The 57671-nt window shown below is 61.0% G+C and carries 44 protein-coding genes (1 of these 44 cut by a window edge); 8 read left to right on the top strand and 36 right to left on the bottom strand.

Features of this window, described 5'->3' with window-relative positions; translation table 11 throughout:
• Positions 1-537: the 3' end of a transglutaminase-like domain-containing protein gene (locus ACUIAI_RS01130; RefSeq protein ID WP_445342342.1), read on the top strand. It extends 1878 nt beyond the left edge of the window; only the last 537 of its 2415 coding nucleotides appear in the window; its start codon lies beyond the left edge, outside the window; the stop codon is at positions 535-537.
• Between the two features lie 248 nt (positions 538-785).
• On the opposite strand, the gene ACUIAI_RS01125 is transcribed toward ACUIAI_RS01130, so the two are convergent.
• The 4 genes from ACUIAI_RS01125 to ACUIAI_RS01110 form a co-directional block, all read right to left on the bottom strand.
• Complete coding sequence (locus ACUIAI_RS01125; protein ID WP_445342341.1) at positions 786-4946, bottom strand: DNA-directed RNA polymerase subunit beta'; 4161 nt, start codon at positions 4944-4946, stop codon at positions 786-788.
• An 88-nt stretch (positions 4947-5034) separates the two neighbouring features.
• Entirely contained in the window at positions 5035-8601 is a 3567-nt protein-coding gene (gene rpoB, locus ACUIAI_RS01120; RefSeq protein ID WP_198190528.1) for a DNA-directed RNA polymerase subunit beta, read from the bottom strand.
• A gap of 194 nt (positions 8602-8795) precedes the next feature.
• On the bottom strand, positions 8796-9458 hold the full coding sequence (locus ACUIAI_RS01115) for a hypothetical protein (RefSeq protein ID WP_445342340.1): 663 nt from the start codon (positions 9456-9458) through the stop codon (positions 8796-8798).
• A gap of 30 nt (positions 9459-9488) precedes the next feature.
• Positions 9489-10523: an A/G-specific adenine glycosylase gene (locus ACUIAI_RS01110; protein WP_445342780.1), complete on the bottom strand. Its 1035-nt coding sequence runs from the start codon at positions 10521-10523 to the stop codon at positions 9489-9491.
• Positions 10524-10634: 111 nt separating this feature from the next.
• On the opposite strand from ACUIAI_RS01110, the gene ACUIAI_RS01105 reads away from it, so the two are divergent.
• Complete coding sequence (locus ACUIAI_RS01105) at positions 10635-11288, top strand: tRNA (cytidine(34)-2'-O)-methyltransferase (protein ID WP_254476890.1); 654 nt, start codon at positions 10635-10637, stop codon at positions 11286-11288.
• Positions 11289-11303: 15 nt separating this feature from the next.
• Here the strand turns inward: ACUIAI_RS01105 and ACUIAI_RS01100 are convergent, their stop codons facing one another.
• The 19 genes from ACUIAI_RS01100 to ACUIAI_RS01010 all read right to left on the bottom strand — a co-directional run bounded on the left by ACUIAI_RS01100 (position 11304) and on the right by ACUIAI_RS01010 (position 33800).
• Positions 11304-12668 carry a PFL family protein gene (locus tag ACUIAI_RS01100; RefSeq protein WP_445342339.1) on the bottom strand — a complete coding sequence of 455 codons (1365 nt, stop codon included), beginning with the start codon at positions 12666-12668 and terminating at the stop codon, positions 11304-11306.
• 10 nt (positions 12669-12678) lie between these two features.
• Entirely contained in the window at positions 12679-12951 is a 273-nt protein-coding gene (locus ACUIAI_RS01095; protein ID WP_015021435.1) for an ACT domain-containing protein, read from the bottom strand.
• A gap of 117 nt (positions 12952-13068) precedes the next feature.
• Positions 13069-14331, bottom strand: a complete 1263-nt coding sequence (galK, locus tag ACUIAI_RS01090) for a galactokinase (protein WP_445342338.1) — start codon at positions 14329-14331, stop codon at positions 13069-13071.
• Positions 14328-15611 carry a galactose-1-phosphate uridylyltransferase gene (galT, locus tag ACUIAI_RS01085; RefSeq protein WP_445342337.1) on the bottom strand — a complete coding sequence of 428 codons (1284 nt, stop codon included), beginning with the start codon at positions 15609-15611 and terminating at the stop codon, positions 14328-14330. Before galT ends, galK begins: the two co-directional genes overlap by 4 nt.
• A gap of 82 nt (positions 15612-15693) precedes the next feature.
• Positions 15694-16569 (bottom strand): DeoR/GlpR family DNA-binding transcription regulator, encoded by an 876-nt coding sequence (locus tag ACUIAI_RS01080; protein ID WP_254476886.1) that lies wholly within the window; start codon positions 16567-16569, stop codon positions 15694-15696.
• A 219-nt stretch (positions 16570-16788) separates the two neighbouring features.
• Positions 16789-17532: a polyprenol monophosphomannose synthase gene (locus ACUIAI_RS01075; protein ID WP_254476885.1), complete on the bottom strand. Its 744-nt coding sequence runs from the start codon at positions 17530-17532 to the stop codon at positions 16789-16791.
• Between the two features lie 8 nt (positions 17533-17540).
• Positions 17541-18893: an NADH:flavin oxidoreductase/NADH oxidase gene (locus ACUIAI_RS01070; protein WP_445342336.1), complete on the bottom strand. Its 1353-nt coding sequence runs from the start codon at positions 18891-18893 to the stop codon at positions 17541-17543.
• An 88-nt stretch (positions 18894-18981) separates the two neighbouring features.
• Positions 18982-21258 carry a transglycosylase domain-containing protein gene (locus ACUIAI_RS01065; protein WP_254476883.1) on the bottom strand — a complete coding sequence of 759 codons (2277 nt, stop codon included), beginning with the start codon at positions 21256-21258 and terminating at the stop codon, positions 18982-18984.
• Between the two features lie 41 nt (positions 21259-21299).
• A complete protein-coding gene (locus ACUIAI_RS01060) occupies positions 21300-22019 on the bottom strand; it encodes a Crp/Fnr family transcriptional regulator (protein WP_110412474.1) in 720 nt (239 codons plus the stop codon).
• Between the two features lie 124 nt (positions 22020-22143).
• On the bottom strand, positions 22144-23391 hold the full coding sequence (locus ACUIAI_RS01055; protein WP_445342335.1) for a lipoate--protein ligase family protein: 1248 nt from the start codon (positions 23389-23391) through the stop codon (positions 22144-22146).
• Positions 23373-24344 (bottom strand): NINE protein, encoded by a 972-nt coding sequence (locus ACUIAI_RS01050; RefSeq protein WP_445342334.1) that lies wholly within the window; start codon positions 24342-24344, stop codon positions 23373-23375. Before ACUIAI_RS01050 ends, ACUIAI_RS01055 begins: the two co-directional genes overlap by 19 nt.
• A gap of 30 nt (positions 24345-24374) precedes the next feature.
• Positions 24375-25418, bottom strand: a complete 1044-nt coding sequence (locus ACUIAI_RS01045; RefSeq protein WP_254476880.1) for a 3-isopropylmalate dehydrogenase — start codon at positions 25416-25418, stop codon at positions 24375-24377.
• 66 nt (positions 25419-25484) lie between these two features.
• Positions 25485-27908 (bottom strand): S9 family peptidase, encoded by a 2424-nt coding sequence (locus ACUIAI_RS01040; RefSeq protein WP_445342333.1) that lies wholly within the window; start codon positions 27906-27908, stop codon positions 25485-25487.
• 7 nt (positions 27909-27915) lie between these two features.
• Positions 27916-29106, bottom strand: a complete 1191-nt coding sequence (locus ACUIAI_RS01035) for an App1 family protein (RefSeq protein WP_254476878.1) — start codon at positions 29104-29106, stop codon at positions 27916-27918.
• A gap of 10 nt (positions 29107-29116) precedes the next feature.
• The gene (gene gcvH / locus ACUIAI_RS01030; RefSeq protein ID WP_110412469.1) at positions 29117-29530 is read right to left on the bottom strand and encodes a glycine cleavage system protein GcvH; all 414 of its coding nucleotides are present in this window, start codon (positions 29528-29530) and stop codon (positions 29117-29119) included.
• A gap of 39 nt (positions 29531-29569) precedes the next feature.
• The gene (locus ACUIAI_RS01025) at positions 29570-31168 is read right to left on the bottom strand and encodes a L,D-transpeptidase family protein (RefSeq protein ID WP_445342332.1); all 1599 of its coding nucleotides are present in this window, start codon (positions 31166-31168) and stop codon (positions 29570-29572) included.
• An 87-nt stretch (positions 31169-31255) separates the two neighbouring features.
• Positions 31256-32293, bottom strand: a complete 1038-nt coding sequence (nudC, locus tag ACUIAI_RS01020; protein WP_445342331.1) for an NAD(+) diphosphatase — start codon at positions 32291-32293, stop codon at positions 31256-31258.
• Positions 32290-33147: an alpha/beta fold hydrolase gene (locus ACUIAI_RS01015; protein WP_445342330.1), complete on the bottom strand. Its 858-nt coding sequence runs from the start codon at positions 33145-33147 to the stop codon at positions 32290-32292. The genes nudC and ACUIAI_RS01015 overlap by 4 nt, the downstream gene beginning before the upstream one ends.
• Before the next feature lie 23 nt (positions 33148-33170).
• Positions 33171-33800 (bottom strand): NUDIX hydrolase family protein, encoded by a 630-nt coding sequence (locus ACUIAI_RS01010; protein WP_110424936.1) that lies wholly within the window; start codon positions 33798-33800, stop codon positions 33171-33173.
• A gap of 171 nt (positions 33801-33971) precedes the next feature.
• Between ACUIAI_RS01010 and trxA the strand changes: the two genes are divergently transcribed.
• The 4 genes from trxA to ACUIAI_RS00990 all read left to right on the top strand — a co-directional run bounded on the left by trxA (position 33972) and on the right by ACUIAI_RS00990 (position 39579).
• Positions 33972-34316 carry a thioredoxin gene (gene trxA / locus ACUIAI_RS01005; protein WP_110412466.1) on the top strand — a complete coding sequence of 115 codons (345 nt, stop codon included), beginning with the start codon at positions 33972-33974 and terminating at the stop codon, positions 34314-34316.
• A gap of 149 nt (positions 34317-34465) precedes the next feature.
• Positions 34466-35473, top strand: a complete 1008-nt coding sequence (locus tag ACUIAI_RS01000) for a G5 domain-containing protein (protein ID WP_445342329.1) — start codon at positions 34466-34468, stop codon at positions 35471-35473.
• A 402-nt stretch (positions 35474-35875) separates the two neighbouring features.
• Positions 35876-38434, top strand: coding sequence for an RCC1 domain-containing protein (locus ACUIAI_RS00995; RefSeq protein WP_445342328.1), 2559 nt, complete (start codon positions 35876-35878; stop codon positions 38432-38434).
• Positions 38326-39579: an RCC1 domain-containing protein gene (locus ACUIAI_RS00990; protein WP_445342327.1), complete on the top strand. Its 1254-nt coding sequence runs from the start codon at positions 38326-38328 to the stop codon at positions 39577-39579. The genes ACUIAI_RS00995 and ACUIAI_RS00990 overlap by 109 nt, the downstream gene beginning before the upstream one ends.
• Positions 39580-39768: 189 nt before the next feature.
• On the opposite strand, the gene ACUIAI_RS00985 is transcribed toward ACUIAI_RS00990, so the two are convergent.
• A complete protein-coding gene (locus ACUIAI_RS00985; RefSeq protein WP_445342326.1) occupies positions 39769-41169 on the bottom strand; it encodes an NCS2 family permease in 1401 nt (466 codons plus the stop codon).
• Positions 41170-41373: 204 nt separating this feature from the next.
• On the opposite strand from ACUIAI_RS00985, the gene ACUIAI_RS00980 reads away from it, so the two are divergent.
• On the top strand, positions 41374-41589 hold the full coding sequence (locus ACUIAI_RS00980) for a hypothetical protein (RefSeq protein WP_445342325.1): 216 nt from the start codon (positions 41374-41376) through the stop codon (positions 41587-41589).
• A gap of 4 nt (positions 41590-41593) precedes the next feature.
• Here ACUIAI_RS00980 and ACUIAI_RS00975 read toward each other — a convergent pair whose 3' ends face one another.
• The 5 genes from ACUIAI_RS00975 to ACUIAI_RS00955 all read right to left on the bottom strand — a co-directional run bounded on the left by ACUIAI_RS00975 (position 41594) and on the right by ACUIAI_RS00955 (position 46535).
• The gene (locus ACUIAI_RS00975) at positions 41594-42580 is read right to left on the bottom strand and encodes an AEC family transporter (RefSeq protein ID WP_445342324.1); all 987 of its coding nucleotides are present in this window, start codon (positions 42578-42580) and stop codon (positions 41594-41596) included.
• A gap of 68 nt (positions 42581-42648) precedes the next feature.
• Entirely contained in the window at positions 42649-43428 is a 780-nt protein-coding gene (gene pstB / locus ACUIAI_RS00970; RefSeq protein WP_024627440.1) for a phosphate ABC transporter ATP-binding protein PstB, read from the bottom strand.
• Positions 43429-43459: 31 nt separating this feature from the next.
• A complete protein-coding gene (gene pstA, locus ACUIAI_RS00965; protein WP_110424896.1) occupies positions 43460-44440 on the bottom strand; it encodes a phosphate ABC transporter permease PstA in 981 nt (326 codons plus the stop codon).
• On the bottom strand, positions 44437-45390 hold the full coding sequence (gene pstC / locus ACUIAI_RS00960) for a phosphate ABC transporter permease subunit PstC (protein ID WP_445342323.1): 954 nt from the start codon (positions 45388-45390) through the stop codon (positions 44437-44439). Before pstC ends, pstA begins: the two co-directional genes overlap by 4 nt.
• Positions 45387-46535 (bottom strand): phosphate ABC transporter substrate-binding protein PstS, encoded by a 1149-nt coding sequence (locus ACUIAI_RS00955; RefSeq protein ID WP_445342322.1) that lies wholly within the window; start codon positions 46533-46535, stop codon positions 45387-45389. The genes pstC and ACUIAI_RS00955 overlap by 4 nt, the downstream gene beginning before the upstream one ends.
• Positions 46536-46863: 328 nt before the next feature.
• On the opposite strand from ACUIAI_RS00955, the gene ACUIAI_RS00950 reads away from it, so the two are divergent.
• Positions 46864-48435, top strand: coding sequence for an MDR family MFS transporter (locus ACUIAI_RS00950; RefSeq protein WP_445342321.1), 1572 nt, complete (start codon positions 46864-46866; stop codon positions 48433-48435).
• A 137-nt stretch (positions 48436-48572) separates the two neighbouring features.
• On the opposite strand, the gene ACUIAI_RS00945 is transcribed toward ACUIAI_RS00950, so the two are convergent.
• From ACUIAI_RS00945 to ACUIAI_RS00915, 7 genes are all read right to left on the bottom strand, one after another.
• Entirely contained in the window at positions 48573-49370 is a 798-nt protein-coding gene (locus tag ACUIAI_RS00945; protein ID WP_445342320.1) for an HNH endonuclease family protein, read from the bottom strand.
• 54 nt (positions 49371-49424) lie between these two features.
• Positions 49425-50273 carry an aldo/keto reductase gene (locus ACUIAI_RS00940; protein ID WP_445342319.1) on the bottom strand — a complete coding sequence of 283 codons (849 nt, stop codon included), beginning with the start codon at positions 50271-50273 and terminating at the stop codon, positions 49425-49427.
• A 127-nt stretch (positions 50274-50400) separates the two neighbouring features.
• The gene (locus tag ACUIAI_RS00935; protein WP_445342779.1) at positions 50401-51801 is read right to left on the bottom strand and encodes a class C sortase; all 1401 of its coding nucleotides are present in this window, start codon (positions 51799-51801) and stop codon (positions 50401-50403) included.
• A 283-nt stretch (positions 51802-52084) separates the two neighbouring features.
• Complete coding sequence (locus ACUIAI_RS00930; protein ID WP_445342318.1) at positions 52085-52936, bottom strand: hypothetical protein; 852 nt, start codon at positions 52934-52936, stop codon at positions 52085-52087.
• Positions 52937-53129: 193 nt separating this feature from the next.
• Positions 53130-55190 carry an LPXTG cell wall anchor domain-containing protein gene (locus ACUIAI_RS00925; RefSeq protein ID WP_445342317.1) on the bottom strand — a complete coding sequence of 687 codons (2061 nt, stop codon included), beginning with the start codon at positions 55188-55190 and terminating at the stop codon, positions 53130-53132.
• Positions 55191-55433: 243 nt separating this feature from the next.
• A complete protein-coding gene (gene araA, locus ACUIAI_RS00920; protein WP_445342316.1) occupies positions 55434-56948 on the bottom strand; it encodes an L-arabinose isomerase in 1515 nt (504 codons plus the stop codon).
• Between the two features lie 28 nt (positions 56949-56976).
• Complete coding sequence (locus tag ACUIAI_RS00915) at positions 56977-57669, bottom strand: L-ribulose-5-phosphate 4-epimerase (protein ID WP_045923976.1); 693 nt, start codon at positions 57667-57669, stop codon at positions 56977-56979.
• Between the last annotated feature and the right edge of the window lie 2 nt (positions 57670-57671).

The following is a 57671-nucleotide window of genomic DNA, read 5'->3' as shown; positions in this document are numbered from 1 at the left end:
GACAACCGCACAACCCAGGGCAGGACCACCGTCGGCGGCCAGGAAGCATCCCCGCAGTCTTCACCCTCCTTCTGGAAACGGCACGGACCCTTGATAGCCAAAATGACGCTCTGGACCATGCCGGTTTGGCTGCCGACTCTCCTGATTCTGCTCCTGCTGGCCGTCAAGGCCTCGCTGCGCAGACGGGCACGGTCGACGGGTGACCCAAAGACACGTATCCGCGCCGGCTGGCGACAGATCGGCAACCTGAGCAGGCAGACTGGCCTGTCCTTGGACGGCACCCGTAGCGAGCAAGCGGCTCTGATTGCCCAGACCCTTCTGACCGATCCCCCAGGGTCCTCGGCGGCCGGACTGCGCGGGGATCTGGATCGACTGCGCAGCATGGCCGATCAGGCCTCTTTCGACCGGCACCCCTCCGATGAACAGGAGGCCGAAGACTGCTGGCAGCTGGTGGACAAGCTTCGATCTGCCATCCTGGCATCCCTGCCACGAACCCGACGTTGGCGGACCCTGCTTTCCACTCGGCATTTGCGCTGACCTACCTGCCATGCTGGTCTTGCCGAAACGATTCTTCCCTGACCAGATATGGCCACCAAATAGCCGTCATCTACAGCCATCGTCGTCACTGTCTGCCTGCAATCTTGACCGCGAGAAAACAAGATGAGGGCCCGTACGATCGCTATGATCGCACGGGCCCTCATCCTTTATCGCATATCCTGCAGCCGAATCCTCGAGGCCAGATCATCTGGCCCAAGAGGATCTGCGGCTACTGGTCGTGCAGGCACTCACTGGTTGGAGTGCTGATCCTCCGAAGAGGAGAAGGTGGCCGAACCAGGCTGCTGGGACGGCTTCTGATCGGAGTCACTGCCATCGGCGGCATCCGAGGATCCCGCGCCTGTGGCAGCCGTCTGATCGCCGGTCTCAGCTGACGGATCCTGCACGTTAGGGGTGTCCAGATGACTCTGGCCGCCCTGGTCGTTGAGGAAGTCGTCCGGGTTGAAGTCGTCGCCCAACTTCAGATCTCCGAAGTCGATGTTGGAGAAGTCCACATCGTTCAGGTCGGCGTCGCTCAAATCCACGTCGCCACCGCCCAGACCGAAGTTGGGGTAGATGGTGTCGCGGATGGCCTTGTCGGGCTCCACGGTGGCGTTGCGGTACCTGGCCAGACCGGTGCCGGCCGGAATCAGCTTGCCGATGATCACGTTCTCCTTGAGGCCCTTCAGGTCGTCGACCTTCTGGTTCAGGGCGGCCTCGGTGAGCACGCGGGTCGTCTCCTGGAAGGAGGCGGCCGACAGCCAGGAGTCGGTGGCCAGGGAGGCCTTGGTGATGCCCATAAGCTCGGGACGTCCCGCGGCCGGCTTGCCTCCGGCCTTGACGGCCTTCATGTTGGCGGCCTTGAACTTGGCCTGATCGACCAGCTCGCCGGGCAGCAGGTCGGTGTCACCCGAGTCGATGACCGTCACGCGGCGGAGCATCTGGTGGACGATGACCTCGATGTGCTTGTCGTGGATGTCCACGCCCTGGGAGCGGTAGACCGTGTGCACCTCGTTGACGATGTTCACCTGGGCGGCGCGCGGGCCGAGGATGCGCAGGATCTTCTTGGGATCCACGGAGCCCTCGATCAGCTGGGTGCCGGCCTCGACATGCTGTCCGTCCTTGACCATCATGGGCGCACGGCGGGTGACCGGGTAGGTCAGCGCCTCCACAGAGGTGTCGTCCGGGGTCAGGGTCACCTGACGGCCGCGGTCGGTGTCCTCCACCTTGACGGTTCCGGGGAACTCCGCGATGGGAGCCTCACCCTTGGGGGTACGGGCCTCGAAGAGCTCGGTGACACGGGGAAGACCCTGGGTGATGTCGGAGGCCGAAGCCACACCGCCGGAGTGGAAGGAACGCAGCGTCAGCTGGGTGCCGGGCTCGCCGATGGACTGGGCGGCCACAATACCCACGGCCTCGCCGACGTCCACCAGCTTGTTGGTGGCCAGGGACCAGCCGTAGCACTTGGCACACACCCCGCGGGTGGACTCGCAGGTCAGGACCGAACGGGCCTTGACCTCCTCCACGCCGTGGGCGACCATGTCGCGCAGCACATCCATGGACAGGGCGTCACCGCGCTTGTAGAGCACAGTCTTGCCGTCCTTGGGATCGATGACGTCGGCGGCCAGGAGCCTGGAGTAGGGTCCGCCGTCGGCGGCCTTGACCAGGACCAAGTTGCCCTGCTCGTCGCGCTCGGCCACCTTCATGGTCAGACCGCGCATGGTACCGCAGTCCTCCTCGCGCACGATCACGTCCTGGGAGACATCGACCAGACGACGGGTCAGGTAACCCGACTCAGCGGTACGCAGTGCGGTGTCGGCCAGACCCTTGCGGGCGCCGTGCTGGGAGATGAAGTACTCCAGCACCGACAGACCGTCGTGGTAGTTGGACTTGACCGGTCGAGGGATGATCTCGCCCTTGGGGTTGGCCACCAGGCCTCGCATTCCAGCGATCTGACGGATCTGCATCCAGTTGCCTCGTGCCCCGGACTGGACCATGATGTTCACGTTGTTGTCCGGAGTGAAATGCTCCTGCATGGCATCAGCCACCTTGTCGGTGCACTCGGTCCACAGGTTGATCAGCTCCTGGCGGCGCTCCTCGTCGGTCAGCAGACCCATGTCGTACTGGGAGTTGACCTTGGCGGCCTGCCCCTGGTACTCGTTGACGATCTCGCTGCGCTCGGGCGGCACCACGATGTCGGAGAAGGCCATGGTCACGCCGGACCACTGGGCCCGGGTGAAGCCCAGGTCCTTCAGGGCATCCAGGGTGGCCGCCACCTGTGCGGTCGAGTACCGGGTGGCGATGTCGTCCACGATGCCGGACAGCTTGCCCTTGGGCACCTGCTCGTTGATGAAGGGGTAGTCCACAGGCAGCGTCCGGTTGAACAGGACCCGCCCATAGTTGGTGGCGAAGAGCCTGGAGCCGTCCTTGAAGACCTCCTCCTTGACCACGTCAGGGCTGCCGGGCTCAGGGTCGACGACCTTGAGGTCACCGGGCTTCCAGTCCTTGGGCATGACGAAGTCGGCGGGCACCCGCAGCAGGATCTTGGCCTGCATGTCGATCTCGCCCAGGTCCAGAGCCATCCGGGCCTCGGCCAGGCTGGAGAAGATCCGGCCCTGGCCCTTGGCGCCGTCAACCACGGTGGTCAGGTAGTACAGACCCAGAATCATATCCTGGGAGGGCATGGTGACCGTGTGGCCGTCGGCGGGCTTGAGGATGTTGTCGGAGGCCAGCATGAGGGAGCGGGCCTCAGCCTGGGCTTCTGCCGACAGGGGCAGGTGGACTGCCATCTGGTCGCCGTCAAAGTCGGCGTTGAAGGCCGCGCAAGCCAGCGGGGGCAGGTGGATGGCCTTGCCCTCGACCAGGATGGGCTCGAAGGCCTGGATGCCCAGACGGTGCAGCGTAGGCGCACGGTTGAGCAGGACGGGGTGCTCGGAGATGACCTCCTCCAGCACGCCCCAGACCTCGGGATCGCCACGGTCCACCAGACGCTTGGCGCTCTTCATGTTCTGCGCGTAGTTGAGGTCCACCAGCCGCTTGATGACGAAAGGCTTGAAGAGCTCCAGGGCCATGGGCTTGGGCAGGCCGCACTGGTGCATGCGCAGGGAGGGCCCGACCACAATCACGGAACGGCCGGAGTAGTCCACACGCTTGCCCAGCAGGTTCTGGCGGAAGCGGCCCTGCTTGCCCTTGAGCATGTCTGCCAGGGACTTCAGGGGACGGTTGGAGGCTCCGGTGACGGGACGCCCACGGCGGCCGTTGTCGAAGAGGGAGTCCACTGCCTCCTGGAGCATGCGCTTCTCATTGTTGAGCATGATCTCGGGGGCGCCCAGCTCGATCAGGCGCTTGAGCCTGTTGTTGCGGTTGATGACGCGCCGGTAGAGGTCGTTCAGGTCGGAGGTGGCGAAGCGGCCGCCGTCCAGCTGCACCATGGGGCGCAGGTCGGGCGGGATGACCGGGACGACATCCAAAACCATGGCCTCGGGCTTGTTGCCGGTGTTCAGGAAGGCGGAGACCACCTTGAGCCGCTTGAGGGCACGGGCCTTGCGCTGGCCGGAGCCAGTGTCGATCTCGTGACGGAGCTCCTTGGCGGCACCCTCCAGGTCGAAGTCCTGCAGACGCTTCTTGATGGCCTCGGCGCCCATGCAGCCCTCGAAGTAGTCACCGTAGCGGTCCTGCATCTCCCGCCACAGATCAACGTCGCCCTCCATATCGCCGGGCTTCAGGGTCTTGAAGCGGTCGAAGACGGCGGTGATCCGCTGGATCTGGTCGTCATAGCGCTTGCGGATGGCGGTCATGTCCCGCTCGGCTCCGTTGCGCAGACGTGCCTTCATGGAACCCTTGACCTCGTCGGTCTTCTCCAGCTCGGCCAGGTCCTCTTCCAGCTTCTTTGCGCGCTTGTCGATCTCCAAGTCGCGCTTCTTCTCCAGCTGGGAGATTTCATTGTCGAACTCGTCCTGCAGGTCGGGCAGGTCCTTGTGGCGCTGCTCCTCATCCACCTTGGTGACCATGTAGGCCGCGAAGTAGATGACCTTCTCCAGGTCCTTGGGCGCGATGTCCAGCAGGTATCCCAGCCGGGAGGGCACGCCCTTGAAGAACCATATGTGGGTGACGGGGGCGGCCAGCTCGATATGCCCCATACGCTCGCGGCGGACGCGGGAGCGGGTGACCTCAACGCCGCAGCGTTCGCAGACGATCCCCTTGAAACGCACGCGCTTGTACTTGCCGCAGGCGCATTCCCAGTCGCGGGTGGGTCCGAAGATCTGCTCGCCGAACAGGCCGTCCTTCTCGGGCTTCAAGGTACGGTAGTTGATGGTTTCCGGCTTCTTGACCTCGCCATAGCTCCAGCCGCGGATGTCATCGGCCGTGGCCAGTCCGATTCTCAGTTTGTCAAATGCATTGACGTCCAGCACTCTGTGTCCTGTCTCTGATCTTGTAACTGCTCTGAAGTTTGCCTCTTGGCGGGATGCCCTTCAAGCGGGCATCCCTGTGACTGGTGGTTCAGCGGTACTCCGGCTCGGGAGCGGACTGGTCGGCCTTGGCGGCGGCGTCCGGGCGGGCGCCGATGTTGAAGCCCAGGTCGTCGGAGGCGGCGCTCGGGTCGTCGTCCTCGTCCTTCATCTCGATCACGTTGCCTTCCGCGTTGAGCACCTCCACGTTCAAGGAGAGCGACTGCATCTCCTTGAGCAGCACCTTGAAGGATTCGGGGATGCCGGCCGCCGGCAGGTTCTCCCCGCGCACGATGGCTCCATAGGCCCGGACACGGCCGTCCACGTCGTCGGACTTGGTGGTCATCATCTCGTGCAGGGTGTAGGCGGCGCCGTAGGCCTCCAGGGCCCAGACCTCCATCTCGCCGAAGCGCTGGCCGCCGAACTGGGCTTTGCCGCCCAGGGGCTGCTGGGTGATCATGGAGTACGGTCCGGTGGACCTGGCGTGGATCTTGTCGTCGACCAGGTGGTGGAGCTTGAGCATGTACATGTAGCCCACGGAGATGGGCTTGGTGAAGGGCTCGCCGGTGCGGCCGTCGTAGAGCACGGCCTTGCCGTCATCGCCCACCAGGCGCTCGCCGTCACGGTTGGGCAGGGTGGTCTTGAGCAGACCGTTCAGGGCGTCCTCACGCACGCCGTCGAAGACCGGGGTGGCCACGGCGGTGCCGGGCTCGGCCTTCTCGGCACCTGCCGGGATGTGCTTCTTCCACTCGGCCTCCAGGTCGGGATCCAGACTGATGTCCCAGCCGGAGTGGGCGATCCACCCCAGGTGGAGTTCCAGGACCTGTCCCAAGTTCATACGGGAGGGCACGCCCAACGGGTTGAGCATGATGTCGATGGGGGTGCCATCGGCCATGAAGGGCATATCCTCCTCGGGAAGGATCCTCGAGATGACGCCCTTATTGCCGTGGCGGCCCGAGAGCTTGTCGCCCTGGGTGATCTTGCGGTGCTGGGCGATGTAGACCCGGATCATCCGGTTGACGCCGTTGGGCAGCTCATCGCCGTCCTCCTCGGCATCCTCGCGGGTGACCTCCTTGACCTCGATGACCGTGCCGGTCTCGCCGTGGGGCACCCGCAGGCTGGTGTCGCGCACCTCGCGGCTCTTCTCGCCGAAGATGGCTCGCAGGAGCCGCTCCTCGGGGGTCAGCTCGGTCTCGCCCTTGGGGGTGACCTTGCCGACCAGGATGTCCCCGGCCTCGACCTCGGCGCCGATGCGGATGATGCCGCGCTCGTCCAGGTTGGCCACCGCATCCTCGCCCACGTTGGGCAGGTCGCGGGTGATCTCCTCGGCGCCCAGCTTGGTCTCGCGGGCGTCGGTCTCGTACTCCTCGATGTGGATGGAGCTCAGGGTGTCGTCCTGGACCAGCCGCTGAGAGATGATGACGGCGTCCTCGTAGTTGTAGCCGTTCCAGGGCATGAAGGCCACCAGGACGTTCTTGCCCAGGGCCATCTCGCCCTTCTCTGTGGCGGGGCCGTCAGCCAGGACCGTGCCGGCCTCGACCCGCTCCCCGTCCTTGATCAGGGGGACCTGGTTGTAGCAGGTGGTCTGGTTGGACCGCTGGAACTTGGCCAGCTTGTATGAGGACTGGGTGCCGTCGTCATTCATTACGCGGATGATGTCTGCGGAGACATAGGTGACCACGCCCGGCTTCTCGGCCAGGATGACATCGCCGGAGTCGATGGCGGAGCGCCACTCGGAGCCGGTGCCCACCAGGGGCCGCTCGGACTTGACCAGAGGGACGGCCTGACGCTGCATGTTGGTGCCCATCAGTGCTCGGTGGCCCTCGTCGTGCTCCAGGAAGGGGATCAGGGAGGCGCCGACCGAAACCATCTGCCGGGGGGAGACATCCATCAGATCCACCTGGGAGACGGGCACATCCTTGGCCTCGGCCTCAGCGTCACGCACCAGGGCCTCGTCCTCGACGAAGTGTCCGGTCTCGTCGATCTCCTGGTTGGCCTGGGCGATGGTGTGCTCGGACTCCTGGTCGGCGGTCATGTAGACCACGTCGTCGGTCACCTGGCCATCGATGACCTTGCGGTAGGGGGTCTCGATGAAGCCGAAGGGGTTGACCCGAGCGAAGGTGGCCAGGGAGCCGATCAGGCCGATGTTGGGGCCTTCAGGGGACTCGATGGGGCACATGCGTCCGTAGTGGGAGGGGTGCACATCGCGTACCTCCATGGAGGCGCGGTCGCGGGACAGGCCGCCGGGGCCCAGGGCCGAGAGACGACGCTTGTTGGTCACGCCGGCCAGCGGGTTGTTCTGATCCATGAACTGGCTCAGCTGGGAGGTTCCGAAGAACTCCTTGATGGTGGCGTTGACCGGGCGGATGTTGATCAGGGACTGCGGGGTGATGGCCTCCGCATCCTGGGTGGTCATCCTCTCGCGGACCACGCGCTCCATACGGCTCAGGCCGGTGCGCAACTGGTTCTGGATCAGCTCGCCCACCTGGCGGATGCGGCGGTTGCCGAAGTGGTCGATGTCGTCCACGTCCACCCGCAGCTCGATGTCCTGGCCGTCGCGGCGGCCGGGGAAGGTCTGCCCGCCGGCATGCAGGGTCACCAGGTACTTCAGGGTGGCGATGATGTCCTCGGGATGCAGGCTGCGGTCGTTGAAGTCGGCCTCAAGCCCCAGCTTGCGGTTGATCTTGTACCGGCCGACCCGGGCCAGGTCGTAGCGCTTGGTGTTGAAGTAGAAGGAATCCAGCAGGTTGCGGCCGGCCTCGGGCGAGGCTGTGTCCGCGGGCCGGATCTTGCGGTAGAGGTCGGTCAGGGCCTCGTCCTGGGTCTCGATGGTCTCCTTCTCAAGGGCGTCCAGCACCAGCGGATAGCCCTTGAAAGCCTTGCGGATCTGCGGCTTGGTCATGCCGATGGCCATGAGGAAGACGATGGCGGACTGCTTGCGCTTGCGGTCCACGCGCACGCCCAGCACATCGCGCTTGTCGATCTCGAACTCCAGCCAGGCGCCCCGGCTGGGGATGATCTTGGCCCCGAAGATCTCCTTGTCGGAGTTGCGGTCCTGGGTACGGTCGAAGTAGACGCCGGGAGAGCGGACCAGCTGGGAGACGATGACGCGCTCCGAGCCTCCGATGATGAAGGTGCCGTGGGGGGTCTGCAGCGGGAAGTCGCCCATGAAGACGGTCTGCGACTTGATCTCGCCGGTGTCCCCGTTCTCGAACTCGGCGTTCACGTACAGGGGGGCGGAGTAGGTGTAGTCCTTCTCCTTGCACTCCTGGACCGTGTGCCGAGGCTCCTCGAAGTAGGGATCGGAGAAGGTCAGGCTCATGGTCTGCGCGAAGTTCTCGATGGGAGAAATCTCCTGGAAGACCTCATCCAGGCCGGAGACGGGGGCCACGGTATGGGTCCCGTTGACCCGATCCTCCTCGACACGCTTCTTCCAGCGGTCATTGCCGACCAGCCAGTCGAAGCTATCGGTCTGCACGCCCAGGAGGTAGGGCACCTCGATGGGTTCGCGGATGGATCCGAAATTGACACGATCGGTGGCCTTGTGCAGTTTGATGTCGTGTTCGTCAGCGCGTGCCTGCGTTGCGGTGGTACTACTTACAGCTTTATTGGCAGCCAAAATGGACGTTCCTTATCGCTCGCCGTACTCGATCATTCCTGTTACCCCAGGGAGATGCCGAATGGCCGCCATATGCCTATTCGCGGGCATCTCCTCGATGATGCATGCCCGCTATATGACACACCTCATGCAAAGACAAAACTATAGCAGGCGAAGGACCTGGACGCAATCGGCGTGTCGTCTTGGAAAAGCTGCTATTGAATCATGATCGGCACTGACTGGGAAACCACGTGCGAATCGGCCTTGAGCACCAGCGTGGCATGGTAGGAACCGGCCTTGACCCTGAGCAACTTCTGGTCTGGCTGGCAGCTGTCCTGACTCCTGTCGGCATGCCAGGTAATGGTCTGCACGTCCTTGTCTCCTGTGGCCATGAGCAGGGTGCGCGCCCCAACCGGGCAGGCATCGGAGCGCCAAATGGTATCCTGACCGCTGGTGATGACGAGCACACGGCCGCCGTCGGAACCATCCACCAAACATGAGCCCGTTCCCTTGTGACGAATGGTTGCCGTAAAGTCGATGGACCCGCCGACCTCAGTGCTGGGATTAGGTGCAGCCAGCTCCAGAGCCAGATCCCCCTTGTTACAGTCAGGAGCTCCGGAGGAACGCTTCTTGCCGGCGTCCTTCTTCTGATCTTTGCCCTGCTTGTCCTTGTCCTTGGTTTTGGTCTTTGCGTCCTGCCGGGCGCTGGTCGAGACTCCCTGGCCCCCATCGCCTCCGCGCAGTGCTCTGATGCCGGCCCCCACGCCCCAAACCAGGCCAGCACAGACCAGCAGGAAGAGCACCGCCAGCAGGGCTGCCGCAATCCTCCGGCGACGATACATCCGCCGCTTCTTTTCGCTCATGCGTCGCTTGGCCATACTTTCCCAGTCTAATCGACAGGGCAGCTTTCACTGCGGCAGACTTAGGCTGCCGTTCTGGCCGATCTCCAGAAGGCCGTCCTCGTCCAGGGAGGCGATACACCGATCAAGTCGGATTTCGTCCTCGCACAGGTGTCTCAGGTCCTCCTTGGAGACGGGTTCGCCCGAAGCCTGCCGTAGGGCCTGAAGAATGGCACCGCGTACCTGCCGGTCGGTGCCCGCGAAGCGCTGCCGGGGCCTGGTTCTGCCTACGCCTAGACCGGGCATTCCGGCCTTGAGAAAGCGGCAGTGGCCGGCCAGAGGGCAGATATCGCAGGCCGGCTTGCGGGCGATGCAGACCGTGGCTCCCAGCTCCATGACGGCCTGGTTCCATCGGGCCGAGGGCGGCTCCCGCCAGGCTGCCGACCTGACCTTCGGATCAGCAAGTCCCAGACGCCCACTATCTTCCTGGGCACCGCCGTCCTGAACACCGACATCCTCCGGCCCTCCGTCGTCGGCGCTAACACGCTTCTGCTCTCCGTCCTCAGGCAGGACCTGCCAGGCCAGCTGGCGCTCCTCTCGGCTGGCAGCGCCACCGGTGGATTCACGCCCCAGAAAGACCCTGGAAAGCACCCTGCGAATATTGGTGTCGATGACGGCGATCCGCTCGCCGTAGGCAAAGCTCATGACAGCGCTGGCTGTGTAGTCGCCGATGCCAGGCAGGGCCACCAGCTGGTCGTAATCCCGGGGCAGCCGGTCTGCATACTGGCCGGCCACCTGCTGCGCGCACTCCTGCAAGCGCAGGGCTCGGCGCGGGTAGCCCAGTCGGCCCCAGGCCGTGATGACTTCAGCTTTGGGCGCGGCAGCGAGGGAGGCCGCATCCGGCCAGACCTTCATCCAGGCCGCCCAGTAGGGCACCACCCTGCTCATCTGGGTTTGCTGGCTCATGACCTCGGAGACCAGGACCCCCCAAGGCGTGGTCCGCCCAAAGCGCCAGGGCAGGTCGCGGGCATATCGGCTCCACCAGTCGAACAGCCTCAGGCGGATAGGCTCAATCTCCGCCAAGGCCGTTTCCGCGTTCTCCATGGTCACACCGCCCTTCGCCATCCGATTCTGCCTCATTCAACCGCCGTATTCTGCCTGACGGTGCCGACCGATGTTCCCTTACCTGTCGTTTGGCGACGGTAGGTTGGCCTCATGAACAGGCAGGAGCAGGAGCGGTCCGACGACCCATCGAAGGCTGTCGAAAGCATGTACGAGTACGGATACCGCAAATCGAATTATGGTCCGGATGAACTGGTCACCGACGCCCACGGCAACCCCATCTCGGTAGTGGACGCCATGATGAAGGCCGAGCAGGCCAGCCGGGTAAAGACCTCCACACCCCACCTGTGCTACTACTCGCCGCGGATCCCCGGCAACACCGGCTCGGCCATCCGCCTGTGCGCCGTGACCGGCACCATCCTGCACCTGATAGAGCCCCTGGGCTTCAACCTCAAGGACACCAAGTTGCGCCGGGCCGGCCTGGACTACCATGACATGGCCCACGTGGTCCTGCACCCGGACTTCGACGACCTGGTCCGTTCCATGCCCGGCAGCCGGATCATCGCCTTCACCGCCCACGCCGACAAGCTCTACACCGAGGTCAACTACCGGCCGGACGACATCCTCCTGTTCGGCCCCGAGCCGGGCGACATCCCCGACCCCATGGACATTATGGCCGGCCCTCACGTGGCCGAACAGGTCAGGCTGCCCATGCGGCCCAGCCTGCGAAGCCTGAACCTGACCAACTGCGCTTCCATAGCCATCTACGAGGCCTGGCGGCAGCTGGGATTCCAAGGCGGCCGCTGAACCCCGCGAGCGCACTCAATTCTTGAAGCTGTGGATGGGAGCCGGGATGTGTCCGCCCCGGTTGATGAAGTCGGCACATGAGCGGGTATTGACAGGCACGACCGGCCCGCCGCCCATGAGCCCGCCGAACTCGGCCCACTCGCCCACCTGCTTGCCGATGACAGGAATGACCCTGACTGCTGTAGTCTTTTGGTTGATCATGCCGATGGCCGCCTCGTCGGCGATAAGGCCGGAGATGGATTCCGCAGAAGTGTCCCCGGGGATGGGGATCATGTCCAGCCCCACCGAGCAGACGCAGGTCATGGCCTCAAGCTTCTCCAGGGTCAGGCTTCCCTCTTGCGTAGCCTGGATCATGGCGGCATCCTCGGACACGGGAATAAAGGCTCCAGACAGCCCGCCCACCGAGCTGGAAGCCATGATGCCGCCCTTCTTGACCTGATCGTTGAGGATGGCCAGGGCCGCAGTGGTCCCTGGGGCGCCCACCTGCTCCAGACCCATGGTCTGCAGGACTTCGCCCACCGAGTCCCCCACCGCAGGGGTGGGCGCCAGGGACAGATCGATGATTCCGAAGGGCACTTCTAGACGACGGCTGGCCTCCTGGGCTACCAGCTGACCCACCCGGGTGATCTTGAAAGCGGTCCGTTTAATGGTCTCGCAGAGCTGCCCGAAGTCCGCTCCCTTGGCTGATTCCAAGGCCGTCTTGACCACGCCGGGGCCGGAGACCCCCACGTTGATGACAGCCGACCCCTGGCTAACCCCATGGAAGCCACCGGCCATAAAGGGATTGTCGTCCGGAGCGTTGCAGAAGACCACCAGCTTGGTGCAGCCGGAGCTGTCCGAGTCGGCAGTGCTCTCGGCGGTGGCCTTGACGACCCGGCCCATGAGGGCTACGGCATCCATATCGATGCCCGTTCTGGTGGAGCCCACGTTGACGCTGGCGCAGACCCGTTCCGTCTGGTTCAGCGCCCTGGGCAGGGACTTGATCAACAGTCGCTCGGCCGGGGTCATGCCCTTGCCGACCAGGGCCGAGTAACCACCGATCAGGTTGACGCCGACCTCCTGGGCCGAGCGATCCAGGGCCTTGGCCACGGCCACATAGTCCTCCACGGTGTGACAGGCTCCGGCGGCTACCAGAGAGATGGGGGTGACGGTGATCCGCTTGTTGACGATGGGAATGCCGTATTCGCGGGCAATGGAGTCCCCAGTGGACACCAGATCGCCAGCCAAGGAAACGATCCTGCGATGGATGTTCCGGCAGAGCATGTCCACATCTTGACTGGCGCAGTCCAGCAGGCTGATGCCCATGGTGATGGTGCGTACGTCCAGACGCTCCCGGTCGATCATGTCGTTGGTCTCCAGGACCTCGTCACGTGTGATCATGGCTGCCTCCTCAGACCCGGTGCATCCTGGTAAAGATCTCCTCGCGCTGGCAGCGGATGGAGACTCCGATGTCCTCTCCCAAAGATTCCATCCGCTGGCTCAGTGCATCGAAATCATCCCTACAGGCGGTGCAGTCCACGATCATCATCATGGTGAAGAAGCCGTCCAGAATGGTCTGCGAGATATCCAGCACATTGACACCTTGCTGGGAGAGGTCTGTGCAGACCTTGCCAATGATGCCAATGGCATCCTTTCCCACCACTGTGATGATCGCCTTGTCCATGACCGTCCTCCTCATCCACCTCGCCCTTGACCGGACCCCCTGAAAACCAGGACCCCGCTCCCCCCAGCTTAGAGGAGCGCCGGGAGAAGCGGGGTCGTAGAGGTCTGCAGTCTGGATTCACGATTCGCGCGCAGCCGCCGAGGATGGCAGGGCGATCAGGGCCCTGGGGGCCTTGAATCCCTTGGAGGCGAATCGTTCGGCGATGTCACGGGCAAGATCGGAACCTTTGCCGGCGTCAGCCAGGGCGATGATGGATCCGCCGAACCCGCCGCCGGTCATGCGAGCTCCGTAGGCCCCGCCCTGGCGTGCTGCGTCCACGGCCTCATCCAGCTCCGTGCAGGTGACCTCGTAGTCGTCCCTAAGGGAGTCATGGGAGGCATTGATCAGACGGCCGGCCAGGACGTAATCTCCTCTGCCGAAGGCCTCGATGAAGCGGTCCACCCGTCCTATCTCGCTGACCACGTGGCGGACCCGCCGACGCATGGTCTCATCGGGCAGCTGCTCCAGCAGGGCAACCAGGGCGGATGGGGGATCAGCAGCGCCATTGACCCGGTCCGCAGCCTGGCGCAGGTTGGCCACCCCCAGCAGATGCGCAGCCTGCTCGCAGGCGGCCCGCCGCTGATCGTATTGGCCATCGTTGAGCTGGTGCTGGGCCCTGGTATCGACGACCAGCAGCTCCAGGCCCGCAGCCTGCAGGTCGAAGGGTACCTGCCGCACATTGCTCATGGCGTCCAGTTCAGGCCGGCAGTCCAACCGCAAGGCGCAACCGGATCGACACCGCATGGCAGCGCTCTGATCCATGCCGCCGGTGGAAGCGCCGGCCATATCGTTCTCCGCAGTGATGGCGGCCTGGATCAGTCTGACCCGGCCAGCCTCGTCACCACCCAGTCCCAGACCGAACAGGTCATCCAGGGCCAGGGCCACGGCACAGGTCATGGCCGCCGAGGAGCTCAACCCGGATCCCACCGGCACGCAGGAGGCCAGGGCCAGATCGAACCCTCGAACCTGGGGGAAGCCATCCCGCTGCAGGGCCCAGGCCACGCCGACCGGATAGGCTGCCCAGCCGCTCACTCCCCGGGCCTGAAGACCATCCAGGTCAGCCTGGACCGGATTCTCCGGATCCATGGTGGAGACCAGACGGATCCGGCTGTCCGTCCTGGGGCTTGCAGCCACATAGGTACGATTGGGCAGGGCGATGGGCAGACAGAGACCCGCGTTGTAATCCGTGTGCTCGCCAATGAGATTAACCCTACCGGGGGCGCTCCAGACGCCCTGGGGATCCAAGCCATAGACCTTTTGGAAGAGCTCTCGGGCCTTGGTGGCTCCTTGGCCGTCAGCGCCCTGGGTCCAGGGCTGTATGAATTCGACTGTGGTCGTCATTGATTCTCTCCCCTCTCCAGATCCAAGGGCCCCAGCTGGCGGAAACGGTCGGCAATCCGCTCGGGGGTGGTGTCTGAAACCCAGGCGGCCATGCCCGACTCAGACCCGGCAAGATACTTGATTTTGTCCACAGCACGACGGAAGGAGAAGAACTGCAGGTTGAGCCGGTAGTCCTCCCGCCGCGGATCGTGCAGCGGGGCCTGATGCCAGGCGGCGATGTAAGGCAGGTCCATCCCCTTGCCGTCGCCCTTGTCGAAGAAGGCGTTGCCCCGCTTGAGCAGGGTGGAATACATGACGGCCAGATCCCAGCGCTCCTGGTCGTTCAGCTGATCCAGGCTCAGGATCCCGTCGCGCACAGGGGCCATGTGGACTTCCAGGGGCCAGCGGGCAGCGGCGGGCACGTAGGCCACCCAGGTGGCGTTGCGGAAGACGACACGTCGACCGGAATCCAGCTCAGCCTTGAGAATGCCCGCCAGGAGGTTGCCGCCGGTGCGTTCACGGTAGTCGGCGCACTGCCTCAACTCCTGCTCCAGCCGGGGGGCGATGAAGGGATAGCAGTAGATTTGTCCATGGGGATGGGCCAGCGAAACGCCGATCTCCTGGCCGTGGTTCTCGAAGGGAAAGATCTGTTCGATGCCCTCCATGGCCGAGATCTCCGCAGTCCGGAAGGCCCAGGCTTCCACCACCGTCCGCAGACGGGAGACCGGCAGATCGGCAGGGAGTGCGTGCTCGTCAGGATCGAAGCAGACCACCTCGCAGCGTCCGTTGGCCTCGCGCACCGGCCATAGGGGGTTACCGTCCACCAGGGAGGACTGGTCGGCCGTCTGCGTATTGGGCACCTGCATCATGGAGGGGAAACGGTTCTCGAAGACTGCCACGTTGTAGTCCACATCGGGAATCTCTCCATCTTGGTAGGGATCTCCAGGCTTTCTGGCGGCCAGGGGGTTACCCTTGGCGGTGGCCTGCGGGCCGGCAGTGATGGGCCGGTTCATCCGGGCTGTGGCCATGGGGATCCAGTCTCCAGTCAGAGGATCCCGGCGCATCTGCGGCGGTTGGAAGGGCACCGCCCTGCCCTCCTGATCCTGATGGGGAGCGAACCGGTCGGTCAACGGACGAGGATCGTCCAGGCGCCTGGTCCTGCGACCGGAGACGTACTCGGGATCATCATCCAGGTAGAAGAACCGACGTCCGTCGGCCAGCCTGGTGGGGGTGATGCGAATGTGCTCTCTGGCGTAGTCGCCGGGAACATACCGCTGGGGGACATACTGCTCTGACTTCATGCTGCTCCTTCATCGTCCGTGATGATTGACAATCCATGGCAACCCGCTATGGCAACCGGCGCATCCTTGGGTGGCTGCTTGCTCATCCGGCATGGTCCGCGTCCCCGGCCTCAGGCCCGGACCCGCCGGAGGACCCGTCATGAGCCTGGCCTTCCTCGGGGTTGACCGGCACCAGAACCAGCCGCTTGACCAGGGACCGGGTGGCCTCGGCCGACTCATGATCCAACTGGTCGTCGGTGATGACGGTGTCCACCTGGTCGAAGGAGGCAAACAAGGACAGGGAGGTGCAGCTCCACTTGGTGTGGTCGGTCAGAATGATGGTCCGATCGGCGATGTCCATCAATGCCATATCCGTAGCCGCCTCCAGGGAGTTGGGCATGAGGAAGCCGCGGGGTATGGAGACCGAGTGGGTACCCAGAAAGACCGTGTTGACCCGCAGGGAGGCGATGACCTTGTCTGCAATGGGGCCGACCAGGGAGTTGGACCGGGTGATGACGCCGCCGGTGACGATGACCTCCACGTCCTTGCTCTCCATGGCCTGAACCAGTTCGGCCACGGGTATGGAATTGGTCAGCAGGGTCACGCCGGCGCACTGACGACTCTCCAGCAGATGCTGGGCGAAGACATAGGCCGTAGTCCCGCCGCCGATGGCGATGACGTCGCCCGGTGAGACATAGTCGATGGCGCGACGGGCGATGGTGTCCTTGAGACCCATGTCCATCTGTGACTTGACCGAGAAGAGCGGCTCAGCCAGAAGCGAGCTGGTGGTGACGGCCCCTCCGTGGACCCTTTTGAGCAGGCCCTTGTCCGCCAGGTCGGCAATGTCCCGGCGGATGGTCATGGCGGAAACGCCCAGCTCCTTGGAGAGGGCGGTTATGCGGACTGCGCCACGAGTACGCAACCGGTTCAGTATCAGGTGTTGGCGTTGTGACGATATCATTCGAACATTATCGCACACATTCGCCCAAATTGGCAAACCGACCTTTAGTCTACGGTCGCCGCTCAAAAGCAACGGCCAAAAATCGGTATTTCTTAGATAACCGGACCATTCTTCCATATACCAGAGGCCTGCCGCGGCTATTACAGAAATCTGTCGGCCAAGGTGAAGTCTGTTTTCAAGACTTCAACAAAGGCCTGCAAGGTCGCTTATAAAAGCGAACACGAATATAGCCCAATGTCAATTTCGACGGAGCAGCCGTTCAAGTCCCCACAGAGTCACCTGGGCCATGGCCTCCAGAACAATCCCGGCATCCATCTTCGAGCTTCCGCGAACCCGCTCCACGAAGACTATAGGGACTTCGACTACGCTCAGGCCCATGGCCTGGACTCGACGCAGCATATCCACCTGGAAGACGTAACCGCTGGATCGGACCCTTCCCAGATCGATCCGCCTGAGCGCGTCCGCTCGATAGACCCGCAAGCCGGCGGTCATATCCCGCACGGATGACCCCAAAGCAGTGCGGGCATACCAGGATCCCGCACGCGATATCAGATCCCGATACCAGGGCCAATGTTGCGTTCGGCCTCCGCGCACCCGGCGCGAGCCGATGACCAAACCCGGATGTGCATCACCTCGGGCCACAGACAGCATTCTGGCCAGATCCTTGGGCCTATGGGAGCCGTCCATGTCCATCTCGCAAATCAGGTCATAGCCTTGCTCCAGCGACCAACGGAACCCCTGCACGTAGGCTGGACCCAGCCCACGGCGGGAATGGCGATGGATAACATGGACGCGAGGATTGCGCCTGGCCATATCCCCGGCAATGGCGCCGGTACCGTCCGGCGAGTTGTCGTCGACGACCAGGACATCGACTTCGGGGCAACAGGCCAGCAGCTGAGGAAGGGTCACCCCGATGTTGTCGGCCTCCTGATAGGTGGGCATGACCACAATGGTCCCCGCTCCGCCGCGAACAGCTTCCATGGCTGCTCTTAGCGGGCGATGCCGTAGGCCCCGCGCCGGTAAGGCTCAGGATAGGGGGTCTGCTGAGCGGACAGCCCCAGTTTGTAGGCGGCCCTGAGCGGCCAGTAGGGGTCGCGCAGACTGGCTCGGCCGATTTCGACCGCGTCGGCCAAGCCCTTGCGTACAATCCGGTCGGCTTGCCTGGGCTTGGTGATCAGCCCCACCGCCGTAGTGGGAATCAGCACTTGGCTCCGCACCTGATATGAGAAGGGCACCTGATAGTTGGGAGCGGCAGGAATCTCCACACCTGGCACCAGACCTCCAGTGGAAACGTCAATCAGGTCCACACCGTGCAGCTTGAGCACCTTGGCAGTACGGATGGTCTCGTCCAGGCCCCATCCGCCAGTGGCCCAGTCGGTGGCGGAAATGCGCACCAGCAGGGGCATGCCCGAGGGAATGACCTCGCGCACGGCATCGGTCACCTGAATCAGCAGACGCATCCTGCCGGACAGGTCGCCCCCGTACTCATCATTGCGTCGGTTGATCAGGGGATCAAGGAATTGGGAGAGCAGGTAACCGTGAGCGGCATGCAGCTCCACTCCCAGGAAGCCGGCCTGGACGGCTCGAACGGCGGCAGAGCGGAAGTCAGCCACAATGGAAGCTATCTGAGCCCGCGAAAGCTGGACCGGGACAGCCATCTTCCCGTAGGCGATGGGGCTGGGGCCTACGGGCTGCCAGCCGCCCTCAGCCACGGGTACAGTGGCGTTGATATAGCCCATGGAAGAGCACCCGGAAGAGCCCTTGCGCCCCGAGTGATTGAGCTGGACGACAGGAACCGCTCCAGCGGCCTTGACATCCCGGACGATGCCCTGCCAGGCCCTGGTCTGTTCGTCGTTCCACAGCCCTACATCGCAGGGTGAGATCCGCCCCTGGGGATTTACAGCCGTGGCCTCACCGATAACGACTCCGAAGCCGCCTAGGGCCCTAGACACATAGTGCTGATAGTGGAAGTTGGTAGGAACTCCGTCGTGCCGCAGGACCGAATAGGTGTCCATGGGCGGCAACCAGATCCTGTTGCGGATATGCTGGTCGCGCAGTTCCATAGGCTGGAAGAGCGCAGGCAGCGCAATCTCCCGCCTTTTTCCTGATTTTGCTTTCCGGGCCTTTTTGACTCTTTTGGCCTTCTTGGACAATTTGATCCCCTTGGCAGCCTTGCCAGTTTTCTTCTTTTCGTCAGCACTATCCGACCCTGAGGACCAGATCGGTTTGGACACATCCAACCTGCCAGAGCCACTTACCGGCCCCGGCATTGCCTGATCCGCATTGACCCGGCCGTCGGCCCGAGGGGCCTTGTCATCCAGCTCTGAATATTCCTGGACCATCAGTTCCTGCCTCTCCCGACGGGCGACCGTACCCCTCCTGGTCCGCCCGTCGACGAATCCCTAATGGTCTCTATTGTAGGCACAGGCCCTAGTCCTCTGGAGAATTCACCGTCTGTGATTGGTCCGGACTGGTCGCTTGATTCCCCTGTTGTCCCCCTTGCCCTTGACGATAGGTCTGCCGCTGTCTGCCCGTGGACCGTTGCTGGGACGGCTGAAGCTGCTGGACTCCGCCGGTGAACCGGGGATCGGGATTGCCGTAGGAGTTGTCCGGCTGGATATTGGCTGCGGCCAGGTAGGTGTTCATGAAGTCCTTCCAGGCCGGAGTGGCAATATACATGCCGTACCAGGTGTGCATGGACCTTCCGTTGATGGTCCTGTTGTTGAAGGAGACCTGACCCTCCGCATTGCCCACGGTGACGAATGCAGCCACCTGGGGCACGAATCCGCCGGTCAGCATGTACTTGTCCTCGTGGGTGCCGGTCTTGGCGAAGGTCTTGCGTCCCCCGTCCAGCTGGGTCGTGGACGCCTCGCCTCCTGGCTGGACAACGCCCTGGTTGAGTGCGTAGGCGGTAGTCTCGGCGATACCCGGATCGATGGCCTGATGGCAGTTAGCCTTGGGCACCTTGACGGACTTACCGTTCTTGTCAATCACCTTGGTCATGGCTATGGGGCTGCATGCCACTCCCTTGGCGGCGATGGTGGCGTAGACGTTGGCCATGGTCAGCGGGGAAGCCTGGACCGCACCGATGACCATAGGCGGCTGGAAGGTATTGACCGAGTGGATGTCCATCTGGTCCTTGGGCGAATTGTGGTAGCCCATGTCCTTGGCTGTATCGGCTATGGTGCACAGACCGATCTGCTGGGCCATGGAGGCCTGGGTGGTGTTGTGCGAGCGTACCAGACCCTGTAGGGGGGTCTCCGGTGAGGTGGTGCCGCCGCCCGAGTTCTCCACATGCCAGCTGGCGGTACCGAACCCGTAGGGGGTGCCGTCCGCCATCTTGCAGGCGAAGGAGGTCTGCGGGTAACTGGTGGAGGTGCGTAGGGACTGATTGATGGATTTGCCGGCCTTCATCCAAGACACCAGGTTGATGGGTTTCCAGGTGGATCCCACTGGGAATCCCCAGCCGCCGCCGTCGACCTGATCCACGGCATAGTTGATGGCCGTGCGTGTGCCGCCTCCCGAATTCTGGGTGGCATCGTAGATGCGGTTGATGCCGAAGCCCAGGACCTCGCCGGTACCTGGGCGGATGGAGGCTATCGTGACTTCGAAGCCGCTTTGATCATCCACGGGGATGGTGTCCCGGGCAGCCTTCATGGCTGCGGCGTTGGCGTTAACATCCATAGTGGTGTAGATATCCAGGCCACCCTCCTTAAGGAGCTTGTTCCGCTCCTCCTGGCTCTTGCCGAACTCCTTGGAGTTAAGGATCTGCTTGGTCACATAATCACAGAAGAAGGCTGCGTCTCCAGCCGCCTGACAACCGGCATCGACCGACTGCACATGGAGCATCTGATCCAGAGGCTTGGCCTTATTTTCGTCATATTGGCGCTGGGTGATGTAGTTCTCCTGGCGCATCAGATCCAGGACGATGTCACGCTGCTCCTGGGAGGCCTTGACATTGACGGTGGGGTCAAAACGGGCGGGATTCTTGGTCACGGCGGCGATGGTGGCGGCCTCGCCTGGGTCCAGGTCCTTGGCCGACTTGCTGAAGTAGCGTCTGGCTGCCGACTCAACCCCGTAGACATTGGTGCCGAACTGGGCGATGTTCAAATACCCTTGAAGAATTTCAGCCTTCGAGTACTTCTTCTCCATCTGCACCGCAATCAGCATCTCTCGCATCTTGCGGGCTATGGTCTCCTCCTGGGCGTGGTACTCCGCGATGGGGTCGTTGTTTTCTTCAGCCTGGCTCATGAGTACGTTCTTGACATACTGCTGGGTCAGGGAGGAGCCTCCCTGGGTGTCGCCCTGCTTGATGTAGGTCTGGATGAAGGCCCTGAGCACGCCCTGGGTGTCCACGCCGGCATGCTCGAAGAAACGGCGATCCTCGCGGGCTACTACAGCCTTCTGCATGTAGTCGGAGACATCCTTGATAGGCACCACGATCCTGTTCTGTGCATAGAATGTGGCGATGACTGTATGCCCGTCGGAGGCGTAGAGGCGGGACTGCTGGGGCAGATCGTTGACATTGAAGTCGATGTTGTCCGTCTTCAGGGCAGGCATCAGATTCCTGGAGGCGGCGTTGATACCGAAGACAGCGGGAAACAGGAAACCAGAGACGACCACGCCACCTGCGACGCAGAAGATGAGGTAAGCCAGCAGCAGCGTGAAGAAGCGCCTAACCGACATGGATTTCTTTTGTTCGGGCATGGTCTCCATCCTAGGCCGTCGGCTCTACCGAGCAGTGGCGTTCACATGCGCGAGCGTCGAATCAGCGGTCCTGGCTGGAAAATGATGATGGTGCGGCCCTTACGAGAGATCCATCCCCGGTTGGAGAAGTCCATCAGGGCCTTGTTGACAGTCTCCCGTGAGGCGCCAACCAGCTGTGCCAGCTCTTCCTGAGTCAGATCGTAAGGAACCATCAACCCTTGCTCGAAGGGTTCGCCGAAGCGTGTAGCCAGATCCAACAAGGTTTTGGCCAGGCGGGCAGGCACATCCAAGAAGACCAGGTCGGAGATACGCTCGTTGTCGGTCCGCAGGCGGTGGGCCAGCACCTGAAGCATGTCCACAGCCACCTTGGGATGCTGGTTGAGCCAGTCGAAGAGGGTATCGTGGTCCAGAGCCGCCACCTTGGTCTTGTTGACCATGACCACGGCCGAGGCTGTGCGCGGCCCGCCGGAAGGGTCAAAGACGGGAATCTCTCCCAGGATCTCCCCGCGCCCATGGATGCTGAGCAGCTGGATTCGGCGGTCGGGCGACTGGCGGACCAGTTTGACCCGGCCCTCCTCCAGCAGATACATGTGGTGATCGGTGTCACCCTGTCGAAAGACAGTGGAACCCTTGGCGAACGTGGACTCATGCATGGTGTCCAAAAGCTGATCGGCATCCTGCCTGGGAACTTGTTTGAATAGGGCGGTCTGCCTGAGGGCGTTCCCATCATCGGGAATCTCATTGGGCTTGTGAACCGCCATACTCCGCACTCCTTTTTGCCATGTCTGGCGGGTCTGCACCGACTCGCGTATGGTTGATGACCTCACGCCGGGTTCGACGCGACTGAGCACGATTATACCCACACACATCAACCCCCTTGCCTGGTCAGGCGATCTGGGCGGTCCACTCCTCACGGCCGTAGCGCTGCCCGGCCAAAGTACGGGCTCGCTGCTCAACCTCGGGCGCAGGCTTAGAGATGCGCAGATCCTCTACCAGGGAGGACAGGGTATCCAGAAGGGCATCGATCAGGGATTGACGGGACAGGCTGGTCTGCCTGTCGATGGGATCCACCCGGCTTCTGACCGAGGTTACAGCCTTGTCATGGAACTTCTCCGGGTCCACGTTGAGCACCTGGGCCATCAGGTCGGCATCCACCGAATAAGAAAGCGTGGTGTGGTGGAGCAACCCGCCCGGTCCGTAGGAGCCTGCTGGCAGCCTTCTCTGAGCGGCGCCCCCCATCTTGCCCCGCGGGGAGGCGATGTCATTCATGCCCTGCCAACCAGCCCGAATCCCTTGCATGCGCAGACCACGGACCAGCCAATAGTCGCAGATCCGATAGGAGTCGATCAGGTCGGTTCCTTTGACAAAGTCCAAGGGCAGATAGAGGGAATAGGTAATGGCCCGCTCGGGCTGAATGACCATGGTGCCACCGCCGGTGCAGCGGCGGACCAAGGTAAAGCCCAGACTGCGCGCCCGCTCTACGTGGACCTCTCTGCTCAGGGACTGGAAGCGCCCCAGGATCACCGCCGGTGCCGACCAGTTCCAGATGCGCAGGGTGGGTGGCAGCTGGCCCTGAGCCACGGCATCATTAAGAGCCTGATCCATGGCCATCTGCATGACCGGCTGACGTGGACTGTCCCTGATCAGGTCCAGTTTTAGGCCAGACCAACGGCGGCGGCATTCGGCCTCGTCCGGCTGAGACCGCCTGGAAGAGGTCTGGTCCGAGGCTGACGGCAGCTGGTCGGACTTCCCCTGTCTTTGGATAACCAACCCATCAGGCAGAGCGCGCTCCAGAGCGGTCACCAGGGTCCATGGGGACACACCGACTACCCGTTGACCGTCCCCTTCTGCCATGACCCTGTCCAGCTTTTCCAGAGCCAAACCAGGGTCCAAAGGCAACGGGAGGTCGCAGATTGCGGATTCCAGCCGGGATACCGGCCCATGAACCCCTCCGGATTCCTGAGAGGCTGACGGGGCTGGCTCAGCGAAGAAGTCGCCGTCAATCCTGCATGAGGAAATGACCGGGCGAGAGTCGAATCCCTGGCCCAGGGTCAGGGTTACGGCCGCCAGTTTGCCGCCCATCTGCTTGCCGACGCCGCGCAGACAGGCCGGATTCAATCCGTCAGCTCCCATCCGCGAGCGTCACGATGCCAGAAGGAGCCGGCCGAGGATGTCAGAATCAGGATGCCTTCGATAAGCCCCCAAATCATGGCGATGGTCGGCCCGATGAAGAAGAAGGGGAAGCCGATCAGGGTGAGCATGAGCTGAGCCACGCCCCGGCCGGTCCTGCCCAGGTAGAAGTTGCCCACGCCGAAGCATCCCAGAAAGATGCTGAGTAACCCGGCTGCCAGCTTGCTGTGCGGGGTGGGCGATATCGGGTAGGCTCCCCTGCCGTTGGGCATTGCCCCCGGATACCCGCCCTGGGGCATGACCGGGTAGGGCCAGGGCATGGAAGTCTGGGGAGGATACTGCCCGCCGGGATACTGATTGCCGGGATACTGGCCCATCGGGTATTGATTGCCCGGATACCCGCCCTGGGGGTATTGACCAGCCGGATACTGGCCGGGATAGCCCGGTCCCGGCTGATAGGGCCTTTGTGGATTCTGAGCGCCAGGATACTGTCCGTCAGGATAACGGCCATCTGAATACTGCCCAGCAGGATATTGCTGACCTATTGGATAACCGGCGGTCGGATACTGATTAGGCCGGTAGGGCCCCGTCTGATAGGCCCCAGGATTTTGGCCGCCATTCTGAGGGGCAAATGGGTATCCGGCATCGTACCTCTGCCCTGTCGGATACCCGCCATGGGGATACTGGCTAGTGGGATATTGACCGGCCTGATACGGATTCTGATTCCCGCCGCCAACGTCATGGCCCGCTGGATAGCCCGCAGTCTGCCGCTGACCGTCAGCTGCGCCTGGGCCAGGATGGTCCGGCTGCGCTGCACCGGCAGGGGTATCCCCGCCGACAGGATCCCGATGCTCAGGCGGTACCTGCGGGGATGGGGAGGTGCCGAAACCAGGATTTCCTGTCGGCGTATCGTTGGACTGCCGGTCGCCCGGCTGAGGGGCATCATCCATAGTCATGCCCTCCAGTCTAGCCGCCATCCGGCCCGATTACAGCTGGGCCAGAATATCCTTGCCAATCTGCTCCGTACTCCGCTGAGTGGAGCCGGACCGCTCGATATCGTCCTCCACAGCACGCTCAATGCTGGCCGCCTCGCTCTCAAAGCCCAGATGATCCAGGAGCATACCCGCCGAGAGAATGGCCGCCGTGGGGTTGGCAATCCCCTTACCGGCGATGTCAGGGGCGGATCCGTGGATGGGCTCGAACATTGATGGGTAGGTGCCCGAGGCGTTGATGCAGCCGGAGGCCGAGTAACCCACACCCCCCACCACAGCTCCCGCCTCGTCGGTGAGGATGTCTCCGAAGAGGTTGTCGGTCACGATCACGTCAAAGCGGCTGGGCTCGGTCACCATGAATATGGTGGAGGCGTCGATGTGCAGGTACTCACGCTCCACGTCGGGATACTCCTGGCCCACTTGATCCACCAGCCGCTGCCACATGTCCCCTGCGTTGGTCAGCACATTCTTCTTGTGGACCAGGGTCAGGCGGCGGCGACGCTTCATAGCCAGTTGGAAGGCATAGCGGATGACCCGTTCCGCTCCGTAAGCCGTATTGATGGAGACCTCGGTGGCCACCTCCTGGGGGGTGCCCCGGCGAATGGAACCGCCGGCCCCGGCGTAGAGCCCCTCGGTGCCCTCCCGCACGACTACGAAATCGATGTCTCCCGGATTGGCCAGGGGCGACACCACGCCCTTGTATAGCTTGGAAGGCCTCAGATTGACGTATTGATCCAGTTCGAAACGCATCTTAAGCAGCAGTCCGCGCTCCAGGATGCCGGCCTTGATCCGCGGGTCGCCGATGGCCCCCAGGAGGATGGCATCCTGCTGCTTGAGCCTGTCCAGATCCTCGTCCGGCAGAACGGCTCCATCACGAAGGTAACGCTCAGCGCCCAGATCGAAGTCCTCATAACGGATATCAGCCTTGCCTCGGGTCACCTTTTCCAGGACGGCTTGTGCCTGGGGTACGATCTCCTTGCCGATGCCGTCACCGGCAATGACCGCAATGTGATATGTTTTCTGCTTGCTATTTGTCATACCCCGAGCATAACGAGCCAGCCAAGGCCCTTTCATGACCCCGACCGAATCCCGGACAGACCAGGATCAGCGGCTTTCGGGGACCATGATGGACAGGCACCAGGCGTTCTCGAAGGCCAACTCCTCCCATTGCCGGTAACGTCCGCTAATGCCCCCGTGGCCTGCCTGGACCTCGATTCTGATCAGGGCATCGGCCCCCACCTGCTGTTCCTGCAGCCTGGCCACCCATTTGAGCGGCTCCACGTAGAGCACGCGGGTGTCGTTCATGGATGTGGTCACCAGGATGGCGGGGAAGTGGTCGCCGCCGAAGAGCCGGCGTCTACTATCAGCATCAGGAACGTTCTCGTAAGGCGAGTAGGAACGCATATACCGGTAGACCTGTTGATCATGCAGGGGGTCTCCCCACTCGTCCCATTCGGTCACGGTCAGCGGCAGGTCGGGGTCCAGGATGCTGGTCAGCGCATCCACAAAAGGCACATCCGCCTCGATGCCGGCATAGAGCTGAGGGGCCATATTGGCCACGGCCCCCATCAACAGCCCGCCGGCCGACCCGCCGTTGGCCACGGTATGACGGGGATCCGCCCAACCCTGAGCCTGCAGAGCGGCAGTGACGTCGATGAAGTCCAGGAAGGTGTTGACCTTGTGTAGCCGGCGGCCCTGCTCGTACCAGGCGCGGCCCATCTCCCCGCCGCCGCGCACATGTGGGACGGCGTAGAGCACTCCCCGGTCCAGCAGGCTGAGCCGACCGGTGGAAAAGCCCGGGTCCTGGCTGATTTCGTAAGCCCCATACCCGGTGATGAACATGGGGGCAGACCTGTCCGGATCCTGGTCCGGCCAAGGACGGCGCTCGGGATGGTCGGGAGCCTGGATGACCGTGTCATCGGGCCCGGTCCTCCCGCTGGCGTCCAGCGCCGGATGCATGCCCCGCCGCCAGACCAGCGAGACCGGCACTAGGGCCCCATCCCTGACGCGGACCAGAATTCGACGCTCGGCGTAGCGCTCGGGTTTAAAGTCGCCTAGAACCCGAGCCCGCTTGAGCAGCCGATCCACACTCCGGACTGGATCCAACTCCCGCAACTCGGCTGGGGTTCCATAGCTGCCCCGGATGTAGCGCAGCCCGGGAGCCTGGTAGGAGGGGTTGTCCGTGGGGCCGATGCTGTAGAGACGGTCAATGCCGTTCTTGGCCCGGTCGGGCAGGACCTCACGGAAGCGCCAGGGCCGGCCCGCCCGCAAATCCTCCAACGCCTGGTCCTTGGCGATGACGGCCATGTGGGGCAGGCTGTCGGCCCGGTAGGTCAGGACCACGAAGCTGCGGTGGATGCCCAACCCTTCGATGCCCAACCCGCGAGCGCCCTGGAGGATGGCGGGATTGCCCGGGTCCCGATAAGGCTTCTCGGGCGGCAGAGAGGACAGGTCTCCGGAGCCTTCGCAGCCATAGGGGCTGCCCTGTGCCAGCCGCACCCCCTCTCCCAGGCGGAAGGGCGGACGGTGGCTGCGCAGATCGATCAGGTCCACCTCGAAGTTGGGGTTGTCCACGTTGTGGTAAACCACAGCCACCGGCAGGTCCTCCCCCGCCGGACCGGCATTTTCGAATCGGGCCAGGCTGATGTCGTACTCGACCCCCTCCTTGCGGGGGATCAAGGGCACAAACTCCCCCTGCGGATCCTTCAGGTCCAGCATGAGCACCTCGCTGGTGGTCTTGGACCCGGTGGCAATCAGCATGGCGGATTCGTCGTAGCTCAGGCCCAGCCCCACCCAGAAGCGCTCATCGTCCTCCTGGTAGACCATGACATCCTGATCGGCCGAAGTGCCCACCTTATGCCTCCAGACCGTGTCCGGACGCCAGGCCTTGTCCAGGCCGGTATAGAAGACCCAGCTGCCGTCGGGGGTCAGCACCGCCCCGGAGGAGACCTGGTCGATCCGATCAGGCATGTCTCGGTTCTCGGCCAAATCCCGGATGCGCAAGTCGTAGCGCTCATTGCCCCTGGTGTCCAGTCCATAGAGCATCCACCGGCCGTCGGCGCTCAGATCCAGGCACCCCAAGGAGAAAAAGTCATGCCCTTTGGCCTCAGCGTTGGCATCGAAGATAACCTCCTCGCCCGGCATGGACCCAGGCGCTGCATCAGCCTGGACAGCAGGAGGGTCCCAGTCATCCTGGTCACGCACCGGCAGGCGGCACTGCACCCCATACTCCTGGCCCTTGAGCGTTCGGGAGAAGTACCAGTATCCATGCATCCGGGTGGGTACCGACATGTCGGTCTGCTGTACCCGGTCGGTAAACTCCTTGAGCAGGGTGGCCCGCAAACCCTCCTGACCGGCAAGCCGTTCCTGGCAGTATCGGTTCTGATCACGCACATAGGCCTTGGTGGCCGGATCCTCCCGGTTGCGCATCCACTCATAGGGATCCTCGAAGTGATCACCATGGAAGCATCGATCAGTGGGACGGCGTTGTGCACGAGGAGGAGCGGAGTTGACGGCCGAAAAACTCATGGGGCGATTATATTCTGGCGCGACGACGCAGATAGGGTAGCAGGGTTCGCATCAGGTTGGCGCCCGTGGTCCCAAAGAAGACCGGCACCTCCGTCACTGGCATCGGCTGTGTGGCAGTGCGCTTGACCAAGGATCCCAGTCCGGTCTCCCGGGGGCTCAGCTGGCGGATGCCAATAGCCAGGACCCGGCCCGGATATTGCCGTACCACCTGGGCAAAGGTGGAGGGGTCGCTCTGCCCGTCATCGCCCATGAGCACGAAGCGCATCTCGGGAAAGTCGGCCATCAGCTGACGAATGAACTCCATCTTGTGCTGCACGATGGAGGGAACGAAGGTCTTGGGTCTGGGATCCAGATCCCGCAGCAACAAGGGGCCGGCCGGAAAGCCATGGTCACGAATGAATCCACGTATAGACCCCTCCACATTCCAGGGCGAAGCTGACAGATAGAAGAAAGGCATCCTGGGGTCTAGGTCACGGATGCGGTTGTAAAGAACGGCCATGCCCGGCACCGAGGACCGGCGGTGGGGGTCTGACAGGAGCAGGTTCCAGGCAGCCTTCCAATGATTGGGCACCTGGCTGATCATGATGGTGTCGTCCACATCAGAAATGACGCCGACAGGAGTCTGGCCGGGCACAATGTACAGAGGCGCATCAACGGGCCGGCGGCCCCGCACCTGGTAGGAGACCCGGTGCACGCCTGGGGTCAGCCTATGCTCAGCTACCAGATCCAGGTAGCCCGATCGGTCGGAGAAGACCGCATCCGCGCTCAGGCTGCGGCTGGGATCGACGGCATCGTAAACCGAGGAATCACCCACCTGGACCCTACCGATAGCCGTACTGTCGATCGCCAGCCTGACCCTGGTCCTGGGCGCGGGCACAGTCAGCAGGCCACGAATGCCACGAATGGCCGGATCCTCGCGTCTGCGGCCGTCGGTCAGAATGGTGCGGCAGATCAACCGGGAGTATGACTCGGTACCGTAGCCCACATAGGGTTGAACGTCGGCCGACCAGCCCAGACGTCCGGTCATATTAATGGACAGCCCCACCCATAGGTCGAAAGCACCGGTCAACAGTCGCCTCAGCAGACGCACCGGAGCCGGTCTGCTCTCGATGCCCTCTCCGGGCGCAGCTGAATCGAAGGTGGTGCTGACCGGTCGGACCTGAAGGGGCCCTTCATTGCGACCGAATCGCCTGGTCATAACTGGACCGTCAGTTCAGGCTCTTCAGCAGCTGACCATACTCCTCGGCGCTCATCAGATCGGGCTCGTCGTCCTCCAGGTCGATCTTGGCTATCCAGCCTTCCCCATAGGGGTCGGAGTTAATGACTTCCGGATCGTCCGAGGCTGCCCTGTTGACGTAGGCGATGGTGCCCGCCACCGGGCAAACCACCGGCTCAACAGCCTTGGAGGACTCCAGCTCGATGACCTCATCGCCAGCATCGACGTGGGTACCAGTCTCGGGCAGGTCCAGAAAAACCAAGTCTCCCAGCTGGTCCGCCGCATACTCGGTCACACCCATTGGCGCCGGGGACTGACTGGGGTCGATCCAGACATGATCCTGCGAATATCGCAGGTGTTCGGGCACATCCAGACGGGAAGTTCCATCACTGTATTCATCGCTCATGGTTCCAGCCTACTCGGCCGTCTGCCGGGGCAGGTGCTCCTAGCGGGCCGGGCCCGACGGAACCTGCCCCTCCACCTTGACCATGGTCCCAATTGGGGCGTTGTCAAAGATCCACTTGGCGTCTTGTTCATACATGTTGATGCAGCCATGAGATCCGTATTGGGCAGGGTCGCCCTTGGCAATGCCGCCATAGTTCCAATTGGCCGTGTGGAAGCCCTCGCTGCCGTTGTAGTAGGAAACCCATTTGACATTGGGCGAGACGTAGTCATCCCCGCGCATAGTCTGGACCGCGTAGCGCACATTGATGAAGAAGGTGCCGGTGTCGGACCATTTCCCGTTATCGGGCTTTCCTGAGCATATGGGGAAGGTCTTGACCTGGGTTGTGCCGTGGTATGCGGTGGCGGTCTGGTCACTGAGATTGACCTGAATCCAGATGTCGCCGTCGGGCACATCGTAGCGGGCCACCCTGGTCTGCTCCTTGTGGGGCGTGATCTCGGCGCTCGCCTGGACCGGGTTCGTGTCGCCCTCCTCCAGGGCCTTGACGACCAGGTCTGCCGTGGCGGACACATCCGTGACCCGGACACCGTCCACTCCCTTGGTGGTCTCGGCCACCACATCGCCCTTGGTGTTCTTGACGTTGACGGCGGTGACCATATCCCGGTCCAGCTGCCGGGCCAGCTCCTGGTCCAGATACTGCTTGATGGCCTGCCGATCGAAGCCAAGCTCCATGGTCCCCTTGTCCAGATCGGTGACCGGCTTGACCCAGGTGGCCACGGTGGCTGCCGGGACGGTCATGTGGTCATCATCAGCACCCCTGATGACCAGGTCCTTGGCCAGTCGTTGGTTGGCTTGAGAGGCCACCTTATTGGCGGTGTCCAGGCTGATGGGCATGGTCACGTCCTTATAGACCAACCCTACGGCCAGATGCCTACCAGGCTTATCTATCAAGGAGGAGACGGCACCCTGCACCCGGCCCAGATCAGGCGCCTTGCCTCCGCGACCCTCCTGGGCCCGGAAGGCGTGTGCACCTTGATCGAAAACAATGGTGGAGGGAACAGACCGGTCCTGGCGGGGAATGAAGCGTTCTGTCAGGTACTTGTCCATAGCCAGCTGATCCTGCTCGGCCACCAGCGGCACCGACTCGCCATGGAAGGGGTTCAGCCGGGAGAGGCCTGCGGAGCCCTTGGCATTCATGATCTTGGTAACCGTGGCATCCGAATCCACGCTTACCCCCAGATCCTTCAGTCCCGCCCGAGCGGTGGTGCCTTCACCTCTGAGTTCCACCTGGGAGTCACGTACCTGCTGATCGACGATCTGCCTGACCTGGTCTTTGGTCCGACCCATCATGACCTGCCCTCCCAAGGTGACGCCAGGGGCCACCCGATCGCGGAAGAAGGCACGAACACCGAACCAGCAGCCTACGAGAATCAGCACAGCCAGAAGCAACAGGGCCAGGATGGTGCGTCCTCGATGACCGGTTGAAGGAGTCTTATGGGTTGCGCCAACACCGAAAGCCTGATCTGCTTGTTCGTCGGCGAACAAGTCCACAGGGTCGGGCCCGTTGCCGGTTGTCGGCGGCATGGTCACAGTTTCGGCCTGGTCGACATCATAGATACGAGGCTCTTCTTGCCCCTCCATGGCCATAACACACCTTTCGCTGCTGACAGTTCCTTGAAATATCTTACGACAAGACCAGGTCCGAAAGCACAACACCACCCCAATGAATCAGAGCTCGCTGCCGTACCACTGCTCAATCATGTACCTGGCCACACTGGCCGCCTGGGGTATGCGCAACCGGCCCGAGGCCAGAGCAGCTCCGAATTCCTCCCGTGTGAACCAGTCGGCCTCATCAGTCTCCTGACCATCCACCCGGATATTCGTATTCAGGGACCTGGCTCTGAAGGCCACCATCAGCGATGAGGGGAAGGGCCAGGGCTGGGAGCCCAGGTACCGCATCTCCCCCAGGTTCAGGCCCACCTCTTCCAGGGTCTCCCGCCGGACTGCATGCTCCAGATTCTCCCCAGCCTCGACGAATCCAGCAGTGATCGAGCGAAAGCCAGGAGCCCACTTCCGGTTGTGCTGGAGCAAAAGCCGATCACGGCCGTCCACCACGGCCATGATCACTGCGGGCTCGATGCGGGGAAAGAGTGTGTGTTTGTCCCCGGATGCATTCCCCTGGCAGATCTGAGCCCATCCGGCCTGGCAAGGATGGACCAGTGCACCACAGCGAGGGCAGAAGGCCTGGCGTCCATGCCATATGGACAAAGCGACCGCACAGGTTGCCAGGCCCACCTGACGCGGACGGCCATGAGGGGCATACTCACGCAGGGCAAGCCAGTCAAAACGCTGATCCGCGGCCTGAGCCAGGTCACGAAGAGGGGCCTGGACAGTCCCACGTGCACAGGCAAGATCCAGATCCAAGGCCAGCCAGGCCTGCTGGTCGACCCTCCCCAAGTAGTAGCAGGGCGGCTCGAGCTGGTCCGTCGAGCCCGCCAGAGGACCTCGCAAATATGCAGCAGGCAGGGTGGCCAGACGGATGCTGGCCCCAGTGCGGCCAGCCAAAGCACCCTTGCCCCTGGGTACGGCCACCCTGTCGCCCCGCACCAGGATGACGCCTGTGCCGTCCTGGTCCAGCAGGTGGTCAAGCAGCCCTGGCTGTTGACGCGATGCCGTGTCGTAGTCAACATCCCCCTGAGCCAAGGGCAGAAAAGGCAGGGGTCCGGTAAGGGCCAGCGGGGAAAAGACCGTCCCAGAATCGCTCATGACTGCCTCCCCACGCGACGAACCAGGTCCAGCAGGGCCGTGGCCACCTGATCTGGATGCTCGACAGCGCTGAAGTGGCCGCAGTCGTCAATGGCGGTAAAAGTAACGTCGGTTCCGGCCTGACGCATGGTCTGGGCCAGCGGCTCCATGGTGCTTGGGGGGCTGGAGGGATCGCAACGGCCGCTGACCAGGGCCACGGGCACTCTGATGCGGCCGACCAAATCGCTCTGATCCGGACGGCCTGCAGCCATCCGCTCCCGCCAAGCGATGCCCCGAGGATCCTGGGACTGTATCCATTCGGTCATGGTCTGCACGAAGGCGGGCGAACGCTTGACCGTGGAATCGCCCTCCTGGGGACTGGCGAAGTGCATGACCGGATCAAGTGTCCCCTCCACCTCACAGGTTCGGGCGATCTGCAGCCGGTTGGCGCGAGAGGCCGGACGGTCAGCCATCAATGTGGTGTCACATAGGGCCAATCCGGCCACCATCTGCGGATAAAGCCTGGCTACAGCCTCGACCAGATAACCTCCCATGGAAAGTCCGACCCAGATGGCCTTCTGCGCTCCCGTCGCGGCAAACATGTCCGCAAAGGCTTGAGCCATGGCATCCAATGCACCAGGCAGGGCGCCATCAGAATCTTCCGGACCACAGGAAGCCGGCCCAGGCAGGGGACAATCGCCAGCTCCGGGCATATCTGGCGCATAGACCGGGAAGGGGCCCATACCCGCACGATCCGCCTGGGCAATCAGCGAGGCCGCGCACCGATCCCACATGTGGTGGTCCACAGGGAAAGCATGGACCAGGACCAGCGGCAGCCCCTCCCCACGACGATATACGGTATTGGCAATGGTCATGCCCGCCTCCGAGGATTCGCGATTCACAGTGCACCGGCCCAGGTCAGGGCGCCCATCAGCACCTTGCCATGCCCGCCGGGCATCTGGCTCATGAAGGACTCCAGCATGTCCCCCTTGGGATCGATCCACTCCACATCCAGGGTCTCGTCCTGGGGCTTGCAGTCCCCGGCCACCGGCACCAAGTAGCACAGCGCGATGGCATGCTGGCGCGGATCGTAGTACTCCGAAACCCCTGGCGTGGGGAAAAACTCAGCCACGGTGAAGGGCTGGGGGCTGGCAGGCAGCATGGGCAAAGCCAGCTGTCCAAGATCCTTGGCGATGTTTCTGGCCAGAGCCTCTCTGATGGTCTCGTGGTAGAGGATCCGTCCGGTGATCAGGGTGCGCTCGATGTTGCCCTGATCATCCACGCGCAAAAGCGTACCCACCTGGGTGACTGCACTCATGTCATCCACGCGAACCGGAACTACCTCCACATAGGGCATGGGCAGGCAGCGCCGAGCACGGTCGATGGCGTCACGATCCAGCCATCCGGGGGGATTCGAGCCCGAAAAACCCCGATTGAAGTCCTCTGGGGTAATGTGTGAGAAGGCGCCACGGTCGCGATCGGCATCGAAGTCGTCATCATCGGGAATCTCATCGTTCAGCACTGGCATGGCTCCATTATCCGCACCACTCTTGACCGCCCACGGGACCCCGGCGGACATCTCCACCCAGAGCATATTCGGGCGCTTTCTCCAGCCTTGATGGAATGCTGATGATTGAAAGCGGTTGCTAAGCACGGGAGCTTCCCGCGCGACAGTCAAACTACTTCAAGGAGCGTTATCATGGCCACCACGACTATTACTTCGGAAAACTTCGAGCAAACCATCAAGGACAACGACCTGGTGCTCATTGACTTCTGGGCCACCTGGTGCGGACCCTGCAAGGCCTTCGGCCCCATCTTCGAGAAGGCTTCGCAGGCAAACTCAGACATCGTCTTCGGCAAGGTGGACATCGACCAGAACCAAGATCTGGCCGCGGCCGCCGACATCCAGGCGGTCCCCACGCTGATGATCACCAAGCAGGGCCAGATTATCTTCAAGCAGGCCGGTGCACTCAGGTCTTCGGATCTGGACGACCTGATCGATCAGGCACGCAAGGCCGATCTGTCAACCCCAGCACAGGCCTGAGTCAGTCGAGTTGGTTCCACGACCGATTTGCACTAAAGTAGTGTTGTGTTTGTCCAGTGACCCTTTCGGTCTTGCCGGAAGCATGCGGTCGATAGGAAGCATTAAGTCGACTGATCACTGAGGATCTGTCGGTCCAACAGAGGAGAGTAATGGCGAACCACCGTAGAGGACGGATGAGTGCGGTCAAGGCTCTGACCAAGCGTCAGTGGTTGCGTTTGGCTGCCGGTGTCACTGTTCTCGGCATGGTCGTTGGCGCAGGCTTCGTTTCGCGCGACTTCTACACATCCACTGAAAACTCGGCCAAGTCAGGCGTAACATCCTATTCAGCCACTCAAGATGTGGGTACGGTGTCCCGCGGCAGCACCAGGCAGGCCATCCGCAACGGTGCGGGCGGCGCTAACGCGAACACCTCCTATGTGAGCGTGCAGATCAACGGGAAGAACAAGGTGGTCCTGGGCACAGGCTTCACCGATGTCAAATCCGTGCTGGAGGCCGGGGACATCACCCTGCAGCCGGGAGACCAGATCACACCCTCTCTGACCACTCGCGTCAATGAGAAGACCGTCATCCGCATCGACCGTGCCGGCGCCCAGGTCAAAACGGACGAGTCGCCAATTCCCTTCAACACCATTGAAGAGAAGACCAACTCTCTACCTGCGGGGACCACCAAGGTCAAGACCGAGGGGCAGAACGGTGTCATGGAGACCACCAGCCTGGTCACCGCAGCCGGCAACAAGCACCTGACCAGCAATATCTTCGCCTCCTTCGTCAAGACGGTCCCCGTCGACAAGGTGGTCCTGGTGGGCACTGGTGGCGGCACCCCTGCACAGGCCGGCTCGACCACCACTACAGTCCCTGTGGGCGAAGCCCAAAGCATCGCCCACGATCTGGTTACCTCCCGCGGCTGGGGAGAAGATCAGTTCACATGCTTGGTTCAGCTGTGGAATAAGGAGTCCGGCTGGCGAACCAACGCCGCCAACCCATCGGGCGCCTATGGCATTCCTCAGGCATTGCCTGGCAGCAAGATGGCCTCGGCCGGTCCCAACTGGCAGACTGATGCTCATACCCAGATTGTTTGGGGCCTGGGCTATATCCAGGGCCGTTATGGGACTCCCTGTGGTGCTTGGGCTCAATCCCAGGCATCCAACTGGTACTGATCCATTTTCAAACAACGCAATCAGGAACTTCCGGTAGGCTGGTTCGGCTTACCGGAAGTTCTTTTTTGACTGAGACGCGACCTGTTCCAATTGCCTGCTGATAATCCGATCGCCAAGCGAGAGAAGGCCTTCACTGCAACCCAGGTATTCCTGAGCTGTGATAAACTAATTTGGATTGAGCAACATGCACGCTGGTCATGGGGATTAAGTCAGAGATGCAGGTGCCACGTTGTATGCGCTGTTGCTTTCGAAGGGGACCGTATGCAATCGTCATATAAGAATCGTGCATGCTGCATCGCTTCTCTCGCAGCCATTATCGTTTTAGGGCTCATATTGGCAAACCTCTCGGGGATTGACCTAGCGCAGGCAGACGCCACCGCATCCCCAACAGCATCGCAAAGCATGAAAAAATTGGGAACGGGAGAGGGTGTGACTACAGGTATGCCTGGTTCCACTCAAATTCCCTCTAATACTCCCACGCCAACTGCAACTCAAAAGCTGGATTCCTCTATCCAACCAACAACCTCTCCTGCTCTGCCCTCCCCCGCTTCACCAGACTCAGCAAGCCCTGTTCCTTCCACTCGGGCGACAAGCTCCTGCCCAAATAATCAATGTTCGGTCACCTTTGACACGGCCCAAGCTGACACAGCATCCCCTGTTGCACAGATTGTCCCTTCGGGAGGTCTGGCGAAACGACCGACAGATCCCACCAAGCACGGATACCTCTTCGACGGCTGGTTTACGGGCCAGGTAGCCTACGACTTCAACCAGCCCGTCACCAGCAACCTGAAGCTGACTGCAAAATGGACAGCTGGCGGCGGCCATTGGTCCCTGGCGCCTGCGCACGGAGCTGCGTCGGGAGGTACTGCAGTGACACTGACTCCCCCAGCAACCCGTGGCATCAAATTCTCTCAAATCACATCAGGGGCAACCCATTCCCTGGCTCTTGGATCGGATGAAAACCTTTACGCCTGGGGTGATAACAGTTCAGGGCAATTGGGCGACAGCACCAACACTCTGCGACGAACACCAGTGAAAATAAACAAGCCGGCCAATACGTCAGCCCAATTCACTTTCACTACCATTGCCGCTGGCGACCATTCCTCTCTTGCTATAGGTTCTGACGGTAACCTCTACGCGTGGGGGAACAATGCTCGTGGACAACTTGGCGATGGAACTACCGAAAACAAGTTGACTCCTGTCAAGGTTCCGAAGCCTGCCGGTGTCTCAAATGGATTCACCTGGACCCAAGTAAGCACCCGATGGGATCACACCCTGGCATTAGGCTCAGATCACAATCTCTATGCCTGGGGATGGAACGGAGACGGACAGCTCGGCAACACCAACATCCCTACAGGCACCGATAATTCTGCTGCGTACAGCAGCAAACCCGTACTTGTCAGCAGGCCAGCAGGGATCACTTTCACTCAGTTAAGTGCTGGCCGGTATAACTCCTTTGCCCTAGGCTCAGATAACAACTTGTACGCCTGGGGTTCAAACGTCAGTGGTCGCTTAGGCGACGGGACCGACATTCAGCGATCAACTCCTGTTCAGGTCCGCCAACCCGCCGGCGTTACCTTCTCCCAGTTCAGCACCGGAGATACATCTTGTTTCGCAATCAGCACGAATGGGGATCTTTACGCTTGGGGATGGAACGGATACGGACGGCTGGGAGATGGCAGCAGTGCAGAAGATAGAAAAACGCCCACTCTAATATCCCCGCCCAACGGAGCACCGTCAGGGTTTACCTGGGTACGAGTCATGATAAGAGACACTCACGTCCTAGCCATTGGCTCGGACGGCAATCTCTATTCTTGGGGACGAAACGATCACGGGCAACTAGGCATCAAAGACATAAGCGCAGACGGTTCGTACGTCAATAGACCGCACATTGTCGATCAACCAACATCTTCAACTGCCCAGAAATTCACTTGGGCTCAGATCAATGCAGGATGGGAGGAATCGTCTGCATTGGGATCAGATGGAAACCTGTACACCTGGGGGTGGAACAACGGCGGACAATTAGGTGATCCAGACGTTCCTATAGGCACGGATAATAGCCAGGCAATGAGGCTGACACCAAGCTTGGCCGCTTTCCCGCTTTCGCCAGATGTTACTGCGGTCAAATTCGACCAGACACTGGGCAGCGATCTCAAAAAAGCAGGTACGAACTGGCAGGTGATGACACCAGCTCATAGGAAGGGGCGAGTAGATGCGACCATCAACTGGAATCTCTATGGTCAGCAGTTCGATGAGATCCTGGATTTCATCTATGACCCGCCCAGTTATGTCGTCACTTTCGACAAGGCCGACGGCAGCCAGCCCACCAGTCAGTCGGTCATCGAGGACCAGACGGCTTCCAGGCCGGATCAAGACCCGACCCGACCGGGCTTTTTATTCGACGGCTGGTTCAACGGCGATGCGGCCTATGACTTTTCTTCCCCCGTCAAGGGTCCCACGAAACTGACAGCCCATTGGACGGCAGGCACCGGGCAATGGACCATCTCTCCCAACCAGGGTCCCGACAGCGGTCAGACCAAGGTGACCCTGGTTCCACCTGCAGCGCGGAGCATCAGGTTCAGCCAGATCAGCGCCGGCGATGATCATTCATTGGCTCTTGGATCGGATGGAAACGTCTATTCTTGGGGTGCCAATAAATACGGACAGCTGGGCGATGGAACCACAACGGACCGCTTGGCCCCGGTTCAGATTCCCAAACCGACAGGCGTGAACCGATTCACGCAGGTCAGTGCAGGAAAAGCCTTCTCTTTGGCCTTGGATGACCAGGGCCACATCTGGGCATGGGGGCTTAACAGCTCCGGGCAGCTGGGCAGCAATGCCGTTGCTACCAATTGCTCATCTGCATACAGCTCCAGCCCGATTCGCGTGCAAGCCCCAAGCGGGATGACGGCAACAGCTTCAGTCTCACTGGCATCAGCGCAGGAATCACTCATGTCCTAGCCGTAGACGGGCAGGGCAGAGCCTGGGGCTGGGGATCCAATGAGTTCGGCAAACTGGGCGTTCCTGCTAGCACTGTGGCGACGACAGGGATCACCACCAGACCCGTTCAGGTCGCAACCCCGCAAGGCGAGGCAACAGGATTCCGCTATGCACAGGTCAGTGCGGGCGGTTCGCATTCCCTGGCAACTGACACCCAGGGCCGTGCTTGGGGCTGGGGATCGAACCAGAACGGTGATCTAGGCAATACGAGTGACGTAGCGCTTGATGGCTACACCTCCACACCCGTCCAGGCCAAGCCGGACACCAACCCGACAGGCGGATTCAAGCTTGTTCAGATCATTGCGGGCAGCGGCCACTCCTCCGCTCTTGATGATCTAGGACGCATATGGTCCTGGGGCGGGAACAGCAATGGAGAACTCGGCCTGGGCGACACCACCACGAGGACTGCTCTGTCTCTGGTAGCCATGCCCGCAAACGTCAGCGCCTTCACGCAGTTGACAGGCAGCAGGGCTAGCGGCAATTCACTGGCGCTGGACCAGAACGGCAACATCTGGGGCTGGGGTCAAAACGCATCAGGCATGCTGGGGACCGGAGGCACAGGCAGCCTGAACAAGCCAACCAGAATGGGCAATCCATCAGGCATCGACCACTTCGTCAAGGTCAGCGCCGGCACCGGCCACACCCTAGCCATCGCATCCAACGGCAGCACTATGAGCTGGGAAGACAACGGCCAAGGAAGGCTGGGGAACAATGCGACACAGACGGTCTACTCCCCTGTCAACGTGCTCTTTCCCTTCAGGCTCGGCATCCCGTCCACAGTGCAATTCGGAGGTGTCAATGGAACCAGCCTAAGCTCCACTGGGCAGCAGGATGGCGCCTGGACCGTGCTGACACCGAACCATCAGGCCGGCGACACGACTGTCAGCATCGCTTGGACGCTCAATGGGGCTCCACAATCCAACGATGAGACCAATGCCTTCCGTTTCATCCACTACGGCGTCCTCCCCTTGACCGGAGAGGCAGGCATATTAGTCACCATCATGGTCGGCTCGCTGGCCGCAGTCGGTGGCCTGGCCGCCAAACGGCAACGTCTTGAAACACAAAGCGGACAAGGCGGAAAAGTAGCCGCTCGGCATAAGCACTGATCTTAGGTAACCACCCCGCTCAAGCCACGAACGAGCAGGGCCCCGCCACCTATGTAGTGGCGGGGCCCTGCTGTGGTCTCTATCTCAAACAGTCAGGTCAACATGTCAACAGCATGACGCTAGCTGCACAACTGAACAATGCTTCTGACGAATGCTGCTTGTGGATGTCTTGTGTTTACGAATCTGTGCTTAGAGCACAGCCTGAAGCACGAAGTCCAGAATGAAGAGAGCCGCAACCCCCCAGATGATGGGGTGGACCTCCTTGCCCTTGCGCTTGCAGACCATGGTCAGGCAGTAGGTGATGAAACCGGCGGCCACGCCATAGGAGATGGAGTAGGCAAAGCCCATGAAGATGGCCGTGAAGAAGGCCGGAATGGCCTCAGACAGCTCGCCCCACTCAATCTCTGCGAAGGAGCTCATCATCATGCAGCCCACGATGACCAACACGGGTGCAGTGGCCGCCGAAGGCACAGCCGAGATCAACGGAGCGAAGACGGCACTAAGCGCGAAGCAGATGGCGATGACTACCGAGGTCAGGCCGGTACGACCACCAGCTGCGATGCCCGCTGCGGATTCCACATAAGTGGTGGTGTTGGAGGTGCCGAAGAGCGCTCCGATGGATGTTGCCGTCGCGTCGGCAAACAAGGCCTTGTCCATCTTGGAACTGAAGCCGCGGCCGTTCTCCAGAGCCTGCTCATCCTCGGCTGAGAAGATGCCTGAGCGCCGACCTGTGCCCACAAAGGTGCCGATGGTGTCGAAGGTGTCCGAAAGGGAGAAGGCGAAGATGGTCACCAGAACCACTGGCAGCTTGGCCGGGTCAGAGAAGAGAGCCGGGAAGCCCTCCGGACGGAAAATGGCCAGGAAGGTCTGCGGCAGCTGCGACCAGGCCTGGCCCAGATCGACCGACTTGGCCATGTTGGTGACCCCCATGGGGATGCCCAGCAGCGTGACCACGATGATAGCTATGACGAAGGCGCCCTTGTTGATGAAAGCCAAGTGGCCTTTGAACTTGAAAATCAGGAGGAAGATGGTCAGCAACAGGCCGATGACGAAGAGAACGACCCCAGGAGTGTTAAAGGTGGTCAGGCCAGGGTTGGCTCCTGCCGCCGAGGTCTTGTCGGGGGCGAACTTGATGATGCCCACATTGAGCAGACCCACATAGGCGATGAAGACGCCGATGCCGCCGCCGATGGCGTGTTGGAGCAGGGGTGGAATGGCCTGGATGATCATCTTGCGCAGCTTGGTGGCCGTGACCAGGATGTTGATCAGGCCGCACAGGAACACCATGCACATGGTCTGTTGCCAGGTGAAGCCCAGCCCTTTGACCACAGTGAAGGTGAAGAAGGCATTCAGTCCAACTCCTGGCGCCACGCCGTAGGGGACGTTGGCCACCAGCGCCATGATCAGGGTGCCGATGATGGCAGCAATCAGAGTGGCGAGAAAGACGGCACCCCAGGGCATGCCCGCCGTGGAAAGCACCGAGGGATTGACCACGATGATATAGGCCATGGCGAAGAAGGTGGTGATGCCTGCTACCACTTCCGTAGAGACTGTGGTATTATTATCCGAAAGCCGAAATAGCTTATGCATATTCGATTCCTTATTGTCTTATTTGGCGATGAGACAAGAGAAGAATATCACGAGCACTCGGCTTTTTCTGTTACAAGTTCCCTCTATTGAGCTCCAATACCGCCGCTGAACTTTCCGCCCACCTATAATCGGCATACAGGCATGGCCCTGAAGCCGTTCCACATGGGGATATTTGATGGGCACGCCGCTTTTGAGGAGGGGTATATGGCCAGGAACAATCATTGGGACCAGGACGATCAGAAGCAGTATCAGCATGTGCACGACAGCGAAGTCGATCGTGGACAGGATGAGCGCGCTGCCGAGCGGATTGCAGCAGCCACGGTCAACAAGCAGCGCACCCGCGAGGGCCGCACCCTGCGTCAGGAGCAGGAGCGCCGCGACCAGGGCAAAGACGATAAGAAAAACAACAAGAAGGGCTGAATCCTCAGAGGGCGCCCATCAGCAGATGCGCCAAGACCATGAGCACCGCACCGATCACCGCAGTCAGGGCCAGGGTGAATCCCGCCAGTCGGGCGTTGCCAAGAACCTTGTCAGTGAACATGGTGGCGAAAACCGCCGTCGGAGCCAGGCAGCACAAGGCCACTGCCTGACGGATCAACGGTTCAAAGGGCAGCAGATACCATGCGGCCGCCGCGAACAGAATGCCGAAGGGCAGGCGCCAGGCCAGAATCTGCAATACGGACTTGACATCATCCCGTCCGCCAGGCAAGTCCATGAGCATGCCCACCATAAGCATGGAGCAGAAGGCGTTGGCCGTCGAGAATGGACGGGTGATCTGGGCTGACCAGCCTGGCAGCGAGATCCCGGTCAGCATGAAGACCACCATGACCATGTAGGTGTCGAAGGAGGGCGAGCTCAGAAAGCCCTTGGCTATGGAGATGGCTGCGGCCTTGCGATGAAGTTTGCGGGCATCAGGGTCATCCAGCTTGACCGGCTCACCTGCTTCGGGATCCAGGGACTGGCCCGGTCGAATATGAAGAAGCCCCTGGGTCATGACGTTGGTCCCTGCAGAGACCATGACCGAGTTGCCGATGTCGAACATGGCGGCGGGCACCAGGGCCGCCGTGCCAAGCAGCGACTGAAGCATGGGGAAGCAGAAGCATCCGATGTTGAAACCCGACCCGTTGAGCATAAGAAAAGCCCGCTGGGCCGTATGACGATGCCTGCTGGTCAGAAAGATGGCCAGGGGCGGAATCAGCGAGGCAACGAAGGCGAAGGCCGAGACCAGAAGCAGGCTGGGATTGTGGGGGTTGGTGGCGAAGGAGTAGATGATGGCCCCGGGCAGGACCAGATCGAACACAATAGTCTGCAGCACCCGGTAGTCCAGCGGACGAAAAAGGCCAAGACGCTTGAACAGGTAGCCCACCAGGATGATGCCCAAGAGGGTGGCCGGTTCCAGCAATACTCCCATGCCGTCGCTCCTTCCGCGGATGCCGGAACCATGATACCTGACGGGCGGGTGCGCGGACCGGTTCTGTCTCAGCCGAAGCGACCGGAGATGTAGCGCTCGGTATCCGGCTCATGCGGGTTGGAGAAGATGGTGGTGGTGTCGTCCATCTCCACCAGGTGACCGGGCTGACCCACGGCCTTGAGGTTGAAGAAGGCTGTATAGTCCGAAACCCTGGCGGCCTGCTGCATGTTATGGGTGACGATGACGATGGTGTAGTCCCGTTTTAGCTCGTTGATCAGATCCTCCACAGCCAGGGTGGAGATGGGATCCAGGGCCGAGCAGGGTTCGTCCATGAGCAGGACCTGTGGGTGCACGGCCACGGCACGTGCAATGCAGAGCCGCTGCTGCTGACCGCCTGAGAGCCCGATGCCTGGCTTGTCCAAGCGATCCTTGACCTCGTTCCAAAGATTGGCACCGCGCAGGGCCCACTCCACCAGATCGTCCGCGTCGGACTTGGCGATGTGCTTCTTGTTGAGTCGTATGCCGGCCAGAACGTTCTCCCTGATGGACATGGTCGGGAAGGGATTGGCCCTCTGGAAGACCATGCCCACGTCCCGCCGCACTTCGACCGGATCCACATCCGGCCCGTAGAGATCACGACCTTCCAACAGCACCTGCCCGCTCACATGCGCCCCCGGTGTGATCTCGTGCATGCGGTCCAAGGTGCGCAGGACCGTGGACTTGCCGCAGCCGGAGGGACCGATGAAGGCGGTGACCTTGTTGGCCTGGATGCGCATGTTTACATCCTGGACGGCCAGGAAGTCGCCGTAGTAGACGTTGAGGTGGTTGATGTCTATGCGTTGGCCCATGTTCCGGCCTCCGTTTCTCTCATGGCGGCGCTCAACGCGTCCGCCCAACAGCAAAGATGCGCGAGACCAGCCGCCCCAGCAGGTTGAGCAGCAGGACGATAAGGATAAGCACCAAGGCCGCAGCCCAGGCCCGCTGCATGTGGATGTCGGTCAGGCATCCCGGGTCAGCACCTGGCCCGCAGACGGCCAGCCCCTGGGAATACTCGTTATAGACGAAAACCGGCAGGGTGGTCATCCTCCCGGAGAAGAGGTTGGGGTTGGTGGTGGCGATGAAGCCCGAGGCTATCAGCAGGGGCGCCGTCTCCCCGATGACCCGTGCCACAGCCAGGATGGTGCCCGAGACGATGCCAGGCAGCGCCGTGCGCAGAACGATACTGGTGATGGTCCGCTGTTTGGTCACCCCCAGGGCATAGGCCGCCTCTCGCAGGTCGTTGGGAACCACGGCCAACATATCCTCGGAGGTCTTGACCACCGTGGGCAGCATGAGCAGGGAGAGGGCCACCGAACCAGCCAGCCCGTTTACGGTGCCTGGCCCAACTACAAGGGCGAACATGGAGAAGGCGAAGAGACCAGCCACGATGGAGGGAATTCCGCTCATCACGTCCACCATGAGACCGATGGCCTTGGCCAGGCGGCCTCCATGGGCGTATTCGACCAGATAAACCGCGCACATGACACCCACCGGAATGGATATGACCATGGATCCAAAGGTGATCTCCAGGGTGCCGATTACCGCATGCAGAATACCGCCGTAGCCTCCGGACGGCGTGGGGTTGCCACCCACCACCCCGCTCATGTTGTGGGTGAGGAAGTCCGGTGTCAGCCGTCGCACCCCCTTGGACAGGCTGACCCAGAGCACCGAGACCAGCGGGATCAGGGCGACCAGGAAGGAGAGCCCGATCAGGACGGTCATCAGCCGGTCCTTGCGCTTGCGTGCCCGGATGGAAGACCTGGTTGGCCTGAAGCGGTCAAAGTCGATGACCGGTCCGCGATCAGTTCGGCTTGCCATCATGCACCCGCCTTTGCTGTGATCCTGCGCGCCAGATAATTGACGATGAAGGTGATGATGAAGAGGACCAGACCGGTGGCCACCAGGAGGCCCACGCCCTGGGAGTCCGCCTCGGGGAACTGGGCAGCGATGTTGGCGGCGATGGTCTGGCTCTTCGAAGCCTGCAGCAGCCGCAGGGAGTAGCTGAAGCCTGGCGAGAGGATCATCAGCACCGCCATGGTCTCGCCCAGGGCGCGACCCAGCCCCAGCATGGAGGCCGAAATGATGCCCGAGCGGCCGAAGGGCAGGACCGCAAGCCGGATCATCTCCCACTTGGTGGCGCCCAGTGCCAAGGCGGCCTCCTGCTGCAACCGAGGGGCCTGGATCAGGATGTCACGGGTGACCGAGGTGATGATGGGCAGGATCATGACCGCCAACACCAGGGCCACCGTGGCCACTGACCGGGCCGGGGCAGCAACGGGTCCGGAAAAGAGCGGAATCCATCCCAAATGGACAGACAACCAGCGCCAGAAGCCAGTGATATTGGGAACCAGGACCAGAGCCCCCCAGAGCCCGTAGATCACTGAGGGCACGGCGGCCAGCAGGTCAATCACCGTGCTGAGCAGCGTGGACAGGCGGGTGGGGGCATAGTAACCGATGAAGAGGGCGATGCCCAGGGAGACGGGGAAGGCCAAGAGCAAAGCCAGGCCGGCAATCAGAATGGTGCCGAAAACTAGCGGGCCCACATAGCCCAGGAAGCTGCTCGCCCGTCCACCGCTAAGGGAAATTATGGCCTGGGTGCGGGAATCAGGGTCTCCGGTGAAGGCTGGAAAAGCGCGCAGAATCAGAAAGAGGGTGACCGCAGCCAGGGCCAGTAGGATCAGGATGCCCGCCCCGGTGGCGCAAGCCTTGAAGATCCGATCCACCCGTTTGGCCTTGTTCAGGGTTGCGGTCTCGTCCGGTTTGTCGCTCATGACTTCCCCCCGATGGTCTCTACCGAGGCCATGGCCTGGCTGCGCAGCCCTTGCCCCAGCTCAGCGCTACCCGCATTGGCCGCTGCCATGCGCTGACCCTGCTCGCTCAGCAGATAGGTTAGCCAGGCCTTGGCGAACTGGGCCTTGGATCCGTCCCGATCATCTCGATAGACAGCACATACCACGTCGTAGGAGACCAGGACAATCGGATAGGTGTGCTCACGGGTGGTGCGGTGGTTCACGGTCAGGACCACCCTGCCAGGCTGACTGGCCTGAGGATCCCGCTGGGCCGCATCCAGCAGGTTGGCCACGGTCTTGGCTGTAGGCGGCTGCCAGGTCCTCCCCACCTGGACGGCCACGGTGCCTAGCCCTGTGGTCTGGGCCGCGTCAGCATAGCCAAAGGTACCCTGTGCCTGGTTCATGGTTATGACCACTCCGGCAGTGCCCTTGGCACCCTGCCCCAGGTCGTTGGGCCAATTCTCACCCGCTGGATAAGGCCAGGCGGACCCGGCCGTGTCGTGCAGGTAGGACAGGAAGCTTTTCGTGGTGCCCGACTTGTCCGAACGATGAATCACGGTGATGTCCAAGTCGGGCAAATTGGCCTCCGGATTGAGCGCTGCGATGCGCGGATCCCGCCAGTTGGTGACCTTTCCGGAGAAGATCATGGCAATCAGAGCCGGGTCCATCCGCAGATGGCCATCTGAACCCTTGGGCCACAAATCAGGCAGATTGTAGGCCACAGCAATCGGGGTGGCGTAAACGGGCAGGTCAAAGGCCGTACCGGAACCGCAGACCTTACGCGAGCGCTCAAGCTGATCGCTGGTCAGCGGCGCATCGGTGCCAGCCCAGATGGTTGAACCTGACAGGAAGGCGTTGACCCCAGCACCGGAACCGGCCGGATCGTAAGAAATGCGCGCCCCCGGATGCTGCTTGCGGAAGCCGGCTATCCAGGCCTCGTCAGCGCTCTGCTGGGAGGATGCGCCAGATCCGGCAAACTCGCCCTGGAAGAGGGCCTGATCTGCATTATTGCCTGTTTCACCGCCGTCGACGGGGACATTGTCGCCGCAGGCCGCCAGGGAAATCATCATTGCCAAGGACATGAGGAGGGCCGGGAATCTGCCACGACCATGACCATGTGCGTGCATGCTACCTACCTTGACCGCCGTTTCATTTCAAACGTCCGTCCTCATCAGCCCGTGTTGGACCCTTCCGTATTCACATTACCGAAGCTCGCCTCACACAGCATACTGGAAACGCTGACCGCCGGACAAGGTCGCCACATCCGCGTCAGCCATGTGGAAAAACCCAATCACAATCCACAGCCGGGTATATTATAAGGTCATTGTCAGACGCTTAGCTCTCTTGTTCTTTTCTTAGTGTCACCGGTATCGGTATGCCCTGATTTGCTTTCTAGGACGGCACCGCGGGGAGCGGTATGCGCAGTGAGGACTAACCCGAAGGAAGTGGTGGTGCATGAGGAAGCAGGAGCTCGCCAAGCAAGGGCGGACCCTCAGCAAGGATGGAGCCTTCGTCAACGGAAGGCTCACCCATGAAGCCTTCCTTTCACTGGCCATTCTGACCGTCATCACCTTCCTGGGCAACTTCACCCAGCTGCAGCTGGCTTCGGCCCTGCCCACCATTGTGGACGAGTTCCACATCACCCTGACCACCGGCCAGTGGCTGACCTCGGTATTCCAGCTGGTCATGGGCGTCATGGTGCCGTTGACCGGTTTTCTGACCAAACGCTTCTCCACCAGGCAGATCGTCATCACCTCCATGGCCGTCTTCACCCTGGGGTCGCTGTTGAGCTGGCAGTCGCAGACCTTCGCCTTGGTCCTGCTAGGTCGCATCCTTGAGGCCATAGGCACGGGAACCATGTGGCCCGTTCTGCAGATCACCGTCTTCTCCATCTATCCGCTGGCCAAGCGCGGCATGGCCATGGGTACTGTGGGCCTGGCCATGAGCGTGGCCCCGGCCATCGGCCCGACCCTGGGCGGCTGGCAGACCGATGCCAACGGCTGGCGCTCCATCTTCCTGACGCTGAGCATCTGCGGGGCTGTGGCTCTGCTCCTGTCCATCTTCGGCCTGCGCAACTTCGGCCAGCGCGATACCAGCGTCAAGGCGGACTTCTTCTCGGTGGCCCTGTCCATCTTCGGATTCGGCGGCCTCATGTTCGGCTTCACCAACATCGAGAACTTCCCCATCACCTCCTTCATGACCTGGCCCTTCATGCTGGTCGGCCTGATCGGGATCATCTGGTTCGTGCTTCGCCAGCTCCACCACGACAAGCCCTTGCTGGACCTGCATGTGTTGCGGATCAAGAACTTCACCGTGGGCACCATCATCGCCTCCATGTCCTTCTTCGCCTTCAGCTCGGTCACCGTTATCTTGCCCATGTATATCCAGACGGATCGCGGCTTCTCGGCCACCATGAGCGGTCTGGTCATGCTTCCAGGGGCCATCGGCACCGCCATCGCTCAGTTCTTCGGGGGCCGCTTGCTGGACCGTTGGGGTGCACGACCCGTGGCCATGACCGGCTGCTCGGTCCTGCTGCTGGGCACCATCGCCATGAGCATGATCAGCGCCAATACCTGGATTGGCCTGGTCTCCATCTGCCAGTTCATCCGTCAAATCGGCATGGGCTTCACCCTGATGCCCTTGACCACCTGGTCCCTGAACAACCTGGCTCCCAAGGACGTTTCGGCTGGTTCGGCCGTCACCAACACGGCCCGGCAGATCGCCGGCGCTGTCGGAGCCCCCATCCTGGTCATCCTCATGGAGACCATCACCACCCTGCGCCACAACGCTCTGGGCGGCGGCCACTCCACCCAGATCGCAGCCAACATCTTCGGCGTGCAGTGGGCCCTGCGCATTTCAGCACTGATCTGCCTGGGCATGGTTCTGCTGGTCTACTTCGGCGTACGGGGAAACGGTGCCGGCTCCGGCCGTCAGATGACCCGCATGCTCCTGCGCCACATGCACATCATCCACACCGACGCCCTCTCTGTCACAGCCTCCGCCGCCGACTCCAAAACCCAGGACTGATCACCGGAAAGTCGTCCATGAATACCTGCTTGATCTGAGCAGATTCATCGCTAGCTACAACACGATAGACAGACTGGTAAATACAAGATGTCAATTGGAAGATGCCAGTTGTCAGTCAGCCTTCTACGGGCCAGCACTCAGCGGTCCGGCGGGAGAGGCTGGCCTGGGCAGGTATGCAGAACGGCCAGCATGGCCTGCTTTTCCGAGCTGGTGACGCTCAGTGAATACTTGTCCTTGACCGCTATCTGACGGGCCACATAGGAACACTGGTAGCCCCTGTTCTCGGGCAGCCAGTAGTCGGCCGAGGCACTCCCCTTGGCCTGGTTGGCTGGACCGTCCACGGCAAGCAGATTGTAGGGGTCGTTGCCAAAACGGTAGCGGCGGGCCGTGTCCCACTTGCTGGCTCCTGACCGCCAGGCATTCTCCAGGGCGACCACATGGTCGATCTGTACGGCCGAACTGGTCTTCGGGCCTCTGACGAATTCGATGGTCCGCCCGGTATAGGGATCCTGTAGACGACCGCTGGCCACCTTGCACCCGCCGGGAGTAGTGGTACGCAGGTCAGTCAGGTCGCGGGTCAGCACATCCTCGCGCACATTGCAACCGTTGCCGTCCTCATCGGTCTCCTTGAAGCCGAAGGCCTCACGCCGGTATTGGCGGCCAGGGCGGGCGTGATCGTCCACTGTCAGGCCCTGCAGGGTCTGGGCCGCATCGCCGGTTGCCGTATATCGGCCGGTCAGCCGTCCGACCCCACCATTGACCCTTGGCAATATCAGTCCGATGGTGATGCCCAGGACCACAGCCACTACCAAAAGGATCAGCACCCGTTCCGTGAGCGATTCGCGACGGAAGCGGGCCGGGGCGGGATTCCTCCATGCCGAACCATACCGGCTGCGGCCTCGATACCGATATCTTCTGCGTCTCGGACCGGTCATCTACCGCCGATACCTCCTATGTCGACTGCATGCATGAATCATCCATAATAGCGGTCAGGCGTAGGTGTAGGTCATCGGGTCGTGTCCTGCACGCACCGGGGAGTCCATGGCATCGATGGCGGCGTGCTCTTCAGGGGTCAGGCTGAAGCCGAACAGGTCCAGGTTCTCCGCCTGCCTTTCCCGATGGACAGACTTGGGAATAATGATGGTCCCGTTCTCAATATGCCAGCGCAGTACCACCTGAGCCGGCGTGACCCCGTGGGCCTGTGCGATTTTCTCCAGCCTTCCGCCTCCTGCTGTCAGGTCTGCGCCGCGCGCCAATGGCGAGTAGGCCTGGACGGCGATGCCGTGCTCCTTGCAGAAGGCCGTCACTGTGCGCTGCTGCCAGCTGGGGTGCAGCTCAATCTGATCCACCGCTGGGTACTCCCCGGTCTCTCGATGCAACCGTTCCAGATGCCCTGGGAGGAAGTTGCAGACCCCCAGGGTCCGCACCCGCCCTTCATCGCGCAGCCTATGGAAAGCACGCCAAACCTGATCAGCCCGCCAATCGAACGGTGTTGGCCAGTGGATCATGTACATATCGACATAGTCAGTGCCCAGCAGGGCCAGCTGGCGGTCGAAGGCCCGCAGAGCGCTGTCATAGCCCTGTTCGGAGTCACGCAGCTTGGTGGTCAGCCACAGATTGGCACGCTCAGGACCACTCTGGCAACCGAAGGCTTTGAGGCCACGGCCCACGCCTCCTTCGTTGCGGTAGCCCGCTGCCGTATCGATGTGACGATACCCCAGTTCCAAGGCAGATTGCACTACTCCAGCGGTTTGATCATCGTCGATCCTGAGTACGCCCAGCCCTACCTGCGGAATGCGATTGCCGTCAGACAATAAGATGTCAGGAACTGCTGTCATGGTCCAAACCTTCCCAGACGCGGCCCAGCAGTCTACCGGGCCATGCTCGATCCATTCTAGAGCCGAGCAAAAGCCCAATACAGTAGAACAGGCTCACGTGGTCAAACGTGTCCGCACATGCACAGGCCTAGAATTTGGTAATGCCGAAGAAGTAGATCAGGTGGGTATCAAACCAGTGGTAGCCAAGGTCGAATACGGGCAGGAAGCCGATTCTCATCATCATCCCGACTGAACCCCATGCGAAGAAGAGGCCGAGCACAGCCAGCAACCACATGAGAACGCTGCAGATTCGCCGTGTTTTGATCAACCGGCGACGGCGGGTGGCTTCTGATCGGGTCTCCCGCTCATGGCTGACCATGATCGTAGCCAGCGGCTCCCCCACAGTCCCGGGTCCTGTCGCCCGAGATTCCAGATGTTCCATCTGCTCCAGGTCGTGACGGCAGTTGCGTCGACGACGTGAGAGCAGATACCAGCTCACCAGGCAGGCTGCAAACAGAGCCAGGAGCACCCAGACCATGTAAATGGGCGCACCTTCGGGTTTGGTGGGAGGCTCATCGTCACCGATGTAGTGTCCACGCACGATCAGGCGGTGGGAGTTTACACCATATGGGTAACAGGTCAACAATGTTACATAGTTGGCATTTTGAATGGGCTGCAGTGCGCTGACATCGGTGGGTTTAATGATCTTAATCTGATCTACCTTGTAGCTCATCCGTCGCGTGAGCACCCGTATCTGGAAGACATCGCCCTTGCGCAGCTGAGTCAGATTGTCGAAAAGCATGTAGCCGACCTCACCGGTGTGGCCTGTGATTACGGCATGTATGGTTCGGTTGTCTGTTGGCACATGTGTGGTGGCAATGTGCCCTATACCGTCTCTAAGTACCTGATCGCTGGTGCCATGACGCACAGGAAGCTTGACGTTGATCTTGGGAATGTCCACATAAGCCATCATTCCCTTGCCATCCACGTTGAGAATCTTATAGTAGCGACCTAATGGTTCCTTAACTTCCTTGTACTTGAAAGGATCCCTCAGGGTTGGCTTACCTAATTCCTCGTCATACTTCTTAGCATCTTGCCACATTGCTCTGCGTTGTGCTGGAGACAGTTCAGCCACAATCTGATCATAGTTGTCCACTGCAGCAGAATCTTCGGAGTAATTTACATAAGCCGCCAGAAGCGGGTAGAGGAAGATTCCCAAACCAATGAGAAAGGCTAAAGTCTCCAAGAGTCCGAACCCGCGGCCCGATCTGGTGGCCGCACGAACTCTCTTACTCCCTAAATTGCCGCTCTGAATAGGCTTTGAGGAGTTCGCAGAAACCTGGTGAGCGATGCCATGCCGATCTGCGACTTGCGCATAATTTCCTGAAACTATGATTATCGGAGCCGAAGTTTTTGCCTTACTTGAACCGAGAGCCGTGCCGGCGATTGCATCTGAGTTAGCATGTCCGTCAGTACCACGTGTATTAGGAATAGCTAGAGGCGGATAAGATGGTGGAACATCATTATTGGGAGCATAGGCACGTGGCATATCCTCCGTTGAAATAGGCTCTCCCGGCCAAGGTGAAGCGGACCTAGGCACAAAGGCAACTTCATCATTATCGTTAGCATCAGCTGCGCTCAAGGTCCCCGAGCCAGTGTTCTGGTTCATCTGTGCCTTCCTTGTTTCACACTTCTAATGCTACTGTTCCCTAAGCCTGGCATGCAAAACCGGCGGCACCTGTTGATGCCTCCGGTCTTTACATATAGCCCAGGAATACCCATGATGTCAGCTGAAGACACCCTGCCGACACGCTTTGGGCGGGAGAATACCTCTAGCGCTTATCTCTATTCCAGGAGCTCGCAACCACAGCCAGATAGAGGCCCATTATGGCCAGAACCACTAATAAAATACCTGGAGCTACCAAGGACACACCTGTGGCAGCCAGCTTCCGTTGACCTGATTTCGCTACAGGAACTGTGTGAGTTCCGTTCTCAGGCACTTTCTGGGGCAGCGCCACTAGCTTGGGGCTGATGGTGACATCATAAAGCGGATGGACCTCACCCTGCACCCGGTAGAGCGGCAACTGCACGACTACAGGATCAACTTTAACCTTTTCGTTCTTGGGTGGAGCAACTAAAGTAACCAACCAGTATGAGGATTTGAAGTAGTCGCCATCAAAAACGGCTGGACTTCCTCCGACCAAGCTTGGTGTATCGAGATCCAGATGAGCTCCATTAAGCCAGACACCTTGCGATTTGGTCTCTGTTGCGTTAGTAATGGTGCCATCCTGATCAGAGATACCATAATATTCAGCAGGCTGCGTCTTGTCCTTGAACGCATCCGGATTGGCTGCCACCTCACTGCTGATAGCCGCCTGGGCCTTATCAGTGCCAAGATTATGGTCAAGTGCATCCACGCGGCTCTTCAAAGTACCAGCATTCAGTCTTAGTGCTCGAAAGACATACCCCGCTCCTGCAGATACTGGAGCACTTGGCAAGATATCCGTCGCGCTTCCCTGAGCCGAGCGCCCCTTCTGGAGTTGCACCGTCAAGGTTGGGTCAACGGTCGCCGCCTGTGCTGTCGGCATCACATCGAAAGCAGTCAAACCTATGCAGGCCAAGATTACAATCAGACAGGGCAGGACCCTATGGGTGAGGCGTTTCGGCAAGGCAATTCCCTTCATAAACCTTCCCTTCCAAGGCCGCCTTTCGACGACGTAATAGTGTCGGATCCTCGGGTCCGGAAGAAGCCAGACCAGTGTCCCGACAGCCGCAGACCGATTAAGATCCACGGTCCGTATGAAAATGGCGGACGATTCACAGAGGAACCGTCCGCCATCAGGTCACCTCACATAATTCTTGACATGACCGTAATCATCAGGCCCGAGCGGAACTATTGCGCCTACTGCGGGCATACAGAGCACCACCCATGATCAGGGCACCAACAACCAGCAACAGCACGATGCCGCGACCACCAGTCAAAGGCAGAGCCAATGGCGCATCAGTATCGGTATTGGCAAAATGCTGCTCATACTTTGAAACATCTTGATTGTTGAACTTAATCTTTGTCGTGATAGAAGCGGGACTCACCTCGAAATTCTTAAACTGCAGCTCATCATAGTTTGGTTGAACCACTCCATGTGGGCCATAAGTCTGAGCAAGTTCTGTTGCACTCTTACCCGCAACATTTGAAAATGTGACAGTGCCGAAAGCGACACCCGGATTGCGCCACCCTTCCGGGGTGTTGGTTTCTACCAACTTCCAAGAAATATCAGTTCTAACCTTCTCGCCCGAATCACCAGTGCTAGCTTTCGATTCTGTAGACTCAGAACTGAAAATAGGAAGGCCAGCGAATGCAACTAGGCCATCGCTATTTGCTGTTGCCTGGTAAAATTGGGCACCTTTAGGCAAATCCGAAGTTGTATGGAAGTCACCGTCGGTAGCTAGATACTTGTCCAAGCTATCGCTGTTAGCAACTAGACGATATTCCGTACCAGGAAGCGCCGCATACTGGCTGTCTTTGTTCTTCACAGAACCGAATGCAAGACCAGCATTCATAACGTTCGTGTGGTCCTTAATCACGTCACTCGTGTTCTCGGAAAAGTCTGAGGCAGCATCATTAGCAACACCATCAGTAGCAGTAGAATCACCAAGCGGAGTAACCGTAGCCTGATAGGTGACATCCACATGAATATCTGTTGCTCCGGTCGCGGCCGTCAACGTCGAGATAACAGTGCCGCTTGTACCGCCACCAAACAGTTGGAACTGATAATACTGAACAGCATCCTTCGTATCAGTGAACATGGTACCAGTACCGTTGATACGCTTAGGACTTTTATCCGTGGCATTCCACTTGAAATCTGGTGCACTCGCGTTTGCCTTTTGATCTGTCAGTGCAACTGTCTTAACTTCAGACTTATTGTCAGCACCTTTTACCGTATAATAAAGGGTACCTGCGACGGTGCTTTCATCCAACTTCAATGCACTTGACATGCGATCTACAAAGAGGATGTCTTTGTAGTCACCCTTCAATTCGGAAACATCCAAGATACCGTCTTTTGGTGTAGCTGTACCATTGTTAGCTATTGTCTGAGAGAGCTTGTAGTCAATCTTATCACCAGCTACAGCAGTGCGTTGGTTCTTGGCTTTATTCGTTTTCGAATCCAAGACATCCTGAACTGTCTTGGAGAAGACTGACTTGTTTTTGCTCTTCGGATACAAATGCAGATTATAAATATAGCCGTTGGCCTTCGTTGCGTTCAGCGACTGAGCCGCATAAGGGAGGCCAAAGAACGAGTTCTCGGCAGCATCGTACTTGTTACTATCCAATCTGTTCGGATTGTCGCGATTGAATGCCCACGAAGCATCCTTGTTCTCAAAAAGGATGTAGTAGTGAACTTTGCCCCCGTCAGTTGCTTTCGGGAAGGCTTTCGGAGTTTCTCCTGCGACAGGAAAACCGTGATCGTCAGCATTCTTGATCTTGCCATTCGCAGCGTCATACCAAGTATCGATAACACCTTGACCATTGGTTATACCCGCGAAACTGTTACCTGTCTGAGTGTATGTGTTAGAATCTGATGCTTTGATATCGCCCCAGTCCATACCTGTGGCAGGCTGTACTTCCTCAACGTGGAACAGAACATCCTTGGCAGGAGTCAGATCTTGGGTTTTAGCCAGCGCTTCAGCATCTTTTGATGATCCTGTGGGAGCGAATCCTTTAGCCAAGGAGAGGTACATGGTAACCGTGAGTCGAGGAGTTTTCGTAGGATCCACAGGACCCTGTACAAAGTCATCCTCGGCATTGTAACCATAATCTTCAACGGCTGAAGCTTGGGTAGCTGGCAGAACGACCATGCCCGCTAGGAGCGTCGCTCCGGCGACCGCCAAGCCTAAAAGCTTGGGGAGCCTTATCCCTTCATTATCTCGTTGCATGTGCATGCACGCTTTCCCTTCTGTATTAATAGGCACAGGATGGCCAGGCACATCTTCGCCTCCCCAACCGATCACTTCCCCGACTCAGGGGGGTGGGCTTTATGTCAACTTTGGGACATGCCACTGTTCCCATTGCCTAATCATCACTGTACCGACAAAATTGTGACAACGCAAACCGACAAGCCGAATATGTAAAGGCCCCGCCACATGTGCAGTGGCGGGGCCTTGCAATCTTCCTGGAACAGGCGCTCAGTGCCGGTTATCCAACCGATGGTAGAGCTCGGCTGCACGCAGGTCGGCCTCGAAACGCCGAGGTTCAGTGTTCTCGTCGATGACGGCGAGTTCCACACCAGCCATGCGCGCGAAGTCCTCCCAGGCTTCACGGCCCACGGTGGTGGTCATGCAGGTATGGTGGGCTGCGCCGGCACGCAGCCAGCACTCAGCCGAGACCTTGAGCGAGGGCCGGGGCTTCCAGAGCGCACGTGCCACAGGCAGCTTGGCCAGGGACCCGCCGGGCTCGACCACATCCACCACATTCATGACCAGGCGGAAGCGTTCGCGTACATCCGCCAGGGAGACGACCACAGCATCAGTGCAAGGGGTTGCCGTAAAGACCAGGCGCACCGGGTCCTCCCTTTCGCCGATAGACAGGGGATGAATCTCCAGGCGGGGCCGTCCCTCGGTCAACAGCGTGGGCGAGACCTCCAGCATGTGGGCGCCCATGATCTCCTCATGGCCGGGCACGAAGTTGTAGGAGTAGTCCTCCATGAGCGAGCAGCCGCCCTTGAGCCCGTAGCCCATGACGTTGCCGATCCGAATCAGAACCGATGTCTTCCAGTCGCCCTCTGCCGAGAATCCGTACCCGTCAGCCATCAACCGCTGAGCTCCCACGCCGGGCAGCTGACGCAGGCCTCCCAGATCCTGGAAGTTGTCCACGGCGGCAGTGGCACCCACCTCTTCCATCATGGCCCGCATGCCGAGCTCTTCGCGGGCGGCCACCATCAGGGAGTCGTACCGGGAGTCCAAAAGTTCGGGAGCCACCTCATAGCTGCGCTTATAGTCCTCGATCAGGTCCTTGACCTGGTCGTCGGTGACGGCGTTCACATGGTCCACCAGCTCGTTGACCGGCCAGGTGTTGACGGAGACGCCGAAGACCCGCTCGGCCTCGGTCTTGTCGCCCTCGGTGACGGCGACGTCGCGCATGTTGTCGCCCCAGCGGCAGACCTTCATGTTGTTGGCGGCATCCCAGCCGGCGCAGGCGCGCGCCCAGACGCCGATCTTGTCAGCAACCTCGGGATCGGTGTAGTGGCCGACCACGATCTTGCGCGGGATTCCCAGCCTGGTCAGGATGTAACCGAACTCACGGTCGCCGTGAGCTGACTGGTTCAGATTCATGAAGTCCATGTCAATGGTGTCCCAGGGGATCTCCACATGATGCTGGGTGTTCAGCTGCAGTAGCGGCTTGCGCAGCTTCTCCAGACCTCTGATCCACATCTTGGCCGGGCTGAAGGTGTGCATCCAGGCCACCACGCCGATGCAGGCCGGGTTCGACGAGGCATCAACCATGAAATTCAGGATGGAATCCGAGTCCTTCAGAGTGGGCTTCAGAACCAGCTTGACCGGGATCCGCCCAGAGTCGTTGAGGGACTTGGCGATGTCCGCCGCCTGGACGCCCACCTGGCGCAGAGTCTCCTCACCGTAGAGGTCCTGCGAACCAACTGCGAACCAAAGCTCCTTGCCCTCGAAGGGATTTTTCATGCTCATACTTGCTCCTTTGCTTATGTTTTCCAACTCAGTGCTGGCCGTAGACGTGCTGGTACCGGTCGTTGAGCTTGGCTATGTCGGCCGGATCGATGGGCTTGGGCGTGCCGATCTGCTCAGCCGCCCAGACCGTGTGGGCCACCTCTTCGGTCATGGCCGCCGCCTTGACAGCAGCCTCGGCATCAGCCCCCACGGTGAAGGGCCCGTGGTTGCGCATGAGCACAGCCGGGCAGCCCGGGTGATCCTTGAGGGTGTCGACCACGCCCTTGCCAATGGCCTCGGATCCGATCAGCTCAAAGGGGCCGACCGGCACGGGACCGCCGAACTCGTCACCCATCATGGTCAGCACGCAGGGAATGTCCCTGCCGGTGGCCGCCCAGGCGGTGGCATAGGTGGAATGGGTGTGGACCACGCCATAGACCTCGGGCATGTGCCGGTAGATATAAGCGTGCGATAGCGTGTCCGAGGAGGGGGCCTCGGCACCGTCGACCACATTGCCATCCAGATCGGTGACCACCATGGAGCCCGGGGTCAGGTGCTCATAGCGCACCCCCGAGGGTTTGATGACCATTAGATCGGCAGAACGCAACCGCTGCGAGACATTGCCCGCCGTCCAGACCACCAGATTCCATCTGGTCAACTGCGCATGCAGGGTGGCCACCTGCTCGCGCACCAGTTTCACCTCGTCGCGCACCTCGGGTGAATAATCAGCCAAGGACACCATCA

Source organism: Bifidobacterium sp. ESL0827, assembly GCF_052606685.1.
This window is presented reverse-complemented; position numbering and strand designations above follow the sequence as displayed.

Coding starts and splice junctions, on each gene's coding strand:
- ACUIAI_RS01065 (WP_254476883.1), bottom strand. CDS start 21,258: ATGCCCGAACAAAAGAAATCCATGTCGGTTAGGCGCTTCTTCACGCTG.
- ACUIAI_RS01105 (WP_254476890.1), top strand. CDS start 10,635: ATGAACAGGCAGGAGCAGGAGCGGTCCGACGACCCATCGAAGGCTGTC.
- ACUIAI_RS01060 (WP_110412474.1), bottom strand. CDS start 22,019: ATGGCGGTTCACAAGCCCAATGAGATTCCCGATGATGGGAACGCCCTC.
- ACUIAI_RS01055 (WP_445342335.1), bottom strand. CDS start 23,391: ATGGGAGCTGACGGATTGAATCCGGCCTGTCTGCGCGGCGTCGGCAAG.
- ACUIAI_RS01050 (WP_445342334.1), bottom strand. CDS start 24,344: ATGACTATGGATGATGCCCCTCAGCCGGGCGACCGGCAGTCCAACGAT.
- pstC (WP_445342323.1), bottom strand. CDS start 45,390: ATGAGCGACAAACCGGACGAGACCGCAACCCTGAACAAGGCCAAACGG.
- ACUIAI_RS01000 (WP_445342329.1), top strand. CDS start 34,466: ATGGCGAACCACCGTAGAGGACGGATGAGTGCGGTCAAGGCTCTGACC.
- ACUIAI_RS00930 (WP_445342318.1), bottom strand. CDS start 52,936: ATGAAGGGAATTGCCTTGCCGAAACGCCTCACCCATAGGGTCCTGCCC.
- ACUIAI_RS00915 (WP_045923976.1), bottom strand. CDS start 57,669: ATGGTGTCCTTGGCTGATTATTCACCCGAGGTGCGCGACGAGGTGAAA.
- ACUIAI_RS01040 (WP_445342333.1), bottom strand. CDS start 27,908: ATGAGTTTTTCGGCCGTCAACTCCGCTCCTCCTCGTGCACAACGCCGT.
- ACUIAI_RS01035 (WP_254476878.1), bottom strand. CDS start 29,106: ATGACCAGGCGATTCGGTCGCAATGAAGGGCCCCTTCAGGTCCGACCG.
- pstB (WP_024627440.1), bottom strand. CDS start 43,428: ATGGGCCAACGCATAGACATCAACCACCTCAACGTCTACTACGGCGAC.
- ACUIAI_RS01115 (WP_445342340.1), bottom strand. CDS start 9,458: ATGGCCAAGCGACGCATGAGCGAAAAGAAGCGGCGGATGTATCGTCGC.
- ACUIAI_RS00995 (WP_445342328.1), top strand. CDS start 35,876: ATGAAAAAATTGGGAACGGGAGAGGGTGTGACTACAGGTATGCCTGGT.
- trxA (WP_110412466.1), top strand. CDS start 33,972: ATGGCCACCACGACTATTACTTCGGAAAACTTCGAGCAAACCATCAAG.
- ACUIAI_RS00940 (WP_445342319.1), bottom strand. CDS start 50,273: ATGACAGCAGTTCCTGACATCTTATTGTCTGACGGCAATCGCATTCCG.
- galK (WP_445342338.1), bottom strand. CDS start 14,331: ATGACGACCACAGTCGAATTCATACAGCCCTGGACCCAGGGCGCTGAC.
- ACUIAI_RS01110 (WP_445342780.1), bottom strand. CDS start 10,523: ATGGAGAACGCGGAAACGGCCTTGGCGGAGATTGAGCCTATCCGCCTG.
- ACUIAI_RS01025 (WP_445342332.1), bottom strand. CDS start 31,168: ATGGAGGGGCAAGAAGAGCCTCGTATCTATGATGTCGACCAGGCCGAA.
- ACUIAI_RS00980 (WP_445342325.1), top strand. CDS start 41,374: ATGGCCAGGAACAATCATTGGGACCAGGACGATCAGAAGCAGTATCAG.
- ACUIAI_RS00935 (WP_445342779.1), bottom strand. CDS start 51,801: ATGCCACGTGCCTATGCTCCCAATAATGATGTTCCACCATCTTATCCG.
- gcvH (WP_110412469.1), bottom strand. CDS start 29,530: ATGAGCGATGAATACAGTGATGGAACTTCCCGTCTGGATGTGCCCGAA.
- galT (WP_445342337.1), bottom strand. CDS start 15,611: ATGAAGTCAGAGCAGTATGTCCCCCAGCGGTATGTTCCCGGCGACTAC.
- ACUIAI_RS00945 (WP_445342320.1), bottom strand. CDS start 49,370: ATGACCGGTCCGAGACGCAGAAGATATCGGTATCGAGGCCGCAGCCGG.
- nudC (WP_445342331.1), bottom strand. CDS start 32,293: ATGAGCGATTCTGGGACGGTCTTTTCCCCGCTGGCCCTTACCGGACCC.
- ACUIAI_RS00985 (WP_445342326.1), bottom strand. CDS start 41,169: ATGCATAAGCTATTTCGGCTTTCGGATAATAATACCACAGTCTCTACG.
- ACUIAI_RS01075 (WP_254476885.1), bottom strand. CDS start 17,532: ATGGAAGCTGTTCGCGGCGGAGCGGGGACCATTGTGGTCATGCCCACC.
- ACUIAI_RS01095 (WP_015021435.1), bottom strand. CDS start 12,951: ATGGACAAGGCGATCATCACAGTGGTGGGAAAGGATGCCATTGGCATC.
- araA (WP_445342316.1), bottom strand. CDS start 56,948: ATGAGCATGAAAAATCCCTTCGAGGGCAAGGAGCTTTGGTTCGCAGTT.
- ACUIAI_RS01070 (WP_445342336.1), bottom strand. CDS start 18,893: ATGGTCCAGGAATATTCAGAGCTGGATGACAAGGCCCCTCGGGCCGAC.
- ACUIAI_RS00950 (WP_445342321.1), top strand. CDS start 46,864: ATGAGGAAGCAGGAGCTCGCCAAGCAAGGGCGGACCCTCAGCAAGGAT.
- ACUIAI_RS00925 (WP_445342317.1), bottom strand. CDS start 55,190: ATGCACATGCAACGAGATAATGAAGGGATAAGGCTCCCCAAGCTTTTA.
- ACUIAI_RS00955 (WP_445342322.1), bottom strand. CDS start 46,535: ATGCACGCACATGGTCATGGTCGTGGCAGATTCCCGGCCCTCCTCATG.
- ACUIAI_RS01015 (WP_445342330.1), bottom strand. CDS start 33,147: ATGACCATTGCCAATACCGTATATCGTCGTGGGGAGGGGCTGCCGCTG.
- pstA (WP_110424896.1), bottom strand. CDS start 44,440: ATGATGGCAAGCCGAACTGATCGCGGACCGGTCATCGACTTTGACCGC.
- ACUIAI_RS01100 (WP_445342339.1), bottom strand. CDS start 12,668: ATGATCACACGTGACGAGGTCCTGGAGACCAACGACATGATCGACCGG.
- ACUIAI_RS01045 (WP_254476880.1), bottom strand. CDS start 25,418: ATGACAAATAGCAAGCAGAAAACATATCACATTGCGGTCATTGCCGGT.
- ACUIAI_RS01010 (WP_110424936.1), bottom strand. CDS start 33,800: ATGCCAGTGCTGAACGATGAGATTCCCGATGATGACGACTTCGATGCC.
- ACUIAI_RS00975 (WP_445342324.1), bottom strand. CDS start 42,580: ATGGGAGTATTGCTGGAACCGGCCACCCTCTTGGGCATCATCCTGGTG.